The organism is Paraburkholderia sp. JPY465, from assembly GCF_050436725.1.
Lineage (GTDB): Bacteria > Pseudomonadota > Gammaproteobacteria > Burkholderiales > Burkholderiaceae > Paraburkholderia > Paraburkholderia youngii.
This window is the reverse complement of the sequence record NZ_JBNDMT010000003.1, coordinates 227,998-285,027: the sequence shown is the minus strand read 5'-3', so window position 1 is coordinate 285,027 and position 57,030 is coordinate 227,998. Positions and strand designations below refer to the sequence as shown.

The following is a 57,030-nucleotide window of genomic DNA, read 5'->3' as shown; positions in this document are numbered from 1 at the left end:
CAGGACGAGTGACATTGAAAAGCCGTTGAACGGCAAGAACGGCAGCGCGGACGATGCGGCGCACGACGCCACGCAGCAGTTCGATCTGTTCGGGATGCCGGTCGAGGCTGCGGCAGAAGCGCCGGCCATGTCCACGAGCGAGGCCGATTCCATCGCGAGCACTGCCGCGCAGCCAGAGCGCAAGCGCGCGCCGAAAACCGCAAAAGCAAACGCCGCCGCGTCGCTGTTCGAAGACGACGCCGCGCCCGACAGCCCCGCTGCTGAACCAGCCTCCGCACCCGCCGCCACCGACGCCCCGAAAAAACGCCGCGGCCGCGACGTGCTCGCCGCGCCGCCGTCGCCCGAATTGCTCGCGCTTGCGGCGCAACTGCCGCCGCAGATCCATCTCGGCACGTCGACATGGTCGTTCCCGGGCTGGAGCGGCATCGTCTATGGCGACAACTACAGCAACAGCAAACTGTCGCGCGAGGGCTTGAGCGCGTACGGCGCGCATCCGCTGCTGAAGACGGTCAGCATCGACCGCTCGTTCTACCAGGCGCTGACGGTCACCGAATACCTGCGCTACGCGCAGCAGGTGCCCGAGCACTTCCGCTTCATCGTCAAGGCGCCGATGACGATCACCGACGCCACCGTGCGCGCCGAGCGCGGCGAGCCGGTGTCGATGAACCCGTGCTTCCTGAACGCGCAGATGGCGATCGACGATTTCGTCACGCCCTGTGTCGAAGGCCTCGGTGCAAAGGCCGGCGCGCTGGTGTTCCAGTTCTCGCCGCTGCCGGATCAGATGCTCGCGCAGCCGGCGGTGTTCATCGAGCGTCTGGGAGAGTTTTTCGGCGCGCTGCCGAGGCTGCCCGACGGCAGTTGCTATGCGGTCGAGATTCGCGACGCGAGCCTGCTCACGCCACGCTTCATCCGCATGCTGAAGACGGCGGGCGTGCGCTACTGCGTCGGCATTCATGCGCGGATGCCGGATCCGCTGCGCCAGGCCGCGGCGCTCGCGCTGCTCGACGGCGAGCCGGCCGGTCCGCTGATCGTGCGCTGGAGCCTGCACGGCGGCTTCAAATACGAACAGGCGAAAGCGAAGTACGAGCCGTTCAACCAGCTGGTCGACGAAGACCCGGCGACCCGCGCGTCGCTCGCCGAACTGGCCGCGCGCTACGCGCTCGCCGGCCAGCCGGTGGTGATCGCGGTCAACAACAAGGCGGAAGGATCGGCGCCGCTCAGCTGCGTGAAGCTGGCCGAAGAGATCGTCGAAGCCTGTGTGCGTGTCACTCAGGGACGCGGGAATAGTGGCGCTGGCGCTGATGATGCGCGATCGCAGGCACAGGAACCGCAGTGACGAACAGCAGCCGGCGGCCATGCGTATCCGCCCGCTGCCGACTCCGATCCTCGCGCTGCGCCGTTAGCGCGCCTTGATCCGATGCGCGAACTTCTGGCGGAATTTCGCGACCTTCGGTGCGACCACGAACGAGCAGTAGCCCTGATTCGGATGCTGCGCGAAATAGTTCTGGTGGTAAGCCTCGGCAGGCCAGTAATTGTCGCCGAGCGGCAGCACCTCGGTCACGATCTTGCCGTCGTAGATGCCCTGTTCGCCGATCTCGCGAATCGCCTGCAGCGCGGTTTCGCGCTGCGCATCGGAATGCGTGAAGATCACCGAGCGGTATTGCGTGCCGACGTCGTTGCCCTGCCGGTTCACCTGGGTCGGATCGTGGATTGCGAAGAAGATGTCGAGAATCTCGCGATAGCTGATCTTCGCCGGATCGAAGTCGACCTTGACCACTTCCGCGTGACCGGTGTCGCCGTCGCAGACCTGCTCGTAGCTCGGACGGCGCGTATGACCGCCCGCGTACCCCGACTCCACCGCATTGACGCCCTCGACGTCCAGATACACCGCTTCGAGGCACCAGAAACATCCACCGCCGAGCGTTGCCGTCTCGTTCATAAGCTTCACCCCAGGATCAGATCCACACAATGATCGGCAGTCGGCCTGCGTAGCGCCGCCGGGTCTGCCACCGCATCCCAATATATGGCCGAAAACGCGGACTAAAAGGCACAACCGATGCACCCGTCGCGCGGCGCCGCTTGCAACGCGTCGCGCAATTCCACGCGAATCCCGCAGTGCAGATATCGAGTATAGAAAGGCCGTCGCGCGACGGGTGAATAACCATGCAGCACAACAGCAAGCGCCGCGCCCACTCGATCGCATGCCCAGCGAAGCGAAGCGAAAAATGCGGCGAGACGAGGCATGACGATCGGCGTGTCCGCACGAAACACTGCGGCCGGTCCGTGCTGGACTGTGAGCGAGCTGACGCCGGAGCACGCACCGTACGCAACGCCGTGCGGCGCACGCGGCGATTACAGTTAAAATTGGCGGAAATCGATGATTTTCACCATGACTTTCGAAACATCCGCTGCCAGCCGCACATATCCGCGTTGTTATCCGCGCCTCGATTCGCGCTTTAGTCCGTCTTTCACACGGCGCGCGCCGGGGACCCTGCCCCGATGAAGAGCGCGAGCCCACCCAACTTCGACCAGTCCGCGTTCAGACAGGCGCTCAGCCAGTTCGCGACCGGCGTCACCGTGATCACGACACGCGCCGCGTCCGGCCAGTTGATCGGCATCACGGCCAGTTCGTTCAACTCGGTTTCGCTCTCTCCGCCACTCGTGCTGTGGAGTCTCGCGACGCGCTCGGCGTCGATGCCGGTGTTCCGCGCCAACAGTCACTACGTGATCAACGTGCTGTCTTCGACGCAGCTCGATCTGTGCAAGCGCTTCGCGACCGTGAAGGGCGACCGCTTCGAGGGGGTATCGCACGCGGCGGGTGACAGCGGGATGCCGGTGCTCGACGGCGCGCTCGCGTGGTTCGAATGTCATAACCGCAGCCGCTACGACGAAGGCGACCACGTGATTTTCGTCGGTGAAGTGGAGCGCTGCGGCGTGCACGAAAATGCCGCGGACATGCTGCCGCTGGTGTTCCAGAGCGGACAGTTCCACGGCCTGAAGCCGCTTTGAGCGGCGCGGCGCGTCCCTCGCGCCGGTAGTGCGGATCGGTCTGACGCGCCGGAAATGGCGCGCCCCTCGTCAGCCTCAACGGTCGCTATGCGTGGCCCCGTGCCCGCTGCTCTTCTTCACCAGTGACACCGGCACGCCCGAGTCTTCCTTCAGCGTTTCGAGCACGATGTTCGAGCGGATGTCCATCACGCCCGGCGCCTTGTACAGGCGGTTGAGCACGAAATCCGAATAGTGCTTGAGGTTGTGCGCGAGCACGCGCAGCAGATAGTGGGTTTCGCCGGTCACGACGAACGCGCCGACCACTTCGGGCCAGTCGCGCAACGCCTCGGCAAAGCGCTCGTGCCAGTTCTGCTGGTCGTTGCGCATCGATACCTGCACGAACGCTTCCAGCTCGAACCCCAAAACTTCGCGGTTCAGACACGCGCGGTAGTGTTCGATGACGCCCTGCTCCTCCAGCAGACGCAGGCGCCGCAGACAGGCTGATGGCGACAGCGAGATACGCTCCGCCAAGTCGAGATTGCTGATCCGTCCTTCCTGCTGAAGCACCGTCAAGATACGGCAATCGGTGGCGTCGAGCGAGATCGCGTTCATATTCGGTCTCCCTTTCCTGTTTGGCTCAAATTATGTTCCAAGACACGGCTGGTTAGGAGATTTTTTCGCAATCACATTTCACGGCTTGACCTCTATCATTTAGAGATAGTCACCTTCCGTCGAAACCGTCATGCGAGCACTCTGGGACATCACCCCCGCCGTCGATCCCGCCACGCCCGTCTGGCCGGGCGACACGCCGGTCGGCATCGAGCGCGTCTGGCGCATGGAGGCTGGCTCGCCGGTCAATGTCGCGCGTCTGACGATGTCGCCGCACACCGGCGCGCATACCGACGCGCCGCTGCACTACGACGCCGAAGGCGCCGCGATCGGCGACGTGCCGCTCGACGCGTATCTCGGTTTGTGCAGAGTGATCGACTGTATCGGCGCGTCGCCTGTTGTGACGCCACAACACCTGACCGGCTCGCTCGACGATCTGCCGCCGCGAGTCTTACTGCGCACTTACAGAAATGCGCCAACGCGCGAGTGGGATAGCGCGTTCTGCGCGGTCGCGCCCGAGACCGTCGATCTGCTCGCCGCGCGCGGCGTGAAGCTGATCGGCATCGATACGCCATCGCTCGATCCCCAGGAATCGAAGACGATGGACGCGCATCACCGCATTCGCGCGCACCGGATGGCGATTCTCGAAGGCATCGTGCTCGACGCGGTCGAACCCGGCGACTACGAACTGATCGCGCTGCCGCTCAAGCTGACCACGCTCGACGCAAGCCCGGTACGCGCGGTGCTGCGCGCACTGCACGGCTCTCGCTAAGCCACGCGACTCGGCGAGCCAACAACCCGACAACCCAACCCTCGAACCACCATGAACCATCGTGACGAAGCCGTGGCGCTCGACAGCGCCGACCCGCTCGCAGCGCTGCGCGACCAGTTCGCGCTGTCGCCGACGACCATCTATCTCGACGGCAACTCGCTCGGCGTACCGCCGGCCGCCGCGGCGCAGCGCGCGCAAACCGTGATCGCCGCCGAATGGGGCGAAGGGCTGATCCGCAGCTGGAACAAATCCGGCTGGTTCGTGCTGCCGCGCCGGCTCGGCAACAAGCTCGCGCCGTTGATCGGCGCGGCCCAAGACGAAGTCGTGATCACCGACACGATCTCGATCAACCTGTTCAAGCTGCTGTCGGCCGCGCTGCGGCTTGCGAATGCGCGCGATCCGCAGCGTCGCGTGATCGTGTCCGAGCGCTCGAACTTCCCGAGCGATCTGTATATCGCGCAGGGTTTGATCGAGCAGCTCGATCGCGGCTACGAGCTGCGCCTCGTCGACGATCCGTCCGAGCTGCCCGACGCGATCGGCGCGGACACCGCGATCGCGATGATCACCCACGTGAACTATCGCACCGGCTACATGCACGACATGGCCGCGCTGACGAAGCTGATTCACGACAGGGGCGCGCTCGCGCTATGGGACCTCGCGCATTCGGCGGGCGCGGTGCCGGTCGATCTGAACGGCGCCGGCGCCGACTACGCGGTCGGCTGCACCTACAAGTATCTGAACGGCGGCCCCGGTTCGCCCGCGTTCGTGTGGGTGCCCAAGCGCCACCAGAACGAGTTCGCGCAACCGCTGTCGGGCTGGTGGGGGCATCGCGCGCCGTTCGAGATGAATCCGACGTATCAGCCCGACGACGGCGTGGGCCGCTTCCTGTGCGGCACGCAGCCGATGGTGTCGATGGCGCTCGTCGAATGCGGGCTCGACGTGTTCCTGCAAACCAACATGCAGGCGGTTCGCGAGAAGTCGCTCGCGCTGACCGATCTGTTCATCGAACTGGTCGAGACGCGTTGCAGCGAATTTCCACTGAAGCTCGTGACGCCGCGCGAGCACGCGCAGCGCGGCTCGCATGCGAGCTTCGAACATCCGCACGGCTACGAGGTGATGCAGGCGCTGATCGCGCGTGGCGTGATCGGCGACTATCGCGAGCCGCACGTGCTGCGCTTTGGATTCACGCCGCTGTACACGCGCTTCGTCGACGTATGGGACGCCGTCGAAACCTTGCGCGACGTGCTCACCCGCGAGGCCTGGAAAGCTCCTGAATTCGCCCAGCGCGGCGCCGTTACCTGAGGACGACAGAATGACCGATCACATGCACACGCCGGGCTTGCCAGAAGAACCGGCGGCACAAGGCTGCCCGTTCGGGCACGGGCGGACGGCTTGGGCGCCGGCCGCTAGTGCCACGACCGCCTCCGCGAGCACGGCCGATAGCGGCTGGCACGACGCGCAGCTCGACTTCTCGGAGTCGATGAGCTACGGCGACTATCTGTCGCTCGGCACGGTGCTGGACGCGCAGCATCCGTTGTCGCCGGATCACAACGAGATGCTGTTCATCATCCAGCATCAGACGAGCGAGCTTTGGATGAAGCTCGCGTTGTACGAGTTGCGCGCGGCGCTCGCGGCCGTGCATCGCGATGAGCTGCCGCCCGCGTTCAAGATGCTCGCACGCGTGTCGCGGATCATGGAGCAACTGGTGCAGGCGTGGAGTGTGCTCGCGACGATGACGCCGTCTGAATACACGGCGATGCGGCCGTACCTCGGCAGTTCGTCGGGCTTCCAGTCGTATCAGTATCGGCAGATCGAATTCCTGCTCGGCAACAAGAACGAGCAGATGCTGAAGCCGCACGCGCATCGCGCCGACGTGTACGAGCAAGTGAAGGCATCGCTCGAAGCGCCGTCGTTCTACGACGAAGTGGTGCGGCTGCTTGCGCGTCGCGGCTTCAAGATTTCGCCCGCGCGGCTCGAACGCGACTGGACCAGGCCGACCGAACATGATGCGTCGGTGGAATCCGCGTGGCTCGAGGTGTATCGCAATCCGTCGGAGCATTGGGAGCTGTACGAGATGGCGGAAGAACTCGTCGATCTCGAGGATGCGTTCCGCCAATGGCGCTTCCGCCACGTGACGACCGTCGAGCGCATCATCGGCTTCAAGCAGGGCACCGGCGGCACCAGCGGCGCGCCGTATCTGCGCAAGATGCTCGATGTCGTGCTGTTCCCCGAGTTGTGGCATGTGCGGACGATGTTGTAACGGTTGGCGCGTGTCAGACAGGGAATGACCGGAAATCACGGCAAGCATGATGCCGCGGTTGTTCCCGCTCGTTGCAGAACAGGCACCGTTCATCGGGCTGAGGAAAGTTCGGAGTTCTCCGAATCTTGAGAGATGGTCAGCATGCCAGCATCGGAACCCCATAAAAAACATCAGAGGGTTTCGATATGCCCGGTGTCGATAACGCCGAAGGAGTGAAGGTTGTACTGAGTGCCCCGCAACTCGCGGCCGTGCTGTCCCGGCAGTCGATCAGTCAGGCGGAGATGCTTTCCAACCGGCTTTGGGGCGGGTTACAGGTCGTCGGCGGCGTGCTGGAAATGGTCGGCGCAGGTGTGCTGTGCGCTTTGCCAGATCCGACGATGGCGAGCAAAGCCGGGTGTGTCGTGTTCGGGGTACATGGCTCGGACTCGGCGGCGGCTGGCCTGCGGCAGGTCTGGACTGGTCGGGACACCGCCACGCTGACCCAGCGGGGCGCGACGAAACTCGCTGAAGCGATGCGGGCGAGCCCTGACATGGCGAACAATATCGGCCTGTCCCTCGATATCGCCGTGCCGTTCGGATTTGCTGGCTCGATCAAGGCGGCGCGCGCTGCGCGTGTCACGATGGGCCGGATCAGGCTGAACATGCATGAGGCGAAGGCGGGAAGCCGGATTGGTGGACATACGCTTTTGAAACATGTCGGGAGGACTGAGGCGCAGTTGCGGGAGAGGCTCAGGCTGGAGCCGAAAAGAACTGAAGTATCGTCTTTCGCAAATCTTCAGGAGGCGGAGTGGGCCATATCAGAAACGATGCTTGCAAATGCCTCAAAGATCCGAAAATGGACAACAACATCAAAACGAACTCTGACGCTCGAGAAGGATGTTGGAAGAAAAGTAGGCTATGTATTGACCCAGAAGACTGACACCCTAGTGGACAGCAGTAAAGTGAAGGTCATCTTGAAGTACGGGACGTACAACGGGATGCCATACTACATTCTCACGGCTATGATCGAAGGCTGAATTTCACATGGATATTGATATATGAGATACGAAAATTTGTATCAATTGATTTGTGGCCGCTTCCATGAAGACTTCGACCTTTTTGGCAACACAATCGAGGAATTGGTCTTGTCTTTTACATGCGAGTGCACACCGGAAGAGATTAATGCGACGGTGGCCGAGATAGACCGATTCAAGAGCGATCATGCTGGGAATCTCGACGCCGCGTTTGAGGAAAATTTTGGCTACCAGTGCGATCCGACTGTGTGGGAGCAAACCACCGAGGCTTTTCTCGACAAACTTAAGAGTCTTCTCCTGAGCGAGTAGCCTGATTTTCCTCGCACTGGACGGCGATACATGACATACGACGATCTGGATCAATTGATCGGTGTCTACTTCAATGAGGCTTCCGACTACTGGGGAAACACAATTGAAGAGTTGGTGCGGGCTTGTGCAAGCGGATGCACGCCAGAAATGATTAACGCAAAGGTGGCCGACATAGATCGGTTCAAGAGAGATCACGCTGGAAATCTCGGCGCTGCCTTCGAAGAGGAATTCGGCAGCCAGTTCGTTCCGACGCTGTGGGGTCGCACCGCCGAATCTTTTCTTGATGGGCTTAAACGTCTTCTTCTGAGTGAGTAGCCTGCACTTCCGCCCGCCGGACGGCCCCGCCGTCTGGCGGGGCTTCCGTCTACTTTCATTTCACCAGGCAACCGACGGCGCTTGACACCCCCTAGCGCGCGGTATACCCACCATCAATCGGCAAACACACCCCGCTAACCATCGACGCCGCATCGCTCAACAAAAACAGGATCGGCGCCGCGACCTCGGCGGACTCAGCAAAGCGCCTGAGCGGAATCGCCTGCAACGCAGGATCGCGTTTGACAGGATCGCTCCACGCCAGCACCGCCATCGGCGTCAGCGTGATCGTCGGGTTCACGCTATTCACGCGAATCCCGTGCGGCCCCAGCTCGATGCACAACGCGCGCGTGACCGCATCGAGCGCCGCCTTCGACGCCGAATAGCTCAGATGATCGTCGAGCGCGACGAGCGCGGCCTGGCTCGACACGTTGACGATGCTGCCCGCGCGACCCGCGTCGAGCATGCCACGCGCGACGTGCTTCGCGACCAGCACCGCGCCGCGCGTATTCACCGCCATCACGCGATCGAAGCTCGCGGCCGTGGTATCCACCGCGCGTTCGAGCAACGCGATGCCCGCGCAATTGACGAGACCGTCGAACGGTTCGAGCGACGCGAATGCTTCGTCGATCGCGGCTTCGTCGCTGACGTCGAGCTGCAACGGCTCGCAGCCGGTTTCCTCGGCGAGCCGCGCGAGCTCGTTCACGTTGCGCGCGGCCGCGACGACCGATGCGCCGCTCGCGCACAGCGCCTCGACCGTCGCGCGGCCGATGCCGCTGGAGGCGCCCGTCACCAGAATCGAGCGACCGGAAAAATCGAAAGTAGCGTTCATGATGATTGCAAGCGATGCATGACCGGCTTCAACGCCGGATAGAGATCCACGTACACGCCGAAGCGCTGCTCGTATAACGCCATGCGCCGTGCGTCGGGCTGCGCGCGCTCGATCAGCGTGACCCAGCCGTCTTGCGCCGCTTCGCGCGACACGAGGCCGACGCCGACCGCGGCGAGCAACGCCGCGCCCATCGCGGCTTCGACGTCCTGCTCGATCGTGTAGACCGGATAGCCGGTGACATCGGCGATGATCTGCATCCACAGGTCCGAATGCGCGGCGCCGCCCACGACGATCAACTTGTCGTCGAGCGATTGCGCGCCTTTGCGCCCCGCCTCGATGTTGTGCTTCAGCGCGAACGACACCCCTTCGAGCACCGCGCGATACAGATGCGCGCGCGTATGAAACAGCGACAACCCGACGAACGCGCCACTCGCCTTCGCATCCCACACCGGACTTCGCTCGCCCATCAGATACGGCAGGAACAGCACGCCGTCGGCGCCGGCCGGCACTTGCGCGGCCGCTTCTTCGAGCAGCCGATGCGGATCGCCATGCGGTGTCGCGCGCGCGGTCTCGATCTCCGCCTGACAGAACTGCTCGCGATACCAGCTGACCGACGCGCCCGCGGTAATCGCGCCGCCGAATACGTAGATATCGTGCTGCCCGTTGAAAACGTGCGGCATGCTGACCAAACCGTGTCGCGCGTCGACACGCTGATTGATGTAACCCCAGCACATGCTGGTGCCGATCATCGCGACGTGCTGTCCCGCGCGCGTGACGCCGGCCGCGAACGTCGCCATCGCCGCATCGACGCCGCCCGCGACGATCGCCGTGCCCGCTTCCAGTCCGAGCTGCGCGGTCCATTGCGACAACAAGCCGCCCACCACCTCCGACGATTCGACGAGCCGCTCCGGCATCATCGTCGCGGGAATGCCGAGCATATCGAGCGCTTCGTCCGACCAGTCGCGCCGCGCGATATCGTAGACGCCGCCGATATTGCCAGCCGAGCTGTGATCAACGGCGACCTCGCCGGTCAGCATGTAGATCACGTACGCGTTCGGCGGCAGGAAATAGCGCGTATGCGCCCACACGTCCGGCTCGTTCTCGCGCAGCCACAGCATCTTCGTGTAGCCGTAGTAGCTGTCCACCCCATTACCGGTGATCGAATAGAGCCGCTCGAGATCGACGTTCTCGCGCACCCAGTCGACCTCTGCGGTCGCGCGCCGGTCCATCCAGATCAGGCACGGCGCGAGCGGCCGCATGTCGTTGTCGACCGGGATGCCCGAGCCGCCGTACAGGCTGCTCACGCACAGCGCCTTGATCGCACGCGGCGCGATGCCGGCCGCCTTCGCATCGCCGACGCACGCGGCCACGCATTCGACCACGGCCTTAAGCCACACTGCGGGCCACTGCTCGGCCCACAACGGCTTCGGCGTGTCGGGTTGATAGCTCGACGCATGCTGCGCGACGATCGCACCGTGCTGGTCGACCAGCAACGCCTTCGTGCTCTGCGTGCCGATATCGACGCCGATGACGTAGTTCATAGAGTCTCCGTTGAAAAGCCACGCACGCGATTTACGCGCGCGGCTTCATCAGCACCTTGATCGAGTCGAGCGAGTTCGCGATCCTGATCGCTTCGTCCCATTCTTCCAACGAAAAGCCGTGCGTGACGATGCCCTTCGACGTAACGAGTCCACGCGCGAGCAGATCGATCGCGATCGGATAGCAATAGGGTCCAAGATGCGCGCCGCGCACATCGAGCTCCTTGCGATCGCCGATCACCGACCAATCGAGTGTCGTATCCGCGCCGAACACCGAAAATTCGACGAAGCGTCCGAGCTTGCGGATCAGGTCCATCCCCTGGTTCACGCCGATCGGCGCGCCGGTCGTTTCAATATAGACGTCGCAACCGTAGCCGTCAGTCAGTGAACGAATGATCGCGAGCGCGTCGTCCTTCTGAGGATTGATCGTCACGTCCGCGCCGTATTCGCGCGCGAGCGCGAGCCGCTCTTCGACGAGATCGATCACGACGAGCTTCTTCGGCGTCTTCAGATGCGCGACCTGCGTCATCATCAGACCGAGCGGCCCCGCGCCCGCGATCACGACGACGTCGTCGAGTTGCAGATCGCCGCGATTGACCGTGTGAATCGCGCAGGCGAGCGGCTCGATGATCGCGGCGTCTTCGAGCGAGATGCCGTCGGGAATCTTGTGGACGATCGCGGTCGGCGGAATTCGCATGTACTCCGCCATGCCGCCGTCCGCGACCTCGCGCTGAAAGCCGAAGATGTTGTGCACTTCGCACATCCAGTACTGGCCGGATTTGCAGTAGCGGCACTTGCCGCACGGCACGATCTGCTCGGCGATCACGCGCTCGCCTTTTTGCACGCCGAAGTGCTCGGCCGCGCCCTCGCCCAGTTCCTCGACATAGCCGAAGAACTCGTGGCCCGGAATCACCGGCGCCTTGACCCACGGGCTCGGGCCGCCCCAGAACATCTTCGCGCCCGAATGGCATTTGCAGTCGCTCGCGCAGATGCCGCACGCGGCGATGCGGATCACGAGTTCGTGCGCGCGGGCGCGTGGCTTCTGCACCTGCTCGACGCGATAGTCTTTCGGTGCATGACAGACGATGGCGGTCATGTTCTGCTGGTCGGATGGAGTCGTCATTGCATGGTCCTGCGATAAGAGGGATGTGGGGAAGTGAGCGTTACTTTCTGCGGTCGCGGCTGATATAGATCGCGAGCAGAATGATTCCGCCCTTGATCACGTTCTGCACGTATGGATTGACGCCGACCATGTTCAGGCCGTTATTCAGCACACCGAGTAACAGCGCGCCGATCAGCGTGCCGATGATCGAGCCGCGTCCACCGGAGATAGATGTGCCGCCCATCACGACGGCGGCGATTGCGTCGAGTTCGAAGCCAACGCCCGCGTTCGGCTGGCCGCTCATCAGACGCGCGGTCAGCACGATCGCGGCGAACGCGGACGTCAAGCCGGCGAGCGTGTAGACGATCATCTTCACGCGCGCGACACGCACGCCGGACAAGCGCGTCGCCTGCTCGTTGCCGCCGATTGCATACACGTAGCGGCCGAACGGCATCCGTTCGAGCAGCACCCACGCGATCACATAGATCACCGCCATGATCACGACGGGCGCCTGGATGCCGAGTATCTTGCCGCTGCCGAAGAAGCTGACCCAGTCGGGCAGACCGTCGATCGGGTAGCCGCCGGTGTAGATCAGCGCGAGGCCGCGGGCGATACCCATCGTCGCGAGCGTGACGATGATCGGCGGCATACCGGCGAACGCGACGAAGAAACCGTTGGCCGCGCCGAAGCCGAGACCGACCGCGAGCCCGACCGCCAGCGCGGCCACCGCATTCATGCCCGCGACCATCAGCCCGGCCGACAGCGTGCCCGCGAGCGCCATCACCGAGCCGACCGACAGATCGATGCCGCCCGTCAGGATTACGCAGGTCATGCCGACCGCGATGATCGCGTTGATCGACACCTGGCGCAGCACGTTCTCGATGTTCGCGGCCGACAGAAAGCTGTCGCTCGCGAACACCATCACGATGCAGACCACCAGCAGGCCGATGAACGGATAGAACAGCGTCGAGCGTTTCAGCGCGGCCCACGTGAAGCGCACCGGCGCGCCCGGCGTGTCGCTGCTGACGGTCGAGGTTTTCGGCGAAGAGGAAGGATTAGGCATGTTCATGAGAAGCTCCAAGCGAACCGGCGGTCGCATAGGTCATCACGGCATTCGATTCGATCGCGTCGCCTTCGAGCAGCGCTTCGATGCGGCCCTGCCGGAACACGGCGACGCGGTCGCACATACCCACGATCTCCGGCAACTCGGACGAGATCATGATGATCGAGTAGCCGCGCGAGGTCAGTTCGCGCATCAGCAGATAGATTTCGGCCTTCGCGCCGACGTCGATGCCGCGAGTCGGTTCGTCGAAGATCAGGATGTTGGTGTGGTGATTGAGCCAGCGCGCGATCACGACCTTCTGCTGATTGCCGCCCGACAGCGTCGCGACTTCGGTGTGCATCGTCGGCGCCTTCACGCCGACGCGCTTCATGATGTCGGCGGTCGCGCGTGCCTCGCTGCGCTGGTCGATGAAGAAACGCAGCGAGCGGTACTTGCCGAGGTTGTTGATCGAGATGTTCTGCTTGATCGAGAAGTCCGTAATGAGCCCTTCCGTCTTGCGGCTCTCGGGCAGAATGCCGACGCCCGCGCGCAGCGCATCGGCCGGATCTGCAAGCTTCGCGGCCGTGCCGTTCACGCGAATTTCCTTCACGTACGCGCGCTCCGCGCCGATCACCGCGAGCGCGGTCTCGGTGCGCCCCGAGCCGACGAGCCCCGCGAAGCCGAGAATCTCGCCTTCGCGCAGCGTGAAGCTCAACTCGGGGCTGTCTTTGAACAACTGCAGGCGCACGACGTCGAGCACGACCTTCGCATCGGCGCGCGGCGCCGGCTTCGGCGGAAAGCTGCTTTCGATGCGGCGTCCCACCATCATCTGCACGAGCCGGCTCACGTCGGATTGCACGACCTCGGTCATGCCGACGTACTGGCCGTCGCGCAGCACCGTGATGCGGTCGCACACCTCGAAAATCTCTTCGAGGTGGTGCGAGATGAAGATCATCGCGACGCCCTGCTGCTTCAGTTCGCGCATGATCGTGAACAGATGCGCTGCTTCGGCCGGCGTCAGCGTCGCGGTCGGTTCGTCGAGGATCAGCACGCGCGCATCGAGCGACAACGCCTTGCCGATTTCGACGAACTGCTGCTGCGCAACGGACAGTTCCCGGATCGGCACCGACAGATCGATCTCGACGCCAAGCCGCTGAAATATCGCGGCCGCCGCGCGCCGCATCCTGGCGCGTTCGAGCAGGCCGAAGCGGTTGCGCATTTCACGGCCGAGAAACATGTTCTCCACCGCGTTCAGATACGGAATCAGGCTGAATTCCTGAAACACGATACCGACACCTGCGGCCACCGCGTCGTGATAGTTCGCGAAGTGGCGTTGCTCGCCGTCGAGCGTGATCGTGCCTTCGTCCGGCTGATAGATGCCGCACAGAATTTTCATCAGCGTCGACTTGCCCGCGCCGTTCTCGCCGAGCAGCGCGTGAATCTCGCCGCGCGCGATCTCGAGGTGAATGCCTTGCAGCGCCTTCACACCGGGAAAGCTCTTGCTGATGTTGTCGAGCTTCAGAATCGTGTCCATCGCGTGTTCCTCTGCCGCGCACCGCCGCGCATGATCGTCACGCGCGGCGGCCTGCGTTTGCATTACCAGCTGAAGCCCTTCGCGTTGCTCCTGTCGATCATTTTCACGTCGACCGGAATCGCTTTCGGCACATTGGCGCCCCACTTCTTCGCGAGCGCGATGCCGAGCGCGATGCGCACCTGATCGGCCGGGAATTGCGCCGACGTCTCGACGAATTTCGAATTCGGCTTCTGGATCGCGGCGATCGCTTCAGGCGCACCGTCGACGCTCGTCAGCTTGATGTCCTTGCCCGACGATTCGATCGCCGACAGCGCACCCATCGAGCCGCCGTCATTCACGCTGAACACGCCCTTCAGGTTCGGATGCGCCTGGATCATGTTCTCGGTGACGGACAGCGCGGTCGCGCGTTCCTGCTTGCCGTTCTGCGTATCGACGAGCTTCACGCCCGGCGATTTCGCCAGCGCCGCCTTGCAGCCCCGCACGCGTTCGAGAATCGGCACGACCGGAATGCCGTCGAGAATCGCCACTTCGCCGCTGCCGCCGATCGACTTCGCGAGGTAGTCGCAAGCCATCACGCCCGCGTCGTAGTTCTTCGAGCCGACGAACGAATCGACCGGACCGTTCGCGTTCGCATCGACCGCGACCACGACGACGCCCGCCTTCTTCGCCGACGTGACCGCCGACTGGATGCCGGTCGAGTCGGTCGGATTGACGAGCAGGATGTCGATCTTCTTTTGCAGCATGTCTTCGACGTCGCTGACCTGCTTGCTGACGTCGTGATGCGCGTCGGTGACGACGACCGTCGCGCCGGTCGACGCGGCCGCGTCGTTCAGCGCTTTTTGCATCGTCACGAAGTACGGGTTGTTGAGTTCCTGGAACGTCATGCCGATTTTCAGCGGCGCGGCCTGCGCGGTCTGCGCAGCCGACACGGCGGCGAGCGACAAGCCGAACGCGAGCGCGGCGACGCGCCGCGCGACCATCATCGAAGGATTGAGCGAAAGAGTAGACGGCTTCATGGTTGTCTCCATTTTTTGAAGTGAGCACGCCCCCTCGCGCTGTGGGTGCACAGCGCGATCGATGCGTGTTGAAACGCGAGTGGACAAAAACAGCGGACTACCGGGCGGGCACTAGGTGACCGGATACGCGACGCCGCTACGCGGCAAGCCCGGCGCGAGCACGATCGCCGGCGCGTTGTCGATGCCCCGGCCACGCGCGGCCGCCTGCTCGGAAGCGTCGCGGCTCGCATCGTTGAGTTGCTGATAACGGCGGAACGTCGATGGCGCCATGCCCTTCATCGCGAGGAACTGCCGGTTGAAATTCGACAGGTTATTGAAGCCCGCCTTGAAGCAGATGTCGGTCACGCTCAGTTCGCCGTCGGTCAGCAACTGGCACGCGAGATTGATGCGCATGCGGTTCACGTACTGCACGAAAGGCAGCCCGGTATGGCGGCGGAAATAACGCGAAAAAGCGCTGACGCTCTGGCCGGCGAGTTGCGCAAGCTCCGACTCGCGCAATTCGTTCGAGAGGTTCTTGCCGATATACGCGAGCACATGATTGATGCGGGTTGCCGCGAAGCTGGTCGGGTCGGCCTGATACGCGGGACTCGCGAGCGTGTCGCGGTCCGACGCGTTCATCAGGATCTCGAGCATCGACATGAACAGCACGAGCCGGCGCAGTCCGCGCGCCGCGAGCAGTTCGAGAAAGAGCGGCTTGATTTGCGCCGAGGTCTCATGACCGAACGACAGGCCGCGACGCGCGTCGGCGAGCAGCGCCTCGACCTGCCGCCATTCCGGGAAACTCTCGAGACAGTTCGATACGAACTCCTGGCCGAACTGCACGACCAGATTGCGCTGCGCGACGCTCTCGCCTTCGGGCACGTCGCTGACCCAGTTGTGCGGCAGGTTCGGCCCCATCAGCACGAGATTGCCGGGCGCGAAGCTGCCGATGTGATCGCCGACGAACATCTTGCCGGTCGTCGCGACGATCAGATGGATCTCGTACTCCGGATGAAAGTGCCAGCGCACCGTGCGATACGGATAGCCATGCGACCACACTTTGAACGACTCGTCGTGACGTACGGCCACGATTTCGAGATCAGGTTGCACTGTCTGCCTCCATGGAGCGGCACGGGTGAGGCGCCGCCGATCTTGATCTTGTAAAGCGAAAAGTAACCGCCAAACGCGTTGGCGACCACTTAAAAAGAAACCGCGGACCGATACTTTTTTGCACTGGGGTTAATCCCGACGCGCGCAAGGTCAAATTTGATGCAATGCAATATGCGAGGCCCAGCGCGTTTTCGACCCTTCGGACGCCCGACGCTGCCGCAGCCCGCATGCCGCGCTGCGCCATCAAAACCCAGTTCCGTTGCCTTGACTTTCGTTTCGCCGGGTACGATCATTCGCTCACATACAGAGCAAATGCTCTGAACGCACAAAAACCCGCGCCACGAGCGCGGTGGACGTTTGCAACTACGTTGCATGGGACCAGAGCAAGCGCTGAAGCGCTAACTCTGGCCGACACCGGAGACACGACATGAACAGCGGGCAAGGCAGCGGCGCGGCCGCACACGTGATCCTGCACATCGGCGCGGGATCGTTTCATCGCGCGCATCAGGCGTGGTATCTGCATCGGCTGAACGAAGCGAGCGCGGCCAGCGAGCCGCACTGGTCGCTGACCGTCGGCAATATTCGCGGCGACATGAACCCGGTGCTCGAAGCACTCGCCGCGCAGAACGGCGTCTACACGCTCGAAACGGTCACGCCGCAAGGCCAGCGCGCGTACGAGACGATCCGCTCGATCGAGCGCGTATTGCCGTGGAGCGAAAGCCTCGACGGGCTGATCGAAGCGGGCTCCAACCCGGCCTGCAAGATCATCGCGTTCACCGTGACCGAAGGCGGCTACTACCTCGACGAACACGACCGGCTCGACACCGCGAACCCCGATCTCGCCGCCGACCTCGCCGGCGGCCACAAGACGATCTACGGCGCGCTCGCGGCGATTCTCGACGCGCGCGTGAAACGCGGCGCGGGCCCTGTCACGCTGCAGACCTGCGACAACCTGCGCAGCAACGGCGAGCGCTTTCATGCGGGCATGAGCGAGTTTCTCGAACGACGCGGTGCGAACGAACTCGCGCAATGGTTCGATGACAACACCTCGTGCCCGTGCTCGATGGTCGATCGCATCACGCCGCGTCCGACGCCCGACGTGCGCGAGCGCGTGAAGGCCGCGACCGGCGTCGACGACGCGAGTCCGGTGATGGGCGAAGCGTTCATCCAGTGGGTGATCGAAGACCGCTTCATCGCGGGACGGCCGGCCTGGGAGAAGGTCGGCGCGGAACTCGTCGATTCGGTGCTGCCGTACGAGGAAGCGAAGATCCGCATTCTCAACGCGACGCATAGCTGCATCGCGTGGGCGGGCACGCTGGTCGGCCTGAACTACATCCATGAGGGCACGCTCGACGCCGATATCCGCCAGTTCGCGTACGACTACGTGACCGAGGACGTGATCCCGTCTCTGACACCGAGCCCGCTCGATCTAGAACGCTATCGCGACGTCGTGCTCGAGCGCTTCAGCAATCCGCATATTCTCGATACGAACCAGCGCGTCGCCGCCGATGGCTTCTCGAAGCTGCCCGGCTTCATCGCGCCGACACTCGCGGAATGCTTCGAGCGCGGCGTTACGCCGGCGGCGACCGCGATGCTGCCCGCGTTGTTCTTCCGCTTTCTGGAGCGCTGGCACACGGGCAAGCTGCTCTATGCGTATCAGGACGGCGTGATGGACGAGCGCGTCGCGCACGGCTTTTTCACGGCGCCCGACCCGCTGCGCGCATTCGCGGCCGACCGGCTGCTGTGGGGCGGCATGGCGCAGACGCCCGAACTCGAAGCGGCGCTCGCGGGCGCGCTCGCGCGTGTCGACGCATGGCTCGCGAAACGCGGCGCGGCTTGACGAGCCAGGCTTAATGCGCATGACAGCGCGCGCGATGTGCGGATAAAGTAGCGCATCTCCAACGACGAAGGTTTCGCTCCCATGTACCTAGGCATCGACCTCGGCACGTCCGAAGTGAAAGTTCTGCTGCTCGCCTCCGATGGCCGCGTGATCGGCACCGCAGGCTCGCCGTTCACCGTTTCGCGTCCGCACCAGCGCTGGGCCGAGCAGAATCCCGAAGACTGGTGGGCGGGCACGCGCAGCGCGCTCGCCGGGTTGCGCGCGCGTCATCCCGACGAGTTCGCGCAGATTCGCGGCATCGGCCTTTCAGGGCAGATGCACGGCGCGGTGCTGCTCGATGCGGAGAATCGCGTGCTGCGGCCCGCGATCCTGTGGAACGACATGCGCAGCGACAAGGAATGCGCGGAGCTGACCGAGCGCGCGCCGGATCTACACAGCGTCGCCGGCAATCTGGCGATGCCCGGTTTCACCGCGCCGAAGCTGCTGTGGGTCGCGCGTCACGAACCGGAGATCTTCGCGAAAACCGCCTGCGTGCTGCTGCCGAAAGACTATCTGCGGCTGCAACTGACGGGCGGCAAGGTGTCCGATCCGTCGGACGCGGCCGGCACGCTGTGGCTCGACGTCGCGAAACGCGATTGGTCGGATTCGCTGCTCGCAGCCTGCAACATGACGCGCGCGCAGATGCCGGCGCTGCGCGAAGGCAGCGCGCCGGCCGGCACGCTGCTGCCGGAACTCGCGCGCGAATTCGGCCTGCGCGACGACGTGATCGTCGCGGCCGGCGGCGGCGACAATGCGACCAGCGCGATCGGCATCGGCGCGACGCAACCGGGCGACGGCTTCGTATCGCTGGGTACGTCGGGCGTGCTGTGCGTGGTCGGCGACAGCTTCCGGCCGAACCCGGCCTCCGCCGTGCACGCGTTCTGTCATGCGATCCCGGATCGCTGGCATCAGATGAGCGTGGTGCTGTCGGCGGCGAGTTGTTTGCGCTGGGTCTGCAAGCTCACGTCGACCGACGAGCCGACGCTGCTCGCCGAAATCGAGGCGCTGCCCGCCGAGGCCTTGACCACCGCGCCGCTCTTTTTGCCGTATCTGTCTGGCGAGCGCACGCCGCACAACGACCCCTACGCTCAAGGCGTGTTCTTCGGCATGACTCACGCCACCGACCGCGCGCTGCTGGGCTACGCGGTGCTCGAAGGCGTGACGCTCGCGCTGACCGACGGCCTCGACGCGCTGCGCGCGGCCGGCACCGAAGCGAAGGTGCTGTCGCTGCTCGGCGGCGGCGCACGCAGCGATTACTGGGCCCAGTTGCTCGCCGATGCGCTCGACACCGTCACCGTCAAGCATGGCGGCGGCGAAACCGGCGCGGCGCTGGGCGCGGCGCGTCTCGGCTGGCTCGCGGCAGGTGGCGAGCCGGCCACCGTGCTGACCAAGCCGCCCGTCGAAAAGGAGTTCACGCCGAATCCGCGTCGCCACGCGGAATTGCGCACGCGCCTCGAAGCGTATCGCGCGCTGTATCGCCACGTACGGCCGCTGTTCGATCCCGCGCGGGCACCGCTCGCCTGAGCGTCATCCGCGGCCGGCCTGCGCGACAGACGCGCCGCCGGCCGCTATCATCGGCACACTTCAAGCGAAATCTCATCGTGCCCAGGTCCACAGAAAAACTCGATCTTGCCACGCGCGCCGCGTGGCTTTACTACGTCGCGGGCAACACCCAGAACGAAATCGCCGAGAAGCTGCAGGTGTCGCGGCCAGTCGCGCAGCGGCTCGTCGCATTCGCCGTCGAAAAGAACCTGATCCGCGTGCGGGTCGATCACAAGCTCGCCGATTGTCTGTCGCTCGCCGATCAGCTGTCGAAGCGCTACGGCCTCAGCATGTGCGAGGTCGTGCCGATCGACGGCGATACACCCGAGGAACTCGACCGCAAGCTCGCGGTGGCCGGCGCGCAGGTGATGGAGCGTTATCTGACCGCGGAAAAGCCGATGGTCGTCGCGGTCAGCAGCGGGCGCACGCTGAAAGCCGCGGTCGATCAGATCGCGCAGCTGGACCGTCCGCAGCACCGCTTGGTATCGATGGTCGGCGCGATCGCGCAGGACGGCTCCTCGAACCGCTACGACGTCGCGCTGCACATTTCTGAAAAGACCGGTGGCAAGCATTTCCTGCTGCCCGCGCCGCTGCTCGCCGACAGCGAGGCCGAGCGCGCGCAGTGGTGCAATCACCGTCTTTATCGGATCGTCGAGTCACTGTCCGCGCAGGCCGACGTCGCGTTCGTCGGCATCGGCAACATCGGCATGACCTGTCCGTTGCACGAGGACGGCTTTATCACGGAAGGCGAGGTGAAGGAGTTGATGCACAACGGCGCGGTCGCGGAAATGCTGGGCCTGCCGATCGATGCGGCCGGCGCGCACGTCGAATCGCCGACCGGCCGGCGCGTGACGAGCATCGCGCTCGACGCGCCGCCACGCCGGCCGACCATCGGGTTTGCGGGCGGACAGCGCAAGCGTGAGGCGTTGATCGCGGTGCTCAAGGGTGGGTGGTTGTCGGGGCTCGTGACTGATGAGTTGTGTGCGCGGGCGGCGTTGGAGGCTTGAGGGGGATGAGTGGTGGTCGCGCATATCGCATCAACCCTCGAAAGCACCTCTAGCGTTTGCCGATCACAAAAAGGCACCACCCGGGCTGCGCAACAAGGGCCCGAAAAGGCAATTACCCAAGAAGACACAAAGGAGAAAAAAGCAATTTCTTCATCGTTTTAATCAGCTGCTAACGCCGCAACATGAAATCGAGGCTCGCTCCCCGCGTAGTACCGAAAGAGCATGACACATGTTCTGCGAGAAAAAGTATAGTTGTCATCGCGCGCCACGTGATTCATTCGTGCTGCACCTTGTCGAAATATGTTTCATCCTCGGGTGCGAGATTTTAACGACATTCGCATAAGCGATATTCAGCCGTTTGTTTTGCGTCGCAATCTCCGCCGCAAGAAAGCACTCCAACTGGTTAGTTGGTGCTCGTTACGTATTTCTCTCCGTCAAAAAAGTAACGCTTACGAACACTCTCCTCGGCAGTTCCGAAATCAATGTAAATGCCGACAAAGCCTCCGCGTGATTTCCCGGCAATCGCCACACTATAGCCACCAGTCGAAAGCATGAGTGACGGATTGCCTGTTGACGTTTTTTTCACTAGCCATATGGGACCCAGTGCCGCCCCCCATCCACAAGCCTGACTAGTCGTGACAAACCACGTAGATACCGAACTATCCGATGACAGTGGAATTTTTTTCCCTTGCATTTTGCAATTCAGCGACCCATAAGGTCTGAAGGAGATGTCTGATTCGATGGCTGAGCGAATTACTTCAGGGACCGGCCCAAGGTCTTGACTCTCCACGGATGCAAGAGGTTCGGAAGCGGATGCAAAACAGTTTGCACAGACCATCGCAAGAATTATCAGCATTGCTTTCATTGGCTACCTCGGTCCGCCACGTTAGAGCATATGTTATTCAGGATAAGATCAAATACTGGCATAACATGGGCCTCCGAAATTTCCTTTCCACCATAAGCCAGACTGGGGCCATCATGGTGATACGCGTAGGTCATCACAAAAACATTTCTGCCAATGGCCCCGGCGGCAATCGCAAGTCGCTTATTTTCCAAATAATGCCTCACCATCGCATCAGCACCTTGTTCTGCATCGAAACGCTGACTGTTTGTATCGATTCCATAGGCACTTGCTGTTCGGTCAACAAATTGACCCAATCCTGAAGCGGAAGTCGTTCCTGCGGCAGCATCTGGATTGAAGCCAGATTCGTGACGAGTCATTGCCAAAACCATCGCAATATCGTCCCTGCTCAAGCGATACTGACGACCTTTTTGAACCAAAAGATTTATGACCTTAATTTGAGATATTTTTGATGCATCTCCGCCCCTTCGGCTATTACCGGCAATTCGACCCGGCGAGATATCAATTGGGAGTCGATAGTGACTCCAACTCACGATTTGATTATCTTTATATGCCGGCGCCGGGTGAGGCACCCAAATCGCATCATAGTTGATACAACCACATGATTGCGTATTGATAAAATTCCCCACCAACCCGATCGGATTGATGTGATACACATCCGATCCGGGGAAGCCAGGGACGCCCGCCGCCACCTCGTCCCACCACACCAGCTTCGCGATGCGCTTCTTCTCCTCTTCATGCTCAGGCCTGTGTCCGGTGCGCTCTTCGATGGCACTGACCAGCGCCTGCCACTTCGCCGGATTGGCCCATTCACTTTCGTGTTTCGCGATGAGGCGCGATGCGCGAAACGCGGCCCACGGAAATCCGGAACGCTGAGGGCTTTGTCCCGCGCTGCAAAGCTCGTCCGCCGCGTAAAGACCGTCACCGCCCGGATACAGGACGCGATAGATTGCGGCCATCAATGGGCTCAGCTTGCCAAGTGAACCCGCACCGGATGCCTCAGTGCGAAGCGCATAGTCCACATAGTCGCCCGTGGTTGCAAAAATGGTGTGCGTCGGATCGTGGTCCTCGTCGTAACACTCGAAGTCGATCCAGCTTTGCGAAAACTCCCGCGTCACGCGACCGCCCTCGAAGCTCTGCTCACGTACCCATCCGCGAATAGGGTTGCCTCGCACATCCGCGCTGTCTACCTTCCACCAGCGCCGTTTCGTCCCGTCGCTGCCGGGGTCTTGTTCCATGAACCTGTGACCGTCATCCTGCGGCAGCGCGGCAAATCGATAAGCCTGGACCACATCGGTCTGTTTCGGGTCCTTGCCGGATCGCCCATTGGCATGGTCATGGTAGAGGGTCGTTCCACGCGCCACGCGCAGAATGGTGGGCTCCGGTGACAGGCCCAGCTCGCTCCACCGGTCCTCGTGCGCACAGTTGGCCCGAACCCAGTCGCGTCCGGACTTGATGAACTGCCTGATGCCCCCGTCGCAGAACACCTCGATGTGCGCCATCCGCGTTCCGCTCGTACATGCGTTGAGCGAGTCATAGCGGCCAGGGTGGCCGATCAGGTCACCGGCCTTGACCGGGACGCCACCGGCCGTTCCTTGTGGATCGCCCGCGCTGCACGTCCGGTTGGTCGTGACAATCACCCGGTCGAACATCGAATCCGGAATCCGCTCTTTCGCGACCGGCCCGCCATTCTGCGCGCCCAGGCAAATCCATCCGCCCACCGCCGCGGAAGCTGCGACGTAGCCGCCCGCCTCGGGCGCATACAGCGTTGCTCCGTTCAGGTCCGTTAGCTGGCCCCACGTTGCACCATGCACCGTGTCAGTCTTGCCGATGCTGACACTTGCCCCCTGCGGCACGATGCCAACGATGGGGCCATTCGGCGTCCTGCGCACAGGCAGACCCACCTGCGACGGATCCGCAACCTGCCCACTGCGACCCGGCCGCGGCCTGTCCTGCGCAAACTGCGTCACCTGCCACTGCCGCGACCAGTACGCCGGTTTCTGCCGCTTCGGGAAGTTGTCATAGTCTGCGTTGGACATCAGGTGCATGTACAGGCTGTAGAACGTCAGCCTCGTGCCGCGCGGAAACTCCATCTCGTGCCGCACCAGGGCAAAGCCCGTGCCGTACGGAGCCTGAAGCGGCACGTTACTGCCGTCCACGCTTGCTTCGCTGACCGGATAGTCCTGGTTGGCGCGATACGCGATCAGCACACCGTCCGCGATGCAGCGTAGTCCCGCGTCGAGGTCGAGCGCCTGCCCCGCGCCCGCCTCCGTGATGTGGATGCCACCGTGCCACATGCCCTTGCGGCTGACGAGATACGAGCCGGACGGCTCGTTCGTGGCAAGAAGGCGGTAAATGTCATGCTCGTCGGTGAAACGGGTGGATGCACGGGCATTGCCTTGCGCCTTGCGCAGAAACGGAAAGGCAAAGGCCAGTTGCTTGAGAGCCGGTGGTTTTGGGGTGTGCGGGTTATGTGGTGCCGAGTTGCTCGTCATTGGCTCGGTGCACTCCTGAAAGGATTGGGGTACACCACACTATGACGGCCGGCTGACAGCGTCGATTAGCCAAACTCTGAAATTGTTCGAACAATTGTCAAGCCGAGAAGTTCGCTTGAGGTTCGCCAAGGTCGCGAAGCTGGTCCTAAAACGGAGCGCTATGGGTCATGAATGATTCGGAGAAGAAGGCGCTGTCCGGCGGCCAATACCGGGCCGCGGCAGCGCTGCTATCGCTGATCGACAGTCAGACTGCGCGGCGGCACAACATCGGTTAATTCCAAGGTGACAAAACAAGGGTACGCGAGCGTGCATGGAAAAGCGCAGGTCACGCCTATAGCGCACGCCGACCATCGCAATCGCGTAAAGCGGCGCCCATGCGCCGCTTTACCATTCATCAAGCCGCCAGCACCTCAACGATCTTGCGCTGGAACGCCTTCCCGTCGCTGTCGAACAGATGACAATGCTCCGGCGTCGCGCCGAGCTTTTGCGTATTGCCTTTCGCATGACGTTCGAGCGGCGGAATCCGCGCGATCAATCCGTCCGGCGCGACGCTCGACTCCGCGTACAGATATGCGGCATCGCCGAGCGATTCGACCGTCATCGTGCGTGCCTCGATACCGTCCTCGGTCGTGCTGACGTGCAGGTGCTCGGGGCGAATGCCGACCGTCACCTTGTCGCCCTGCTTCGCCGCTCCGGGCTCGACCGACACACGCTGCGTCTCGCCCGTCTCGTAACGCACCGTGACGCCATCGCGCGACACCGACTGCACGACGCCTTCCATGAAGTTCATCTTCGGCGAACCGATGAAGCCTGCGACGAAACGGTTCGCGGGCGCGTGATACAGCATCGTCGGGCTGCCGACCTGCTCCAGATTGCCCGCCGACAACACGACTATTTTGTCGGCCAAAGTCATCGCCTCGACCTGATCGTGCGTCACGTAGATCATCGTCGTCTTCAGCTCGTCGTGCAGGCGCGCGAACTCGAGGCGCATCTTCACGCGCAGCGCGGCGTCGAGATTCGATAGCGGCTCGTCGAACAGAAACACCTTCGGCTTGCGCGTGATCGCGCGGCCGATCGCGACGCGCTGCCGCTGCCCGCCCGACAACTGCTTGGGCTTGCGATCGAGCAGATGGTCGATATGCAGAATCTTCGCCGCGTTGCGCACGGCCGCGTCGATCTCCGGCTTCTTCGCGCCGGCGAGCTTCAGGCCGAACGCCATGTTGTCGTAAAGGGTCATGTGCGGATAAAGCGCGTACGACTGGAACACCATCGCGATGCCGCGCTTGGCCGGCGGCACGTCGTTCATGCGCACCGCGTCGATGTTCAGATCGCCGCCCGTGATGTCCTCGAGGCCCGCGATCATCCGCATCAGGGTCGATTTGCCGCAACCGCTCGGCCCGACGAACACGACGAACTCGCCATCGGCGATGTCGAGATTGATGTCGCGCATCACTTCGTTGTCGTCGTAGGCCTTTCTGATGTTGCGCAAGGTTACGCTTGCCATGATGTGTCTCCGTGTAATGCCGTTCGATGCTGCTCGTTACTTCGTGCTGCTACCTGATGCCGTGTCGTGTCGCGTTCGTTCGCGCCCTCATGGCGCCGCGGCCGCCGCGGACAGTGTCCATTGCGCGACGAGGTCGGGCAACTGCCGCATGTCGTCGAACACATGACGCGCGCCCGCCGCATGCAGACGGTCGATCTGCGCATCGCTCGCATGACCGCCGCCGATAAACCCCAGCACCGCCATGCCCGCCGTGGCCGCCGCCGTGACGCCCGTCACGCTGTCCTCGACGACGAGGCACGCGGCAGGCGCGAGCCCGAAGCCTTGCGCCGCCGCCAGATACACGTCCGGCGCGGGCTTCGGATTCGGCACCGCGTCGGCGCAGAACAGCCGCTCGCCGAAGAACCGCTTCAGGCCCGTGCGCGCCAGTACCGTCTCGACGTACGGCCGGAAGCTATTGCTCGCGCAGCCTTTGACGAGGGGCACCTGGGTCAGCGCCATCTCGATGCCGTCGACCGCGGGCGCATCGATCGCCGCCGCTTCGACCGCGCGGCGGATCGCATCGATATCGTCGGCGCCGAGCTGCTGGCCGAGCTGCGTCGCGGTGTCTTGCAACACGCGCTCGATGCGCAGCCCGAGCAGCGGCAGCACGACCGGCTCGACGTCGACGCCGGGCCAGCGCGCCTCGAGCTCATGCACCAGCATGCGCGCAGCCACCGCTTCGCTGTCGATCAGCACGCCGTCGCAATCGCAGATCAACGCATATCGCGCGATGCCCGGACCCGCCGTCGGGTCCGCCATCACTTGACCGCCCCGAACGTGAGGCCGCGCACCAGCTGCTTCTGCGACAGCCAGCCGACGATCAGGATCGGCGCGACCGCCAGCAACGAAGCAGCCGACAACTTCGCCCAGAACAATCCTTCAGGACTCGAATACGATGCGATGAACACGGTCAATGGCGCGGCGTTCGAGCTCGACAGGTTGATGCTCCAGAACGCCTCGTTCCACGCGAGAATCACGAGCAGCAGCGCGGTCGACGCGAGTCCGGGCAGCGCCATCGGCATCAGCAGATAGACGATCTCCTGCCATGTCGCCGCGCCGTCGATGCGCCCGGCTTCGAGAATGTCGCGCGGAATTTCGGCGAAGTACGTGAACGCCATCCAGACCGCGATCGGCAGATTGATCAGCGTGTAGACGATGATCAGACCCGACACCGTATCGAGCAGGCCGCTGTTTTTCCACAGCAGATAGATCGGCACCAGCACGCCAACCGACGGCATCATCTTCGTCGACAGCATCCACAGCAGCACCTTCTGCGTGCGGTGCGTCGGGAAGAACGCCATCGCGTACGCACAAGGCACCGCGAGGATCAGGCACAGCAGCGTGACGCCGACCGAGATCAGCACCGAGTTCCACGCGAACGCGAAGTAGTTGCTGCGCGCGAACACTTCGCGGAAGCTGTCGAGCGTCGGCATGAAAAACAGCGACGACGCGTAGGCCTGCTGCTCGGTCTTGAACGCGGTGATCGTCATCCAGAAGATCGGGAAGAACAGCAGCAGCGCGACGAGCCACGCGATCACGCCGGGAATACCGCGGCGAATCGTGTCGAACGGCGATTTGGTCGGCACCGCGACGGGCTGCGTCGTCGATGCCGCAGTGGAGGCAACGTGGCTCATTTTTCGTACTCCCCTTTCAGGTTCTTCGCGAGCATCCGCACGAGGAAGAACGACACGATGTTGGCCAGCACGACCGCAAGAATACCGCCCGCCGATGCGAGACCGACGTCGAACTGTTGCAGGCCGAGCGAGAAGATCAGGTACGACAGCGTGGTAGTCGCATTGCCCGGACCGCCGCCCGTGGTCGTGTAGATCTCGGCGAAGATCGACAGCAGGAAAATCGTCTCCATCATCACGACGACCGCTATCGCGCGTCTCAGATGCGGCAGTGTGATGTAGAAGAACATCGAGAACGGACCCGCGCCGTCGATCTTCGCGGCTTCCTTCTGCTCCTGGTCGAGCGACTGGATCGCCGTGAACAGGATCAGGAACGCGAACGGCAGCCACTGCCATGCGACGATCATGATCACCGCGGTCAGCGGATAGTCGGCGAACCAGTCGATCGGCTGCATGCCGAGCGCACGCATGCCCTGCGCGACGAGGCCATACACCGGGTGCAGGATCATGTTCTTCCAGATCAGCGCGCTGACGGTGGGCATCACGAAGAACGGTCCGATCGCGAGCAGGCGCGCGATGCCCTGCCCGTAGAATTTGCGATCGAACAGGATCGCCATCAGCACCCCGCCGACCACGGTGATCACGAGCACCCACACGATCAGCTCGATCGTGTGCGCAATCGACGGACCGAACGACGGATCGGTGGCGAGATAGCGGTAGTTGTCGAAACCGGCGAAACCGCGCAGATCGGGATTCAGCAGGTTGTAGTGCGAGAACGAGAACCAGATCGTCATCGCGAGCGGAATGACCATCCACAGCACGAGAACGCTGACCGACGGCGCCACGAGCCAGCGGGCCGAATTGGCCTTACGCTCCTCGCGTTCTTTTTCTGTCTGGGGATGGGCATGCATCAAAGGTAGGCGCAAAGGACGCATGATGGACCACCTGTTCGGTAATGCGCGGAGCGTTCGCCCGAGCCGCGTGCGTGCGACGCGGCGTGCCGTGCTGAATGGCACACGGCGCGCGCCGCATCGCTTACGGCGCAGACCAACGGCCGCCCTGCTTCATGAGCCGCATCGGTCGATGCGGCGGGCCTGCCGGGTTACAGCAGCGCAGTTACTTCTGCGCAGTTATTTCTGATAACCCGCCTGCTTGACCGCGCGGTCCGCGGCCGCGTTGCCGGCGGCGAGCGCCTGATCGACCGTCATCTGACCTGCGATCGCGCCGGAGATGCTCTGCCCGACCACCGTGCCGAACGACTGGAACTCAGGAATTCCGACGAACTGCACACCGGTGTACGGGACCGGCTTCGAGGTCGGATGATCCGGGTCGGCGGTCTGGATCGCCTTCAGCACGAAGTCGCCGAACGGCGCGGCCTGCTTGTACTCGGGGCGCGCATAGGTGGACTGGCGCGTGCCCGGGGGCACCGAGGCCCAGCCTTCGTCCTTCGCGACCATTTCAATGTACTCCTTCGAGGTCGCCCACTCGATGAACTTCTTCGCCGAATCGGCCTGCTTCGACGACTTCGGAATCGCCAGCGCCCACGCCCACAGCCAGTGCGAGCCCTTCGGCGTGACCGCGACCGGCGCCGCGGCGAAGCCGACCTTGTCGGCGATCTGCGACTGCTGCTTGTTGTACAGCATGCCGGCCGCGACCGTCGCGTCGATCCACATCGCGCACTTGCCGGACGACATCAGCGTCAGGTTTTCGTTGAAGCCGTTCGAGCTCGCTCCCGGAGGGCCGTCCTTCTTCAGCAGATCGACGTAGAACGTCATCGCCTTCTTCCATTCCGGCGAGGTCAACTGCGCGTTCCACTTCTCGTCGAACCAGCGGCCGCCGAACGTGTTCACGACCGTCGTGCCGTACGCCATGTTCTCGCCCCAGCCCGCCTTGCCGCGCAGGCAGATGCCGTATTGCTCCTTGGACTTGTCGGTGAGCTTGTCGGCGAATTGCGCGATCTGGTCATAGGTCGGCTGGTCGGGCATCTTCAGGCCGGCCTTGTCGAACAGATCCTTGCGGTAATAGGTCATCGAGCTTTCGACGTAGAACGGCAGCGCATACAGCTGGCCGTTCGCGGACAGGCCGTCGCGGGCCGTCTTCACGACGTCGTTCAGGTCGTAGTTCGCGGGCAGGTTCGTGATCGGCGCGAGCCAGCCGCGCTTGCCCCATTGCGGCGTTTCGTACGCGCCGATCGTCATCACGTCGAACTGGCCGCTGCCGGTCGTGATGTCGGTCGTCGCGCGCTGACGCAGCACGTTTTCTTCGAGGATCACCCAGTTCAGCTTGATGTCCGGATTCGCTTTTTCGAACGCCGGCGACAGCTTCTTCAGCTCGATCATGTCCGGATTGTTCAGTGTCGCGATCGTCACCGTCGCCGCCGACGCGCTCAGCGCGAAGCAGGTAGCCGCGCCGGCACCGGCCGCCTTCAGCGCGAATTTGAAAGCTGGTTTCATGGTTGTCTCCTTTCTCATACGTTATGTGATGCTGCGTTCGTTTGACGGAATGACGCGCCGCTCGGAGCAGCCAACGTGCCCGCTTACTGCTCTTGGTTCAGCTCATCCAGTTGCCGCCGTCGACGTTCAGCGTCTGCGCGGTGATGTAGTCAGCATCGGCAGACGCGAGGAACAGCGCGGCGCCGGTCAGGTCGTCGGGCACGCCCATGCGGCCGAGCGGCACGGCCTCGCCGACGAGGCGCTTCTTCTCGCCGAGCGGCCGGTTCTCGTAGCGTGCGAACAGCGCGTCGACCTCGTTCCACATCGGCGTGTCGACGACGCCCGGCGCGATGCCGTTTACATTGATCTTATGCGGAGCGAGCGCGAGCGCCGCGGACTGCGTATAGCTCAACACCGCCGCCTTGGTCGCGCAGTAGTGCGACACGAGCGCCTCGCCGCGCCGGCCGGCCTGCGACGACATGTTGATGATCTTGCCGCCATGGCCCTGCTCGACCATCTGCCGCGCGACCGCCTGCATCAGGAAGAACATGCCCTTCACGTTGACCGCGAACAGGCGGTCGAACACGTCCCAGGATTCGTCGAGGAGCGGGCGCATGTCGAACAGCGCCGCGTTGTTGAACAGGATGTCGATCTGGCCAAAGCAGCCGAGCGTGCTCGCGACGATGCGCTCGATGTCCTCGCGGCGCCGGACGTCGGCGCTGACGCTCAACACGCGTTCGCCATAGGTGCCGCGTAGCGCGCCGCCGATGCTGTCCGTCGGCTTCACGTCGACCAGCACGCAGCGCGCGCCTTCGTCGAGATAGCGCAAGGCTACCGCTTCACCGATACCGCTGGCCGCGCCCGTCAGAATGGCGACCTTGTCCTGCAATCGTGCCACTGCCTGTCTCCGGTTCGTTTTTGCATTTTGGCGCGTAGTGAGCGAACGCTCATCGCGCGATCAATTGCTCGGCTGGTGATCGAATGATCGGATACGAGCCGGGTCATGTCAAGGCACGCGGACGAATTTCGATGGTGCAGCGCGGCAGGCTTCACACCACGCGACGATTCGCGCTGCTGACAAAAAATCGCGATACGTTATATCATTTCGACCTCGCCGCCCGCCCGGGGGCCGCCACGCCAGGAGATTCACACCGATGACTACCTCGCTCGCCGAACAGCACGCCATGCGGCTCGCGCATGCGGACGCGCACGCCGCGGCGCAGGGGCTCGCGCTGACGCCGCTGCGTCGCCAGGTGTACGCGGCGATCGTCGCGAGCGAGCGGCCGGTCGGCGCATACGAGTTGCTCGACGCGCTCGCGCCCGAGCGCGGTCGCATGCCGCCGACCACCGTCTATCGCGCGCTCGACTTCCTCGTCGCGCATGGCTTCGTGCATCGGATCGAATCGAAGAACGCGTTCGTCGCCTGCTGCGAAATCGGCGTGCCGCATCGCAGCCAGTTCCTGATGTGCGACGGCTGCGGCGCCACCGTCGAAATTCCCGGCGACGAACTCGCCGATCGCCTGTCGCACAGCGCGCCCGCGCATGGCTTTGAGGTGCATCGCCAGGTGATCGAGTTGAGCGGCCTTTGCGGGCCATGTGCGCGAGCGGCGAAGCCTGGCGGCGGAGCAGCAGGCGTTTCGTCGTGATCAGGCGCGCGGCGCCGCGCTGTATCTGGCCTTGCCACCCCGAGTAGCTCATTCAAACTCTCAAGTAGCAGGAAACAACGATGAAAACGATCCGCTTGATGTTGTCCAGCGCGCAGCGCGCGCTGAAGGGTTCGATGTCTGTACGCACCCATCTGCGCGCATGTCTGCTCACGCTCGCGCTCGCGCTCGCGGCGCTCGGCTTCGGCCAGGGCGCGTTCGCCGCCGACGCGAAGATTCCTGTCGTCGCCGCGGAGAATTTCTATGGCGACGCGGTGCGGCAACTCGGCGGCGATCGTGTCGACGTGACCAGCATCCTCAACAACCCGGACCAGGACCCGCATCTGTTCGAAGCGAGCCCGGCCACCGCGCGCGCGTTGCAGCATGCGAGCCTCATCGTCTACAGCGGCGCCGACTACGATCCGTGGATGGCGAAGCTGCTGGCCGCGTCGAAAGGCGCGGAGCGCACGGTGATCGTCGCGGCCGATCTGGTGGGCAAAAAAGGCGGCGACAATCCGCACCTGTGGTACGACCCGGCGACGATGCCGAAAGTCGCGCGCGCGGTCAGCGACGCGCTCAGCGCTACTGACCCGGCGCACAAGTCGGCGTACGATGCGAACCTCGCGAAGTTTCTCGATTCGCTGAAGCCGATCGACGCGAAGGTCGCCGAGCTGCACGGCCGCTATGCGGGCCTGCCGGTCACGGCGACCGAGCCGGTGTTCGGCTATATGTCGGACGCGATCGGCCTGAACATGCGCAACCAGCGCTTCCAGCTCGCCGCGATGAACGACACCGAAGCGAGCGCGGCCGATATCGCCGCGTTCGAACGCGATCTGCGCGAGCGGCGCGTGCGCGTGCTGATCTACAACAGCCAGGCCACCGAGGCGCTGACCCGACGCATGCTGAAGCTCGCGCAACAATCGAAGGTACCGACGATGAGCGTCACCGAAACCCTGCCGGCCGGCAAGACCTATCAGACGTGGATGCTGACGCAGCTCGACGCGCTGCAGAAGGCGCTCGCGGCGGGTGATACGAACGGCGCGAACGGTGCGGCCAACGCGAAAGGACAAACTCCATGACTCCGACTGGCCATCGAACGCCAGCAAGTGCGCCAGCAGGCGCACCCACCGCGCGCCGCGACACGCCCGTGCTCGAACTCGACAACGTAACGCTCGATCTGGGCGGCCGCACGATCCTGCGTGACACGAGCTTCGTCGTGAACCAGGGCGAGTTCATCGGTGTGCTCGGGCCGAACGGCGCGGGCAAGACGACGCTGATGCGCGCGGTGCTCGGCCTCGTGCCGGCCGCGGCCGGCGCGATTCGCGTGCTCGGGCAGACGGTCGAGCGCGGCAACGCGTCGATCGGTTATATGCCGCAGACGCGCAGCGCACTCGCCGGCCGCCGTGTGCGCGGCCGCGATTTCGTCGCGATGGCCGCCGATGGTCATCGCTGGGGCTTGCCGCATGCGGATGCGAAAACGCGCGCTGACGTCGATCGGGTGCTCGAGCTCGTCGGCGGCACGAATCTCGCGAAGCGGCCGCTGTCGGAGTTGTCGGGCGGCGAACGGCAGCGGCTCCTGCTCGCGCAATGCCTGCTCGGTAATCCGAAACTGCTGCTGCTCGATGAACCGTTGATCAGTCTCGATCCGCATCACCAGAAGAGCGTCGTCGAACTCGTGCGGCGCGTGCAGCGGGAGCTCGGCATCGCGGTGCTGTTCTCCGCGCATGAACTCAATCCGCTGCTGAACTCGATCGATCGCGTGCTGTATCTCGGCAGCGGCGTCGCGGCGCTCGGCACCGTCGATGAAGTCATCACGCGGCCGGTGTTGTCGCGTCTGTACGGCTCGCCGATCGACGTGATGCGCGTGAACGGCCGCATCTTCGTGATGTCTGGCGGCGTCGAAGTGGAAAAGCACGATCACGAGCACGAACACGACGAGGACGGCGGACATACGCACTCGCACGACCACGGCCACGGTCATTCGCACGGCCACTCACACAGTCACTCGAACCCGCACGACTCACGCGACGGACACAAGCACGATGTTTGAATACGATTTCATGGTGAACGCATTCGCGGCGTCGGGGATCGTCGCGGTGCTGGCCGGCGTGGTCGGCTATTTTCTGGTGATGCGCGGACAGACGTTCGCGGGCCACGCGCTGTCGCATGTCGGCTTCACCGGCGCGACCGGCGCGGTGCTGATCGGCATCTCGCCGATCTGGGGGATGATCGGCTTCACGCTCGCGGCCGGTGTCGGCATGGGCGCGCTCGGCGAACGGCTCGCCGGCCGCGATGTCGCGATCGGCGTGATCCTTTCCTTGTCGCTCGGCTTCGGGCTGCTGTTTCTGCACTTCTTCACCGCGTATGCGACGCAGGTGACGGCGCTGCTGTTCGGCAACGTGCTCGGCGTCAATGCATCGACGCTCGGGGTGCTTGCCGCGCTCGGTGTAGTAAGTCTCGTGGCGCTCGCGGCGATTATGCGGCCGCTGCTGTTCGCGTCGCTGCAACCGGAGCTGGCCGAAGCGAAGGGCGTGTCGCTGCGCCGCGTGTCGGTGCTATTTCTCGCGATCGCCGCGCTGGCCGTTGCCGCCTGCACGCAGATCGTCGGCGTGCTGCTCGTGTTCACGCTGATGGTGGGCCCGGCCGCCGCCGCGCAGAACCTGAGCACGCGGCTGTCCACCGGTCTCGTGCTCGCGGCCGCGTTCGCACTCGCGCAGGCGTGGCTCGGCTTGACGCTCGCGTTCTATACCGATTGGCCGACGAGCTTCTGGATCACCGTGCTATCGGCGGCGGTGTATGGCGGCAGTCTGCTGAAGCGGCATTGAGAGACGCTTTCGTCGAACGCATGAAAAACGGCGGCACGTGATGTGCCGCCGTTTTTTCATTTAGCGCCGTGTTTTACGAGGTTTTTCAGCCGAGCAACACCTTCGCGTGATGCGCGAGATGATCCTCGATGAACGTCGAGATGAAGTAGTAGCCGTGGTCGTAGCCTTCGTGCCGGTGCAACGTCAATGGCTGCCCCGCGGCCTTGCACGCCGCTTCGAACACGTCGGGATTGAGCTGCGTGGGCAGGAACTGATCCGCGAGTCCCTGATCGACGAGAATCCCTGTTGCGAACTTGCGCGTCGCGTGCGCGACCAGCTCGCTCGCGTCGTACTGGTTCCACGCTTCACGGTTCTCGCCGAGATAGCCGCTGAACGCCTTCTCGCCCCACGGACAACGCATCGGCGCGGCGATCGGCGCGAACGCCGACACCGACCGATAAATATCCGGATTGCGCAGCGCGAGCACCAACGCGCCGTGCCCGCCCATCGAGTGACCGAAGATGCCGAGGCGCGCGCCGTCGACCGGTAATTCGTTTACGACCGTCTCGCGCAGTTCATCCCGCACGTATGAATACATCCGGTAGTTCGTGGACCACGGCTCCTCGGTCGCGTCCACGTAAAAGCCCGCGCCGACGCCGAAATCCCACGCATCGCTCTCGCCTGGCACACCCGCGCCGCGCGGACTCGTGTCCGGCGCGATCAACGCGATGCCGTGCTGTGCCGCGAAGCGCTGCGCGCCGGCCTTGATCGGAAACGTTTCTTCCGTGCAGGTCAGTCCGGCCAGATAGAACAACGCCGGCACACGTCCCGCGTTCTCATGCAATGCCTGCGGCGGCAGATAGACCGAGAAGCGCATCGGCAGACCGATCGCGCGCGACTCGTGCCGGTAAAAACGCTGCTCGCCGCCATGACAGGCGTGCGACGATAGTAGTTCAAGCATCGTGACATTCCTCGTTTAGTAGAGCACGGCCGAGCGGATCGACTCGCCCTTCTTCATCAGGTCAAAGCCCTCGTTGATGCGCTCGAGCGGCAGACGGCGGGTGATGGAGTAGTCAGTCTGGCAGATGCCCGTCGCCTTCACCTCGATCAGGACTTCACCGGCGCGCGCGCCTTCGAGATCGACTTCCTCGATGGTCAACGGGGCGCCGGCTTTCCATGCGATTGCTGCTTTGCTCTTCATCGTCAATGCTCCTCCGAGTCCGTGAGTGCGTGAATGCGTGAATGCGAAATGGGCATCGCATGCCCGGCGACCACGTGGCGCGCGAAAAGCGTAATGGTATTGCATAGTGCGCGAAGGCTGCCCCGCCGATGGCTGCGCTCCGCGCCGCGTTCGACGCCGCCGCTGCTACTGCGCTTCGCGCGACGCCCCGCCACCGAACCACGGCTCGACCCGGCCATACAGATCGACGAAGCGCGCGTAGCGCTCGGCAAGCGCCGCATCGCCATGCGGACCCGCAACGCGCGTCGCGCCCGGCGCGAGCGCGGCGAGATCGCGCGTTAGCCAGTGGCCGCACGCGAGGCCGCCGAGGATCGCCGCGCCGCGCGGCGCTGCGTTCGGGCAATTGACCGCGTGCAGCTCGACGTCGAGCGCATCGGCGAGCAGTTGCCGCCAGCGCGCATCGACGGAGCCGCCGCCCGCGAGCTTGAGCGCCGTCACCTGCGCGCCGCTCGCGCGAATCGCGTCGAGCCCCGCGCGCAACGAGAATGCGACGCCCTCGAACGCGGCGCGCATCATCGCCCCACGCGTATGCTCGAGCGATAAACCGAGCCAGCCGCCGCGCGCCTGCGGGTTCAGCCACGGCGTGCGCTCGCCGGTCAGGTACGGCAGGAAAGTCAGCGTCGACGCGGCGTGACCCGTTGCATCGGCGGCTGCGTCAGCCGCATCGTCGAATGCGTCGCGGTAAGCCTCCGCCCACTTATACGACAGCCACCCGCGCACCCGCTCCAACGCAATGCCGACGTTCTGCATCGCCGCCATCCGATACCAGTGATCGCTCGCCGCGCGATAGCGGTGCAAACCCTTCAGCGGCGCCGGTTTGTCGTTCGCGAGCACCACGATCTGTCCGCCGGTGCCGGTCGTCAGCAGCGCGTCGCCGTCCTGCGCGAGTCCGCTGCCGAGCGCCGCGCACGGCGTGTCCGCGGCGCCGGTCGCGAGCACGATACCGGCCCGCAAGCCGAGTGCCTGCGCGGCCTGCGGCGACAGCGCGCCCGACGCCGCATACGATGACGCCAGCGGCGCGAACCACTCGCGCGGAATCTCCAGACGCGCCAGCAGCGCCGTGTCCCACGCGCCGGCGGGATCGGCGAGCGCGGTCGCGCACGCATCGGACGCATCGGTCACGCACGCGCCGCCGAGCGCGACGCGCAGCCAGTCTTTCGGCTGGAGCGCCCAGCGCGTGCGACGCGCGGCTTCCGGTTCATGCAGCACGAGCCAGCGCAGCAACGGACCAGCCATGCCGGGCGCGACCGGATTCGGTTGCGGGTTGGGCCATGCGTCGAGCACGGCGAGCGCGCGCGAGTCGGGCCACAGCATCGCGCGCCGCACCGCCGCGCCGTTTGCATCGAGTAGCACGACGCCGTGCATCTGACCGGAGAAGCCGATCGCGCGCACGCCATCACGCAGCTCGCGGGGCAGGCCCGCCATCGCATCGACGAGCGCGTTCCACCACGTCTCGACGTCGATTTCGGCCCAACCCGCGTGCGGCGTAACGAGCGCATAAGCGACGCTCGATACCGCCTGCTCGCGTCCATGTTCGTCGACGATTGCCGCTTTCAGGGAGCCGGTGCCGAGGTCGATGCCGAGAAAACTCATGAGCGCAGGGACGTTGAAATGAGGATGAGGAAAGAGCCCGCGAGGCTGGCGACGAGACCGGCAAGTGGAGCAAATAAACCTGGCCGCGGCGACACCGAGAACGCCCGGCGAACGGGTCGAAAAACTCGCGGAAATTAGCCCGTTCGCGGGTTAACCCCGTCGTGCGGCGAGCGTCGTCAAAACTGGACTATGCGGGAAGCGTGATACACGCCATTGATTCTCACACATATCCCCGCCGGCGACGAAGCCGCGCCGCGCACGCGACGCACCGCGTCGGCAATCGCCGCCGCATAGGGCTCGCCGCCGCTGCACTGCTGATCCGCGCCACGCGTGGCTTCGATTTGCCTTTCAAAATAGGCCTGTGCATATCGTCGCCGGGAATGCCGGAATAGCCACGTATGGTCTTGTTGCGGCTTTTCGTCCCCGATACCTTGGAGTCATCCCAAAACGAGATGGTGGAGACAGACAATATGCAAGCGAACACGGTTCACCCGTGCGACGAGCGCCTACCGGCCGGCCAGTTGCTTACTCTCGGCATCCAGCACGTGCTGGTCATGTACGCTGGCGCGGTCGCGGTGCCGCTGATCATCGGCGCCGCGCTGAAGCTGCCGAAAGACCAGGTCGCGTTCCTGATCAGCGCCGATCTCTTTTCCTGCGGCATCGCCACGCTGATCCAGACGCTCGGACTGTGGATCTTCGGCATCCGTCTGCCCGTCATCATGGGCTGCACGTTCGCGGCCGTCGGCCCGATGGTCGCGATCGGCACTAATCCTTCGCTCGGCCTCCTCGACATCTTCGGCTCGACGATCGCGGCCGGCGTGATCGGCATTCTGCTCGCGCCCGCGGTCGGCAAGCTATTGCGCTTCTTCCCGCCGGTCGTGATCGGCGTGGTGATTTCGGTGATCGGTTTGTCGCTGATGGAAGTCGGCATCAACTGGGCGGCAGGCGGTGTCGGCAATCCCGAATACGGCAATCCGGTCTACCTCGGCCTGTCGCTGCTCGTGCTGACGCTGATCCTGCTGATCAACAAGTTCGCCAGGGGTTTCGTCGCCAACATCTCGGTGCTGCTCGGCATCGTCGCGGGCTTCGCGATCGCGCTGATGCTCGGCCGCGTCAACCTGGACGGCGTCATGCACGCGCCGTGGGTCGGCTTCGTAATGCCGTTTCACTTCGGTCTGCCGCACTTCGATCCGCTGTCGATCGCGACGATGGTCACCGTGATGTTCGTCACGTTCATCGAATCGACCGGCATGTTCCTCGCGGTCGGCGACATGGTCGATCGTCCGGTCGATCAGAAAACGCTGGTGCGCGGCTTGCGCGTCGATGGTCTCGGCACGCTGATCGGCGGCATCTTCAACTCGTTCCCGCATACGTCGTTCTCGCAGAACGTCGGACTGATCGGTGTGACCGGCGTGAAGAGCCGCTTCGTGTGCGCGATGGGCGGCGTGATCCTCGTGCTGCTCGGCCTGTTTCCGAAGATGGCGCAGGTGGTCGCGTCGGTGCCGGCGTTCGTGCTCGGCGGCGCGGGCATCGTGATGTTCGGCATGGTCGCGGCGAACGGCATCAAGGTGCTGTCGCGCGTCGACTTCGTCAGGAATCAGCACAACCTGTTCATCGTCGCGGTCAGCATCGGGCTCGGCCTCGTGCCGGTGGTGTCGCCGCACTTCTTCTCGCAACTGCCGCCGGCGTTGTCGCCACTGCTGCACAGCGGGATTCTGCTCGCGTCGGTGTCGGCGGTCGTGCTGAACCTGATCTTCAACGGCGTGAAGAGCGAGAAGAAGGCGAAGAGCGAGCTTCGCCGCGCCGGGCACGATCTCGACAGGAGCGCGGGCAGCGAGCCGCAGGGCAACGAGATGCTGCGGGCGGCGGATCTGCACTGAGCCCGTCGATGCATCGCTGATGCTTCACGCGGCACCGAGCGCCGCGCATAAACAGAAACGCCACGGCATGCCGTGGCGTTTCTGTTTTGCTTCAGCGTTTCATCAACCTGCCGGGCTCACCCCGCGGTCGCCGCCGATGCCGCGACCGGCGCGCTCGCTGCACCGTAGTCGACCGGCGCGTCGGCGGGACGCGGCTGGTCGCCGTTGTGCTCGATCCAGCCGCCGCCGAGCGCCTGATACAGCGTGACCAGGTTCTGCAGACGCTCCATGCGCGCGGTCACCAGCGCCTGCTGAGCCACGTACAGCGCGGTCTGCGCGGTCAGCACCGACAGATAGCTGTCGACACCGTTCTTGTAACGCAGGGTCGACAGATCCAGCCGGCGCTGCTCGGCCGCGACATCCCGCTCGAGCGCCGCGATCTGCTCGTCGTAGGTGCCGCGCGCGGCCAGTCCGTCCGCCACTTCACGGAAGGCCGTCTGGATCGCCTTTTCATACGTGGCGATCTGCACGTTCTTCTCGATGTTGGCGAGATCGAGGTTGGCCATGTTCTGACCGCCCTCGAAGATCGGCAGCGTGATCGACGGCGCGAAGCTCCATGCCGCCGAACCCGGCTTGAACAGCCCGCCGAGCGTGGGACTCAACGTGCCGGCGCTGCCGGTCAGCGTGACCCGCGGGAAGAACGCGGCGCGCGCCGCGCCGATGTTCGCGTTGGCCGCGAGCAGATTCTCCTCGGCTTCCATGATGTCCGGACGACGCGTCAGCAGATCGGACGGCAGGCCCGCCGGAATATCCGTGAGCAGATTCTGGTCGCTCAGCGGCAGGCCTGGCGACAGATCCGCCGGCAACGGCTCGCCGATCAGCAGCACCAGCGCGTTATCGGCCTGGGCCCGCAACCGCATCTGCGACTGCAGGTTCGCGCTCGCGGTCTCGACGACCGTTTGCGACTGGCGCAGATCGAGTTCCGAACCCGTGCCGTTGTCGAACTGCAGTTTGGTGATCCGGTATGACTCCTGCGCCGTAACCAGCGTGTTCTGCGTGACCTTCAGCAGATCGTCCAGTTCGAGCACCGTCATGTACTGGTTCGCCACCTGCGAGACCAGCGAAATTTCCGCGGCCTTGCGCGCCTGCGCGGTGCCGAGATACTTGGCCAACGCCTGATCCTTCAGACTCTGCACGCGCCCGAAGAAGTCAATTTCCCACGACGCGTTCAAGCCCACCGAATACGTGTTGGAGATCGTCACGCCGGTGAACGTCAGGTCCTTCGGCGTGCGCGACCTGCTTTGCGAGGCCGCGGCGTCGAGCGTCGGGAACAGACCCGCACGCACGATGCGGTACTGCGCCGCCGACGCCTGCATGTTCAGCACCGACACCCGCAGATCGCGGTTGTTCTTCAGCGCGATTTCGATCAGCTGCTGCAGACGCGGATCGACGAAGAAGTTGCGCCAGCCGATGTCGGCGGCGGCCTGGCCGTTCGCGCTGCGTGCGCCCTGCGCGCCCGGCTGCTGGTCGTACACGCCGCCGGTCGGGAAGGTCGCCGTTACGGGCGCCGCGGGCCGCTGGTAGTGCGGCGCCAGCGTGCAACCGGTGGCGAGCAGCGCGACCGCCACTGCAATCAAAGAGTGTTTTTGCATCTCAATGCCCATCCTTGCCCGAGCCATTGCCATTCGACCCGTCGGTCGTGCCACCCGTCGCACCGCCTTGCGGATCGTGCGGATGGTGCTGTTCGTAGTGGCGCAGCGCCTCATCCGGGTCTTCCTTCTCACCGCCGAACTTCGCGCGAATCACGACGAAGAACATCGGGATCATGAAGATCGCGAGGAAGGTCGCCGTCAACATGCCGCCGATCACGCCGGTACCGATCGCGTGCTGGCTGGCCGAGCCCGCGCCGTTACTGATCGCGAGCGGCAGCACGCCGAGAATGAACGCGAGCGAGGTCATCAGAATTGGTCGCAACCGTAGACGCGCCGCTTCGAGCGCGGCCTCGATCGGCCCCATGCCTTCGCTCTGCTGTAGTTCGCGCGCGAATTCCACGATCAGAATCGCGTTCTTCGCCGACAGACCCACGGTGGTCAGCAGACCCACCTGGAAGAACACGTCGTTCTCGAGCCCGCGCAGCGTCGCAGCCAGCAGTGCGCCGATCACGCCGAGCGGCACCACCATGATCACCGAGAACGGAATCGACCAGCTTTCATACAGCGCCGCGAGACACAGGAACACGACGAGAATCGAGATGCCGTACAGGATAGGCGCCTGCGAGCCCGACTGACGCTCCTGCAGCGACAGACCCGTCCACTCGTAGCCGATACCCGCCGGCAGCTTGGTGACGATCTGTTCCATCGCCACCATCGCCTGACCGGTGGACTTGCCCGGCGCGGCAGCACCCTGGATTTCCACCGACGAGATACCGTTGTAGCGCTCGAGCTTCGGCGAACCGAAGGTCCACTCGGTGTTCGTGAAGGCCGAGAACGGCACCATCGCGCCTGCGCCGTTGCGCACGAACCAGGCATTCACGTCTTCCGGTTTCATCCGGAACGGCGCGTCGCCCTGCAGGTACACCTTCTTGATCCGGCCGTCGGTGTCGAGGAAGTTCTGCACGTACGCCGAGGCCCAGGCGATCGAGAACGTCTGGTCGATTGAGGAAAGCGACACGCCGAGCGCCGAAGCCTTCTCGTGGTCGATGCTCACCTTGAACTGCGGCGTATCGTTCAGGCCGTTCGGACGCACCTGCGCGAGCGTCGGATCTTTCGCCGCCAGACCGAGCAGCATGTTGCGCGCTTCCATCAGCTTCGCGTGACCGATGCCCCCGCGGTCCTGCAACTGGAAGTCGAAGCCCGCCGCGGTGCCGAGTTCAGGAATCGACGGCGGATTGACCGGGTACACGACCGCGTTCTTGTAGCTGCTGAAGTGCATGAACAAACGCCCGACCAGTGCCTGCACCTTCTGGTCCGCGTGCTGGCGCTGCGCGTAATCCTTCATCCGCACGAACACGAGACCCGCGTTCTGGCCACGGCCCGCGAAGCTGAAGCCGTTCACCGTGAAGGTCGATTCGACGATCGCCTTCTCGTCGTTCAGCAGGTAGTCCGACACGTCCTTCAGCGCGCGCGCGGTGGTTTCCTGCGTGGAACCCGACGGCGTTTGCACCAGCACGAACATCGTGCCCTGATCTTCGTCGGGCAGGAACGACTTCGGCAGACGCACGAACAGCAGCCCCACCGCGAAGATCACCACCATGTAGATGATTAGCCAGCGGCCCGAGCGCTTGATCACGTGGTGCACGCCCGAGTGATATTTGTCGCGGCTCTTGTTGAAGGTACGGTTGAACCAGCCGAAGAAGCCGGTGGCTTTTTCGTGATGCCCCTTCGGAATCGGCTTCAGGATCGTCGCGCACAGCGCCGGCGTCAGAATCAACGCGACGAGCACGGACAGCACCATCGCCGCGACGATCGTCAGCGAGAACTGCCGGTAAATCGCCCCCACCGAGCCGCCCGAGAACGCCACCGGCACGAACACCGCCGACAGCACGAGCGCCACGCCGACGAGCGCGCCGGTGATCTGACCCATCGCCTTGCGGGTTGCTTCGCGAGGGGATAAACCCTCCTCCTGCATCACCCGCTCGACGTTTTCCACCACCACGATCGCATCATCCACCAGCAGGCCGATCGCGAGCACGAGACCGAACATCGACAGCACGTTGATCGAGAACCCGACCACGCTCATGATCGCGAACGTACCGAGCAGCACCACCGGCACCGCGATCGTCGGAATCAGCGTGGCACGGAGGTTCTGCAGGAACAGGTACATCACGAGGAACACCAGCACGATCCCTTCGAGCAGCGTCTTGACCACTTCCTCGATCGACAGACGCACGAACGGCGTCGTGTCATAGGGGTACTGCACCACCAGACCGTGCGGGAAGTACTTTGACAGTTCGGCGATCTTCGTGCGCACCGCCTTCGCGGTGGCGAGCGCGTTGGCGCCCGTGGCGAGCTGGATACCGAAGCCTGCCGTCGGCTGACCGTTGTACTTGGTGTCGAAGTTGTAGTTTTCGCCGCCGAGCTCGATGTGCGACACGTCGCGCAGACGCACCTGCGAGCCGTCCTGGTTCACCTTCAGCAGAATGCTGCCGAACTGCTCGGGCGTATTGAGCAGCGTGGCCTGCGTAATCGTGGCCTGCAGCACCTGGCCGGGCACCGACGGCGTGCCGCCGAGCGAGCCGCCCGCGACCTGCACGTTCTGCGCCTGCAGCGCACTTTCGACGTCGAGCGGCGTCAGGCCGAAGTTGTTCAGCTTGTTCGCGTCGAGCCAGATCCGCATCGCGTACTGTGAGCCAAACAGCGTCACCGTGCCCACGCCGTCGATACGGCTGATCGGATCCTGAATGTTCGACGCGACGTAGTTCGCGAGGTCGTACTTGCTCATGCTGCCGTCGGTCGACACGAACGCCATCACCATCAGGAAGCTGCTGCTCGACTTCGTGACTCGGGAGCCGAGTTGCTGCACCGCCTGCGGAAGCAGCGGCGTGGCGAGCTGCAGCTTGTTCTGCACCTGCACCTGGGCGATGTCAGGGTTGGTGCCGGCCGCGAACGTCAGCGTGATGGTGGCCGTGCCCGAGTCGTCAGAGGTCGACGCGAGATACAGCAGGTGGTCCAGACCACTCATCTGCTGCTCGATCACCTGCGTCACGGTGTTTTCCACCGTCTTCGCCGAAGCACCCGGATAGGTTGCGCTGATCTGGATGGCCGGCGGCGCGATGGTCGGGTATTGCGCGATCGGCAGTGTGAACACCGACGCGAGACCCGCGAGCATCAGGATGATGGCGATCACCCATGCAAAAATCGGGCGATCAATAAAGAACTTTGCCATGAGGCGGGCTCCCTGTTATTACGCGCCCGAAGCGGCGGAGGCAGGCTGAGCCGCGGGTTGAGCTGTCTGGGCGCCGCCCGCGGCCGCGTCGGACGCCGGGTTGCCGGGCAGCTGCGCCGGCACGGGCTTGACCTGCTGGCCGGGCCGCGCCTTTTCGGTGCCCTGGACGATCACGCGGTCACCCGGCTTCAGCCCGTTCGACACCACCCAGTACGAGCCGAAGGTGCCAGAGGTGACGAGCTGACGGAGCTCGACCTTGTTGTCGTTGTCGACGACGAGCGCGGTGGGCTGACCCTTCTGGTCGTGCGTGACGCCGACTTGCGGCACGATCAGCGCGTTCTGGTTCACGCCCTCTTCGATCTTCGCGCGCACGAACATGCCCGGCAGCAGCACGTGGTTCGGGTTCTTGAAGATCGCGCGCACCGTGACCGAGCCAGTGCCCGGATCGACGGTCACGTCGGTGAACTGCAGCTTGCCCTTCTCGGAATAGATGCGGCCGTCCTCCAGCACCAGCGTGACCTGCGCGGCGCCCGGGCCGGTCGTCTTCAGACGCCCTTCCTGCATGTCGCGGCGCAGCTTCAGACCATCGAGGCTCGATTGCGTGAGGTCGACGTACATCGGATCGAGCTGCTGGACCGTGGCCATCAGCGTGGCCGCGCTCTGCTGCACGAAGGCGCCCGGCGTGACCTGCGACACGCCGATCTGGCCGGTCACGGGCGAGGTCACGTCGGTATAGCCGAGGTTGATCTGCGCGGTATCGACCGCGGCCTTGCCGGCGGCGACGTCGGCGGCGGCCTGGCCTTCGGCGGCGACCGCGTTGTCGTAGTCCTGCTTGCTGACCGCGTTCGCCGCGACCAGCACCTTGTAGCGACTGGCCTGTGCGGTGGTCGTCACGAGGTTCGCCTGCGCCTTCGCGAGCGATGCCTTCGCGTTGTTCAACGACGCGATGAAGGGCGCCGGATCGATCTTGTACAGACGCTGGCCGGCCTTGACCTCGCTACCTTCGGTGAACTCGCGGCGCAGCACGATGCCGTCGACCCGCGCGCGCACTTGCGCGACGAGGAAGGCACTGGTACGGCCGGGGAGTTCCGTGACGACGGGAACGGTCGTCGGCTGAAGGGTGACGACGCCGACTTCGGGCGTCTGGGGCGGCGGGGCAGATTGTTTTGGTCCGCACGCCGCCAGCAAGATGGCAGCCGTCGCGGCACTGATTAAGCGGAATGGAACCCGTTCGACGCGCATGGAGCGACCTCTGTCAAAGACTGAGAATGAAAAAGTGCGCGCATCCCTACCCCGGGGACGACAGCGCACACAAGCGTCTCTCGACGCTCAACCGGAAGCCCACGGATGCAAACCTGCGCCTGCAGGGCGCCCTGCTATGAATGCGCCATACCGGGGAATGCCGCACAGCACCGCCGTTTGGCGGCTGCGATAGCGTTTTGGAAGACAACAGTGACGGATATTAACCGGTCGTCACGGCTTGGGCTATCCGATCGTGGGGTGCTATTATATATACATTCACGAATGCATGTAAAAGTGCGTTTATATCTTCCAGGGATCGGGGCTCGCAAATTCGCGTCGCAATTCGGTGCAGAAATAGTCAAATTGGCATCAGGCCGACTTAAAAACGCCCGCATAAACCCCAGGATCAGCGCAGGTCATACCAATATGGTCAGAAGAACCAAAGAAGAGGCGCTGGAGACGCGCAACCGCATTCTCGACGCGGCCGAACGGATCTTCTTCCAGAAGGGCGTATCGCGCACGTCGCTGGCCGATATCGCCCAGGCCGCGGGCGTGACGCGCGGCGCCATTTATTGGCACTTCGCACACAAGAGCGAGCTCTTCACCGAAATGTTCGACCGCGTGCTGCTGCCGCTCGACGAACTGAAGGCGGCATCGCTCGATCCCAACGAAATCGATCCGCTCGGGCGCATCATGGAAATCTGCGTGGTTTGCCTGCGCGACACCGCCAACGATCCCCGCCGCCGCCGCGTGTTCGACATCCTGTTTCTGAAGTGCGAGCTGGTCGAAGACATGGGGCCGGTGATGGAACGCTATCAGACCAACATGCGCGAGGGGCTCGCGAAGCTCGAGGGCGGTCTGCGCAACGCGATCTCGAAAGGCCAGATGCCCGCCGACCTCGACACGAAGCTTGCCGCGGCGATGGTGCACGCGTTCGTCGGCGGCTCGTTGCGCGACATGCTGTTTTTGCCCGACGCAACCGACTTCGGCGCGCACGCGCAGCAGATGGTGCAAGTGATGTTCGACGGCTTGCGCGTCAGTCCGGCGTTGCGCAGAAAGGCGGCGTAGGAAGCGCGCTAGCGTTGAGGATTGGCGCAGCGGGCGGTTCGGTGAACCGCCCGTTTTCTATTTGTGGACCGGACCACCCGCCTGCGCGCCGGGTTCAGGCAACCGCCCGGCGCGCTCGCGCCGCCTGATTCGACGCATAGATGTTGCCGCGCTCGAGCGGCGCGCCGCTCTTGAGCGCCGCGATCCACTGATCGGTGCTCGCGACCGCTGCGAACCGCGACTGCAGCACCACGCTGAACACGCGATGAATCTCTTCCGCGCTCGCGAAGCCCGCACTGTTTTCGTACGGCACCGAGCCGGTCGCGTCGTGCAGGAACTCGACGGCGAGGCCGGCATGCACCGCGTGGTTGATCGTCGACGCATCGCAGTTGTGGGTCATGTAGCCGGTTACGGTCAGCGTATCGATCTGCCGGGCGGCGAGCCAGTCGGCCAGATCGGTGCCGGCGAATGCGCTCGGCAGTGACTTCTCGACGAAATGATCGTGAGCGCGCGAACTCACGACCGTGTGCAGTTCCGCACCGGCACTGCCGCGCGCGAACAGCGGCGAAGTGGCGGGCGCGACGTTCTGCACGACGACGACCGGCACGCCGGCGGCGCGCGCGGCATCGATCGTGCGACCGATGTTGGCGAGCGACGTGCGCACGTCCGGAAATTCGATCGGCAGGTCGCCGCTCACGTATTCGTTCTGCACGTCGATGACGATCAGCGCACGGCGCGGCGCGGGTGTGCTCATGGCAAGGCTCCTTGTCAGAAAAACGGTCAATGGCGCGCGCCCAGCGCGATGGCTGCGGCGCGACGGCAATGACGGGATTGTTGCGCCGCTGTCTGCGCGCCGACAGCGGCCCGGATGACAAGCTTCGCTAGAATCGGGCCATACTTCTGGCATTTCATGAATGAGGCGTGCGGCATGACCACCTTCGCAACTTCCGACGATATCTCCGCTCAGGTGCCGCGCCACGTCGTCGCCGTCGTCGCGTTCGACCGCATCAGCCCGTTCCATCTGTCGGTGCCATGCGTGGTGTTCGGCGAGGACCGCCGCGGCGGCGGTGTCCCCGCCTTCGACTTCCGCGTCTGCGCCGCGGAGACCGGCGCGCTCGCGACGACCGCGGGCTTCTCGATCGCGGTTACGCACGGACTCGAAGCGCTTGCCGACGCGCAGACGATCATCGTGCCGAGCTGGCGCGACCCCGACGAAACGCCGCCCGCCGCTCTTCTCGATGCACTGAGGGCCGCGCACGAGCGCGGCGCACTGCTCGTCGGCCTGTGCCTCGGCGCTTTCGTGCTGGCCGCGGCGGGCATCCTCGATGGACGGCCCGCTTCGACGCACTGGGCCTGGGCCGACGACTTCGCGCGCCGGTATCCGCGCGTGCGGCTGGACCCCGACGTGCTGTACGTCGACGACGGCAACGTGCTGACCTCGGCCGGCACCGCCGCCGGCCTCGACTGCTGCCTGCACGTGCTGCGCAAGATTTGCGGCGCACGGGTAGCGAACCACGTCGCGCGCCGGCTGGTCGTGTCGCCGCATCGCCAGGGTGGTCAGGCGCAATACGTGCAGCAGCCGATGCCGCCGAATCCGCGCGGCGATCGTCTGTCTGGTCTGCTCGACTGGGTGAGCGGCAACCTGGCCGCGCCGCATACGCTCGACACACTGGCCGCGCGCGCGTTGATGAGCCGCCGCACCTTCACGCGACGCTTCCGGCTCACGACCGGCACCACCGTCGGCGCGTGGCTGCTCGCGCAGCGGCTCGCGCGGGCGCAACAACTGCTGGAAAGCACCGACGAGTCGGTCGAAGCGATCGCGGCGAGCGCCGGATTCGGTTCGGCCGCATCGCTGCGGCAGCATTTCGCGGACGCGTTTCGAACGTCGCCTAGCGCTTGGCGGCGGGAGTTTCGCGGGAATTAGATGACGGTGGCGGGAGCACCGCTATTTCGTAGTGGGCCACCGGAATTTCGTAGTCGCGCGGCGTGTTGCTCGCGCGTTGCATCCGGCGCTGCGCGCGACGCGCCGCGTCAATGCTCGCTGAGCCAGCGCGCGACATACAACAACAGCGCGACCAGAAAGATCATCCCGGCCCACGCCCAGTAGGGCACGACATGCTGACCAGGCTCTTGATGCGGCACGCCATGCGACCAGCTGTGCGACGCGCTTGCCGCGCGTCCGGGCAGCGCCTGGCCGTGCTCGATGCGGGTGCGCCGTGCGATGCCGCCGAGCGTGATCGGCCGCAAAAAAACGTACTGGCGACGCGGCGCCGCGCCGCTCGCGCGGTTCGGCCCCTTGCCGTGCTTGGCGCGCACGACCGCGTCGAACTCGGCGAAAAAGTCGTCGGCGATCTGCCGCAAGGCGTTCTCGAGCTGGCGCGTGGGCAACTCGGCGAGCGGACCCGACGACGTTGCCCACAACGTGTAATCGATGCGCGTGCCGCGCTCGCGCCCGTCGTCCGCGCGCAAACGCACTTCGATCTGACCGCGCAACGCGCCGATGCCCTCGGCTCGTGCCTTGAAGTTGATGGTGCGGCGCTGCGCGTCCGCCGGGCCGGAATCCTGGCCGGCAACGTGCGCGCGCGCCTGATAATGCGCGCGCAACGGGCCGAGCGGAACGGTCATCGTCAGCGCATATTCGCCGTGGGCGAGACGCACGAACGATTCGCAGTTGTCGAGGCTGGCACGCAACAGCGCGAGGTCCTGCAACGCGTCCCAGACCTCGGATGGCGGCAGTGGAATCCGTAACGCGTCGTTCAGTTCCATGACAACCTCCCCCGATGAACGCGCGACTGCGGGATCAGGACGTCTGATCGATGCGGTCGACGCGCGATGCGTAAAAAGCGAGATAGCCCTTGATGCGACTGACCTGCTCGAACGGCGCTTCGTAACACCACACAGCGTTCTCGATCACGCCATCTTCGGTGCGCAGATGGAAGTACGATGCGTCGCCCTTGAACGGGCAATGCGACGTGTGTGTCGAGCGTTCGAGCCGGGCCATATTCACGTGCTCGCGCGGGAAATAGAACACGTCGGCGAGGCCGGTCTCCGATAGCGTCAGCGCAGCCTGGGTGTCGGCCATCGTCACGCCGCCGTGAATCACGCGCACGCGATGGCCGTTGTCGCGAATCACGATGGTATGGCCGTCGGGCCGCTCCGCAGATGTCGACGCATCACTCATGTCCAGGCTCCATGGTGGGGTGGGCGCTGCACTACCGGCTGTTGCCGCATGAACGGCAAAGCCACGGGACACGCCCGTGGCTTCATTATCGGCCAAACTCCGGCCGATTGCGCGCGCTTCCTGCGCCGCGGCGGACGGATCGAGCCGCTACTTCACGTTCCAGGTGAACGCCGATTTGACGTTGCCGTGCGCGGGCACACTGACCGAGCGCGTCTGTTCGCGGTCGTTGTAGTTCGCGTGCACCGTATAGCTGCCGGGGCTCAGGCGCACCAGCATGAATGGTCCGCGCGACGTCGTGTTCAGCACTTCGCTGTTATGTGCATCCACGATGCGCACGTGCACATCGGCCAGAAAATCGGCGTTGGGTCCGGTGAAACGCAAGGTCAGTGGCCACTGGGTTCGCGCTTGTCGCAGCGCCCGCGATTCGTCGAGGCCGACACCGCCCGATACGTACGATACGTCGCCCTGCTGCTGGACTTGTGGCAGACCGCCGCCGTTGGTGTTGCCCGCGCTGGTGTTGTCGGTCGTCGAGCCACCCGTTACTCCCGCCTGCTGCGCGTATGCGCCGCCCGCCAGTCCGAGCGTGAGCGCCACGCACAGCGCGGCGGCTACGATCTTTTGCTGCTTGCGTTGCATTTCCATCAGTTCGCTCTCCTTGTTCGAGTCCTTGCTCGGACCCTGAACGGGTTAAGCAACCTACGTGCCAACCGCCCGGCAGCGTCAACCAACATGCATCACCATCGTGGCATCAAGCCGCCTGACGCCCCTCGGTCTGTCCATGCCGCTCGCGGCAGCGCGGTGGATAGGCGAAAAAAAGCCGGTCCTTGCAGTAAATGCAAAGGACCGGCAATCGCTACTACAGCTCAAACTGGGGTGGGCGATCCCTTCGAAACGCCCGGGTAACTGGATCAGCCGAGGTCAACAGGCACGAAAATCTGCGCGTTGTCCCGCTGGATCAGCAGCGCAATGCTGTTGCCTGCGCCCGAGATCATCTGCTTCAACTGATCGATGTTCGTGACCGGACGGCCGTTGACCGCGAGAATCACGTCGCCCGCCTGGATGCCGGCGCTCGCCGCCGCACCGCCCGCCTGCTGCACGAGCAGACCGTGCGACACCGACGCGCTGCTCTTCTCTTCCGGCGTCAGCGGCCGCACCGCGACCCCGAGACGGCCTTGCAACTGAGTCTGCTGATCGGTCTTGCTCGCCGACGCGACCTTCGCGTCCGAGAACGAACCAATCGTCACCTTCAGGTCCTTGCTGGCCTTATCGCGCCACACTTTCAGCGTCGCCGAACTGCCCGGCGCGAGGCCTGCGATCTTCGACGGCAGATCCGTCGAATCGTTGACTTCGTCGCCATTCACCGACAGGATCACGTCGCCCGGCTGCAAGCCAGCTTTGGCCGCCGGACCGTTGGCGTCGACCGAACTGACCAGCGCGCCTTGCGGCTTCTGCATGCCGAACGACTCGGCGAGCGTCTGGTTCAAGCCCTGCACTGCGACGCCGAGGCGTCCGCGGCTCACGTGACCGGTCTTAACGAGATCGTCCTTGACCTTGATCGCCTCGCTGATGGGGATCGCGAACGACAGACCCTGGAAGCCGCCCGTCTGCGAGTAGATCATGGAGTTGATGCCGATGACTTCGCCTTGCAGATTAAAGAGCGGACCACCCGAGTTGCCTGGGTTCACCGGCACATCGGTCTGGATGAACGGCGTGTAGTTTTCGTTGGGCAGCGTGCGCGACTTCGCGCTGATGATGCCCGAGGTCACGGTGTTGTCGAAGCCATACGGCGAGCCGATCGCGACGACCCACTGACCAACCTTGCTCTGGCGCGGATCGCCGATCTTCACGGTCGGCAGATCGCTCGCGTTGATCTTCAGCACGGCGACGTCGGACTGTTTGTCGGCGCCAACCACCTTCGCCTTGAACTCGCGCTTGTCGGTGAGCTTCACGGTGACGACGTTCGCGCCATCGACCACGTGCGCGTTCGTCAGAATGTAGCCGTCGTTGCTGATGATGAAACCCGAGCCGAGGCTCGAGCTCGGCTGGTCGGGCAAGTCGCCGCCGTCGCCGCCATCGCCGCCTTGCATGCCAGGCACGCCGCCGAAGAACCGCTTGTAGAACTGATAGAAAGGATCGTTCGGATCGATCGGCAACTGGTTGCCATGGCGGTTGCCGCCATTACCGCGCATCGCCGCTTGCTTGACCACGTGCTTCGCGCTGATGTTGACGACGGCCGGACCGTAGGTCTCGACGAGACCGGAGAAATCGGGGATACCAGTTTTGGCGGCAGCCTCGGCCGGCATCATCGCGGCGGCTTCCGCCGGCGAGATGATCTGCGGTGCGGGCACATCGCGATGGCCCGCCACATAGCCGGCTGAAAGCGCAGCGGCCACAGCTACCGCAACGGCGCCGCGGGACAAGGTTTTCGCGTTCATCATGAGCTCCTGACTGGAGAAAGTGACTTTGGATGTCGAGGAGCGTAAGGGGCGTCACTTAAAAGAATCTTAAGCAGCGCCAGATCGCGGGAACCTTATCGGACCGCCCGCAACAGCCCGTCGCAACGGCATGAACGCCGGTTTTGGCCGAACAGTAAACCACCATGCTCAAAAGCGGACGATGACCTGTAAACCACCGGCCGGCGAATCATCGAGCGAGACTTGAGCATGATGTTGCGTGGCGATCCGGCGCACGATCGCGAGACCGAGGCCACTGCCCGCCACGTCGGTGCGCGCGCGGTTCGCGCCCGCTCCCGCGCGATAGAAGCGGTCGAATACGCGCTCGCGATCGGCCGGATCGATGCCGGGGCCGCTATCGGCGATCCGCACCACCGGACGGCCGTCCTCGACGCGCAGGCTGACGTCGACACTGCCGCCGCGCGGCGTGTACTTGGTCGCGTTGTCGAGGAGGTTGTTGAACATCACGCGCAGCGCTTCGGCGTCGCCGGTCACGCTGGCAGGCTCGCTCGCCTCGATGCCGAGGTCGACGCCGCGATTCAGCGCGAGCGGCGCGTAGGTCGCGACGCACTCCTGAAGCAGCTCGCGCAGATCGAGCGCCCCGGCGACGGCGGCGCCGTCCGGCTCGGCGCGCGCGAGCGCGAGCAGTTGCTCGGCGAGCCGCGTCGCGCGCGTGACGCCCGCCTGCAAATCCGCGAGCGCTTCGCCGCGGGCCGTGTCGTCCTTGGCTCGCGCAACCAGTTGCGCCTGAATCTGTACCGCGGCAAGCGGCGTGCGCAATTCGTGCGCGGCATCGGCAACGAAAGCTTTCTGGATATCGAGCGCGGTCGCGAGCCGCTGCAGCAGCCCGTTCAGCGCCCGCACGAGCGGCCGCACTTCGAGCGGCAGACGCTGATCGGGCAATGGATCAAGCGCTTCGGGATGACGCAAGTCGAGCGCGCTCGTCACGCGCCGCAGCGGCTGTAGCCCACGGCCGACGATCACCCACACCGCGAGCCCGAGCAGAGGCAGCAGCACGATCAGCGGCCACAGCGTGCGCAGCGCGACATCGGCGGCGAGCCGGTTGCGCACCGACAGCGGCTGCGCGAGCTGCACGACGTTATCGCCGACGATCGCGCCATACACGCGCCATTCGCCGCGGTCGGTGCGCTCGGTCGAAAAACCCAGTTCGGCGCGCGGCGCGAGCGGCGCGCGCGGCCGCGAGTAATACATCAGCATGCCGTTGCGGTTCCAGATCTGAAGCACGATGCCCTCGTCGCCGGTATCGCGGCCGAGCACCTGCGAGAAAGGTTCCGCCGGCAGCGCCGCGGCGATCTGCTCGAGCTGGTAGTCGAACAGTTCGTTCGCTTCGGCGAGCGCCTGCCGGTAGATCAGCCAACCCGCGATGCCGACGCCGAGCAGCATGAGCGCCAGCAGCCAGAACAACAGTTGTCGGCGAATCGAGCGCATCGGCTCAGGCGTCCTTCGCGATCATGTAGCCCAGCCCGCGCACGTTGCGGATCAGATCGGCGCCGAGCTTCTTGCGCAGCGCGTGGATATAGACCTCGACGGTGTTGCTGCCGATCTCCTCGCCCCAGCCGTACATCTTTTCCTCGAGCTGGCTCTTTGAAAGCACCGCGCCGGGCCGCGCGAGCAGCGCTTCGAGCAACGCGAATTCGCGCGCGGACAGCGCGACCGGCGCGCCATCGAGCGTCACCTGGTGCGACGCGGGATCGAGGGTCAAGTTGCCGTGGCGAATCGTCGAATCGCTGCGGCCGGCTTGGCGCCGGATCAGCGCTCGCATGCGCGCGCCGAGTTCGTCGAGATCGAAAGGTTTGACAAGGTAATCGTCAGCGCCGGCGTCGAGGCCTTTGACACGATCGGCCACCGCGTCGCGCGCGGTGACGATCAGCACCGGCAGCGCATTGCCGCGCGCGCGCAGTGCGCGCAGCACTTCGAGACCGTCGCGCTTGGGCAGACCGAGGTCGAGCAACGCGAGGTCGTAAGGCTGGGCGGCCGCCGCGTGCAGCGCCGCTTCGCCGTCCTCGACCCAATCGACGGCAAAGCCTTCGCCGCGCAGCGCCTTGCGCACGCCTTCGGCGATCATCCGGTCATCTTCGACTAGCAGGATGCGCATGGTTGTCCGTTCCAAATCATTGGATGATGCCGCATTCTAGCGCCCGCTTCCGGCCTGCGCGGTGTGTGGCGCTTTTTTCACCGCAGCGTCGCAGCATGTCACTACAATGGGCGCTTTGCGTCGCGCGACGGCCGTTGGGCAGCGCGACGGCGCGCTACCGCGCCATCGAACCGCCCAGCTTGCCGTTTCATTCTCCCGCGCACGCCGCGCGCAGCACACCTTGAAATCCCGCTCGTCCGTTCTCCCGTTCACCCGTTCATGACGCACGCTTTTCTGTCTTCCGTCGCACGCCCTATGGCGCTGCGCTCGCGCCGTATGCTCCATCGCGCAGTCTTCATGCCTAACCGCTTCGCGACGCGCGCGGCCGTCTGGCTCTGCGCCGCCGCGCTCGGCGCGGGCGCGCTGCTGCCGCTGGCCGCGCAGGCACGCATCAAGGCCACCCATCCGAGCGTCAACGTCACGACGGTACTGCCGCAACCGGTGATGGCCGGTCTGCACCGCGCGCACGTGCCGTTGTCGTCGATCAGCGTGGTCGTCGAAAAGGTCGGCGATCGCACGCCGATCCTCGCGCTGAACGCCGGCAAGCCGATGATGCCCGCCTCGACGATGAAGCTCGTCACCACCTATGCAGGCCTGTCGATCCTCGGCCCCGGCTACCGCTGGCGCACCAGCGCATACGCGGACGGCCCGCTCGACGCGAGCGGCGTGCTGCACGGCAATCTGTACATCCAGGGCACCGGCGACCCGAAGCTCGTGCCCGAAGAGCTGATCGACCTCGTGCAGAAGATTCACAAGGCGGGCATCAACGGCATCGACGGCGCGCTGGTGCTCGACAAGCGCTACTTTGATCCGTCGACCCGTGACCTGCCCGCGTTCGACGACGACGTGAACGCGCCGTACAACGTCGGCCCCGATCCGCTTCTGTACGCGTTCAAATCGCTGTCGTTCACGCTGACGCCATCGCCGGACGGCACAGTGGCGATCGACGTGCTGCCCGCGCTCGCTCAGTTGCGCATCGACAACCAGTTGCGCGCGACGAACGGCCCATGCCGCGGCGAACTGCCGACGCCGACCGTCACGCCACAGCCTGACGGCACACTCGTTGCGTCGTTCATCGGCGACCTGCCGGTGCGTTGCGACTCGCGCACGATCAACGTCGCGGTGCTGGATCACTCGACGTTCTTCGCGCGCGGCTTCCTCGCGCTGTGGCAGCAAACTGGCGGCACCTTCACGGGCACGATCCGCGAAGGCGCGGTGCCCGTCGGCGCGAAGCTCGTCGCGACGCATGAGGGGCCGATGCTGTCGGACATCGTTCGCGACATCAACAAGTTCAGCAACAACACGATGGCGCGCAACCTGTTCCTGACGATCGGCGCCGCCGAGGAAAGGGCGCCCGCCACACCCGCGAAAGCCGCGCGCGCGGTCGAGGCTTTCCTGACGCGCGACAGCCTGAACACCGAATACCTATCGCTCGACAACGGCTCGGGCCTGTCGCGCGACGAACACATCACCGCGCTCGCGCTCGCCGATGTGCTGCAGCGCGCGAACGCGAGCCCGGTCGCGCAGGTGTTCGTCGATTCGCTGCCGATCGCCGGTGTCGACGGCACGATGCGCAACCGCCTGACCAGCCAGGGCGCGGGCGGCAACGCCCATATCAAGACCGGCACGCTGCGCGACGTGCGCGCGATCGCGGGCTACGTCGCATCGGCCGACGGCAACAGCTACATCGTCGTCAGCCTGATCAACGATCCGCATTCGGAAGCGGCGCGCGCCGCGCACGACGCGCTGCTCGAATGGGTGTACGAAGGCCCGTCGCAGGGCTTCACGAAGGTCTCCGCGCCCATCGAGGAAGTGCGCGAGAAGCCCAGGAAAAACCCGCGCAAGCGCGGCGGCCACTGAGTATTCCTTCTAGCGATGCCGCGCGCGGCAAGCTTCTAACCGTGTACGCTGTCGGGCAACATGCGGTGCGCGACATCACGCGCTTGCCGCGCAGGGCGCCGGTCGTCGGACCGCGCGACCTTCACCAACGATAACGACACCACCCGCCGCGTACCGCGCGGCGGTCAGGGACCAGGAAGGGAGACACGATGCAATTCGATGCCGAATTGCTGCTGCTCGCCATGGCGCCCGTCTTTCTTGCCTGCATCGGCTGGGAGGCGTGGCACGCGAGCCGCACGCGCCCGGCCGAGAGGCTCTACAGCTGGCGCGACACGCTGTGCAACGCCGCCCTCGCGCTGCTGCAGCAGGCGGCCGACAAGCTCGCATGGCTCGCGATCATCCCTGTCTACGCGTTCTTCTACGAGCACTACCGCATTCATACATGGCCGGCGACGTGGCTGTCGTTCGTCGTGCTGTTCGTCGCGCAGGACCTGCTCTATTACGTGTTTCATCGCTGCAGTCATCGGGTGCGCTGGCTGTGGGCCGCGCACGTCGTGCACCACTCGTCGGAGCGGATGAATTTTTCGACCGCGTTCCGCCAGAGCCTGATGTATCCGATCTCCGGCATGTGGGTGTTCTGGATTCCGCTCGCGTTCCTCGGCTTTGCCCCTAAGCAGATCGTCGCGATCGTGCTGATCAATCTCGGCTTCCAGTTCTTCGTGCATACGCAGGTGATCGGCAAGCTCGGCTGGCTCGAGTACGTGTTCAACACGCCGTCGATCCATCGTGTGCATCATGCGCGCAACGATCGCTACATCGATCGCAATTACGCAGGTGTACTGGTGATCTGGGATCGCCTGTTCGGCAGCTACGTCGACGAAGATCCGCACGAGGCGCCGCAGTACGGCATCGTCGAGCCGCTTTACACGTACAACCCGCTGAAGGCGACGTTTCACGAATGGGCGTCGATGGCCGCGGACTTCGCGAGCGTGCGCGGCTGGCGCAACAAGTGGAGCGCGCTGTTCGCGCCGCCCGCCTGGGCCGCCGCTTATCATGCGCAGCAGCGCGCGGTGTTGCCTGGCGGCGCCAGCGGCCTCCACGCGGGATCGAACTTGCATACGCATGCGGGTACGAACGACATCATGAGCAAAGCTTCCGCCGAACTACCCGGCTTGAACACCAACCATACGGCCGCGCTGCGGACATCGCGCAGGCCGTAGAAGATTCTGTAAGCTGTCGTCACGCCGCCAACGCGGTGGACGCCGCCTGCAACGCATGGCATC

Annotated in this window: 49 protein-coding genes and 1 pseudogene (1 of these 50 only partly in view); 20 read left to right on the top strand and 30 right to left on the bottom strand. The window is 64.4% G+C overall.

Annotated features, from left to right (window positions below; translation table 11 throughout):
• Window positions 1-1,336, top strand: the 3' portion of a protein-coding gene (locus tag QFZ94_RS15855; RefSeq protein ID WP_429458085.1) for a DUF72 domain-containing protein. The gene continues 11 nt to the left of window position 1, outside the view; the window shows 1,336 of its 1,347 coding nt (coding positions 12-1,347); its start codon lies off the left edge, out of view; the stop codon is at window positions 1,334-1,336.
• Between the two features lie 63 nt (window positions 1,337-1,399).
• Here the strand turns inward: QFZ94_RS15855 and msrA are convergent, their stop codons facing one another.
• Complete coding sequence (gene msrA / locus QFZ94_RS15850; RefSeq protein WP_429458083.1) at window positions 1,400-1,939, bottom strand: peptide-methionine (S)-S-oxide reductase MsrA; 540 nt, start codon at window positions 1,937-1,939, stop codon at window positions 1,400-1,402.
• A 560-nt stretch (window positions 1,940-2,499) separates the two neighbouring features.
• Here msrA and QFZ94_RS15845 point away from each other — a divergent pair.
• On the top strand, window positions 2,500-3,009 hold the full coding sequence (locus tag QFZ94_RS15845) for a flavin reductase family protein (protein ID WP_429458081.1): 510 nt from the start codon (window positions 2,500-2,502) through the stop codon (window positions 3,007-3,009).
• Window positions 3,010-3,084: 75 nt separating this feature from the next.
• Here the strand turns inward: QFZ94_RS15845 and QFZ94_RS15840 are convergent, their stop codons facing one another.
• Window positions 3,085-3,600, bottom strand: coding sequence for an Lrp/AsnC family transcriptional regulator (locus QFZ94_RS15840; RefSeq protein ID WP_176105186.1), 516 nt, complete (start codon window positions 3,598-3,600; stop codon window positions 3,085-3,087).
• 130 nt (window positions 3,601-3,730) lie between these two features.
• Between QFZ94_RS15840 and kynB the strand changes: the two genes are divergently transcribed.
• From kynB to QFZ94_RS15810, 6 genes are all read left to right on the top strand, one after another.
• Entirely contained in the window at window positions 3,731-4,369 is a 639-nt protein-coding gene (kynB, locus tag QFZ94_RS15835; RefSeq protein ID WP_368584738.1) for an arylformamidase, read from the top strand.
• Window positions 4,370-4,420: 51 nt separating this feature from the next.
• Window positions 4,421-5,671, top strand: coding sequence for a kynureninase (gene kynU, locus QFZ94_RS15830; RefSeq protein ID WP_368584737.1), 1,251 nt, complete (start codon window positions 4,421-4,423; stop codon window positions 5,669-5,671).
• Between the two features lie 10 nt (window positions 5,672-5,681).
• Window positions 5,682-6,629, top strand: a complete 948-nt coding sequence (gene kynA, locus QFZ94_RS15825) for a tryptophan 2,3-dioxygenase (RefSeq protein ID WP_429458077.1) — start codon at window positions 5,682-5,684, stop codon at window positions 6,627-6,629.
• Between the two features lie 185 nt (window positions 6,630-6,814).
• Window positions 6,815-7,645, top strand: a complete 831-nt coding sequence (locus QFZ94_RS15820) for an RNase A-like domain-containing protein (protein WP_429458075.1) — start codon at window positions 6,815-6,817, stop codon at window positions 7,643-7,645.
• A 21-nt stretch (window positions 7,646-7,666) separates the two neighbouring features.
• Entirely contained in the window at window positions 7,667-7,951 is a 285-nt protein-coding gene (locus tag QFZ94_RS15815) for a contact-dependent growth inhibition system immunity protein (protein ID WP_368584734.1), read from the top strand.
• A 30-nt stretch (window positions 7,952-7,981) separates the two neighbouring features.
• On the top strand, window positions 7,982-8,266 hold the full coding sequence (locus tag QFZ94_RS15810; RefSeq protein WP_410848546.1) for a contact-dependent growth inhibition system immunity protein: 285 nt from the start codon (window positions 7,982-7,984) through the stop codon (window positions 8,264-8,266).
• A 91-nt stretch (window positions 8,267-8,357) separates the two neighbouring features.
• Here the strand turns inward: QFZ94_RS15810 and QFZ94_RS15805 are convergent, their stop codons facing one another.
• From QFZ94_RS15805 to QFZ94_RS15775, 7 genes are all read right to left on the bottom strand, one after another.
• Window positions 8,358-9,095, bottom strand: coding sequence for an SDR family oxidoreductase (locus QFZ94_RS15805; RefSeq protein ID WP_429458072.1), 738 nt, complete (start codon window positions 9,093-9,095; stop codon window positions 8,358-8,360).
• Window positions 9,092-10,636 carry an FGGY-family carbohydrate kinase gene (locus tag QFZ94_RS15800; RefSeq protein ID WP_429458070.1) on the bottom strand — a complete coding sequence of 515 codons (1,545 nt, stop codon included), beginning with the start codon at window positions 10,634-10,636 and terminating at the stop codon, window positions 9,092-9,094. Before QFZ94_RS15800 ends, QFZ94_RS15805 begins: the two co-directional genes overlap by 4 nt.
• Before the next feature lie 31 nt (window positions 10,637-10,667).
• The gene (locus QFZ94_RS15795; protein ID WP_176105179.1) at window positions 10,668-11,756 is read right to left on the bottom strand and encodes an alcohol dehydrogenase catalytic domain-containing protein; all 1,089 of its coding nucleotides are present in this window, start codon (window positions 11,754-11,756) and stop codon (window positions 10,668-10,670) included.
• A 40-nt stretch (window positions 11,757-11,796) separates the two neighbouring features.
• On the bottom strand, window positions 11,797-12,804 hold the full coding sequence (locus tag QFZ94_RS15790) for an ABC transporter permease (protein ID WP_410848549.1): 1,008 nt from the start codon (window positions 12,802-12,804) through the stop codon (window positions 11,797-11,799).
• Window positions 12,791-14,311: a sugar ABC transporter ATP-binding protein gene (locus tag QFZ94_RS15785; RefSeq protein WP_429458067.1), complete on the bottom strand. Its 1,521-nt coding sequence runs from the start codon at window positions 14,309-14,311 to the stop codon at window positions 12,791-12,793. Before QFZ94_RS15785 ends, QFZ94_RS15790 begins: the two co-directional genes overlap by 14 nt.
• A 62-nt stretch (window positions 14,312-14,373) precedes the next feature.
• A complete protein-coding gene (locus tag QFZ94_RS15780; protein ID WP_429458064.1) occupies window positions 14,374-15,327 on the bottom strand; it encodes a substrate-binding domain-containing protein in 954 nt (317 codons plus the stop codon).
• Window positions 15,328-15,438: 111 nt separating this feature from the next.
• Window positions 15,439-16,416 (bottom strand): AraC family transcriptional regulator, encoded by a 978-nt coding sequence (locus QFZ94_RS15775; RefSeq protein ID WP_410848552.1) that lies wholly within the window; start codon window positions 16,414-16,416, stop codon window positions 15,439-15,441.
• A gap of 427 nt (window positions 16,417-16,843) precedes the next feature.
• Between QFZ94_RS15775 and dalD the strand changes: the two genes are divergently transcribed.
• The 3 genes from dalD (at window position 16,844) to QFZ94_RS15760 (ending at window position 20,844) form a co-directional block, all read left to right on the top strand.
• Window positions 16,844-18,256 carry a D-arabinitol 4-dehydrogenase gene (dalD, locus tag QFZ94_RS15770; RefSeq protein WP_429458060.1) on the top strand — a complete coding sequence of 471 codons (1,413 nt, stop codon included), beginning with the start codon at window positions 16,844-16,846 and terminating at the stop codon, window positions 18,254-18,256.
• An 81-nt stretch (window positions 18,257-18,337) separates the two neighbouring features.
• The gene (xylB, locus tag QFZ94_RS15765) at window positions 18,338-19,819 is read left to right on the top strand and encodes a xylulokinase (protein WP_429458058.1); all 1,482 of its coding nucleotides are present in this window, start codon (window positions 18,338-18,340) and stop codon (window positions 19,817-19,819) included.
• A gap of 77 nt (window positions 19,820-19,896) precedes the next feature.
• Window positions 19,897-20,844, top strand: a complete 948-nt coding sequence (locus QFZ94_RS15760; RefSeq protein WP_176105172.1) for a sugar-binding transcriptional regulator — start codon at window positions 19,897-19,899, stop codon at window positions 20,842-20,844.
• A 403-nt stretch (window positions 20,845-21,247) separates the two neighbouring features.
• Here the strand turns inward: QFZ94_RS15760 and QFZ94_RS15755 are convergent, their stop codons facing one another.
• The 8 genes from QFZ94_RS15755 to QFZ94_RS15720 form a co-directional block, all read right to left on the bottom strand.
• Window positions 21,248-21,709, bottom strand: a complete 462-nt coding sequence (locus QFZ94_RS15755; protein WP_368584724.1) for a hypothetical protein — start codon at window positions 21,707-21,709, stop codon at window positions 21,248-21,250.
• Entirely contained in the window at window positions 21,706-24,201 is a 2,496-nt protein-coding gene (locus tag QFZ94_RS15750; RefSeq protein WP_429458055.1) for a lytic transglycosylase domain-containing protein, read from the bottom strand. Before QFZ94_RS15750 ends, QFZ94_RS15755 begins: the two co-directional genes overlap by 4 nt.
• 394 nt (window positions 24,202-24,595) lie before the next feature.
• Window positions 24,596-25,705 (bottom strand): ABC transporter ATP-binding protein, encoded by a 1,110-nt coding sequence (locus QFZ94_RS15745; protein WP_368584722.1) that lies wholly within the window; start codon window positions 25,703-25,705, stop codon window positions 24,596-24,598.
• 87 nt (window positions 25,706-25,792) lie between these two features.
• On the bottom strand, window positions 25,793-26,503 hold the full coding sequence (locus QFZ94_RS15740; protein WP_368584721.1) for an HAD family hydrolase: 711 nt from the start codon (window positions 26,501-26,503) through the stop codon (window positions 25,793-25,795).
• Entirely contained in the window at window positions 26,503-27,378 is an 876-nt protein-coding gene (locus QFZ94_RS15735; protein WP_013090394.1) for a carbohydrate ABC transporter permease, read from the bottom strand. Before QFZ94_RS15735 ends, QFZ94_RS15740 begins: the two co-directional genes overlap by 1 nt.
• Window positions 27,375-28,310, bottom strand: coding sequence for a carbohydrate ABC transporter permease (locus QFZ94_RS15730; RefSeq protein ID WP_026229139.1), 936 nt, complete (start codon window positions 28,308-28,310; stop codon window positions 27,375-27,377). Before QFZ94_RS15730 ends, QFZ94_RS15735 begins: the two co-directional genes overlap by 4 nt.
• Before the next feature lie 195 nt (window positions 28,311-28,505).
• Window positions 28,506-29,828: an ABC transporter substrate-binding protein gene (locus QFZ94_RS15725; protein WP_013090396.1), complete on the bottom strand. Its 1,323-nt coding sequence runs from the start codon at window positions 29,826-29,828 to the stop codon at window positions 28,506-28,508.
• Window positions 29,829-29,925: 97 nt separating this feature from the next.
• Entirely contained in the window at window positions 29,926-30,705 is a 780-nt protein-coding gene (locus tag QFZ94_RS15720; protein WP_368584720.1) for an L-iditol 2-dehydrogenase, read from the bottom strand.
• Window positions 30,706-30,961: 256 nt separating this feature from the next.
• On the opposite strand from QFZ94_RS15720, the gene QFZ94_RS15715 reads away from it, so the two are divergent.
• The 4 genes from QFZ94_RS15715 to QFZ94_RS15700 all read left to right on the top strand — a co-directional run bounded on the left by QFZ94_RS15715 (window position 30,962) and on the right by QFZ94_RS15700 (window position 34,275).
• Window positions 30,962-31,453, top strand: coding sequence for a Fur family transcriptional regulator (locus QFZ94_RS15715; RefSeq protein WP_368584719.1), 492 nt, complete (start codon window positions 30,962-30,964; stop codon window positions 31,451-31,453).
• A gap of 80 nt (window positions 31,454-31,533) precedes the next feature.
• Window positions 31,534-32,529, top strand: coding sequence for a metal ABC transporter solute-binding protein (locus QFZ94_RS15710; RefSeq protein ID WP_429458049.1), 996 nt, complete (start codon window positions 31,534-31,536; stop codon window positions 32,527-32,529).
• Window positions 32,526-33,500: an ABC transporter ATP-binding protein gene (locus QFZ94_RS15705; protein WP_368584717.1), complete on the top strand. Its 975-nt coding sequence runs from the start codon at window positions 32,526-32,528 to the stop codon at window positions 33,498-33,500. The genes QFZ94_RS15710 and QFZ94_RS15705 overlap by 4 nt, the downstream gene beginning before the upstream one ends.
• Window positions 33,493-34,275: a metal ABC transporter permease gene (locus QFZ94_RS15700; protein ID WP_410848559.1), complete on the top strand. Its 783-nt coding sequence runs from the start codon at window positions 33,493-33,495 to the stop codon at window positions 34,273-34,275. The genes QFZ94_RS15705 and QFZ94_RS15700 overlap by 8 nt, the downstream gene beginning before the upstream one ends.
• Before the next feature lie 85 nt (window positions 34,276-34,360).
• Here QFZ94_RS15700 and fghA read toward each other — a convergent pair whose 3' ends face one another.
• The 3 genes and pseudogenes from fghA to QFZ94_RS15685 all read right to left on the bottom strand — a co-directional run bounded on the left by fghA (window position 34,361) and on the right by QFZ94_RS15685 (window position 37,087).
• Complete coding sequence (fghA, locus tag QFZ94_RS15695; protein WP_429458044.1) at window positions 34,361-35,215, bottom strand: S-formylglutathione hydrolase; 855 nt, start codon at window positions 35,213-35,215, stop codon at window positions 34,361-34,363.
• A 108-nt stretch (window positions 35,216-35,323) separates the two neighbouring features.
• A pseudogene (locus QFZ94_RS15690) lies at window positions 35,324-35,455 on the bottom strand (S-(hydroxymethyl)glutathione dehydrogenase); the annotation flags it as partial.
• Window positions 35,456-35,620: 165 nt separating this feature from the next.
• On the bottom strand, window positions 35,621-37,087 hold the full coding sequence (locus QFZ94_RS15685) for a xylulokinase (protein ID WP_429458042.1): 1,467 nt from the start codon (window positions 37,085-37,087) through the stop codon (window positions 35,621-35,623).
• A gap of 470 nt (window positions 37,088-37,557) precedes the next feature.
• On the opposite strand from QFZ94_RS15685, the gene QFZ94_RS15680 reads away from it, so the two are divergent.
• The gene (locus tag QFZ94_RS15680; protein WP_429458039.1) at window positions 37,558-38,967 is read left to right on the top strand and encodes a nucleobase:cation symporter-2 family protein; all 1,410 of its coding nucleotides are present in this window, start codon (window positions 37,558-37,560) and stop codon (window positions 38,965-38,967) included.
• A gap of 116 nt (window positions 38,968-39,083) precedes the next feature.
• Here the strand turns inward: QFZ94_RS15680 and QFZ94_RS15675 are convergent, their stop codons facing one another.
• From QFZ94_RS15675 to QFZ94_RS15665, 3 genes are read right to left on the bottom strand one after another with little or no spacing between them, the layout of a single operon-like run.
• Complete coding sequence (locus QFZ94_RS15675) at window positions 39,084-40,598, bottom strand: efflux transporter outer membrane subunit (protein ID WP_429458037.1); 1,515 nt, start codon at window positions 40,596-40,598, stop codon at window positions 39,084-39,086.
• 1 nt (window position 40,599) lies between these two features.
• Window positions 40,600-43,830: an efflux RND transporter permease subunit gene (locus tag QFZ94_RS15670; protein ID WP_368583955.1), complete on the bottom strand. Its 3,231-nt coding sequence runs from the start codon at window positions 43,828-43,830 to the stop codon at window positions 40,600-40,602.
• A gap of 18 nt (window positions 43,831-43,848) precedes the next feature.
• Entirely contained in the window at window positions 43,849-45,072 is a 1,224-nt protein-coding gene (locus QFZ94_RS15665; RefSeq protein ID WP_429458034.1) for an efflux RND transporter periplasmic adaptor subunit, read from the bottom strand.
• 426 nt (window positions 45,073-45,498) lie between these two features.
• On the opposite strand from QFZ94_RS15665, the gene QFZ94_RS15660 reads away from it, so the two are divergent.
• Complete coding sequence (locus QFZ94_RS15660) at window positions 45,499-46,140, top strand: TetR family transcriptional regulator (protein WP_368583957.1); 642 nt, start codon at window positions 45,499-45,501, stop codon at window positions 46,138-46,140.
• Window positions 46,141-46,234: 94 nt separating this feature from the next.
• Here QFZ94_RS15660 and QFZ94_RS15655 read toward each other — a convergent pair whose 3' ends face one another.
• Window positions 46,235-46,873: a cysteine hydrolase family protein gene (locus QFZ94_RS15655; protein ID WP_429458031.1), complete on the bottom strand. Its 639-nt coding sequence runs from the start codon at window positions 46,871-46,873 to the stop codon at window positions 46,235-46,237.
• Window positions 46,874-47,047: 174 nt separating this feature from the next.
• Here QFZ94_RS15655 and QFZ94_RS15650 point away from each other — a divergent pair, with 174 nt between their 5' ends.
• Window positions 47,048-48,043, top strand: a complete 996-nt coding sequence (locus QFZ94_RS15650) for a helix-turn-helix domain-containing protein (RefSeq protein WP_429458028.1) — start codon at window positions 47,048-47,050, stop codon at window positions 48,041-48,043.
• A gap of 107 nt (window positions 48,044-48,150) precedes the next feature.
• Here QFZ94_RS15650 and QFZ94_RS15645 read toward each other — a convergent pair whose 3' ends face one another.
• The 6 genes from QFZ94_RS15645 to QFZ94_RS15620 form a co-directional block, all read right to left on the bottom strand.
• The gene (locus QFZ94_RS15645) at window positions 48,151-48,885 is read right to left on the bottom strand and encodes a CoxG family protein (RefSeq protein ID WP_429458026.1); all 735 of its coding nucleotides are present in this window, start codon (window positions 48,883-48,885) and stop codon (window positions 48,151-48,153) included.
• A 34-nt stretch (window positions 48,886-48,919) separates the two neighbouring features.
• A complete protein-coding gene (locus tag QFZ94_RS15640; protein WP_013090413.1) occupies window positions 48,920-49,300 on the bottom strand; it encodes a DUF427 domain-containing protein in 381 nt (126 codons plus the stop codon).
• A 147-nt stretch (window positions 49,301-49,447) separates the two neighbouring features.
• Window positions 49,448-49,942: a carboxypeptidase regulatory-like domain-containing protein gene (locus tag QFZ94_RS15635; protein WP_429458024.1), complete on the bottom strand. Its 495-nt coding sequence runs from the start codon at window positions 49,940-49,942 to the stop codon at window positions 49,448-49,450.
• Between the two features lie 266 nt (window positions 49,943-50,208).
• Window positions 50,209-51,735 (bottom strand): DegQ family serine endoprotease, encoded by a 1,527-nt coding sequence (locus QFZ94_RS15630; RefSeq protein ID WP_429458022.1) that lies wholly within the window; start codon window positions 51,733-51,735, stop codon window positions 50,209-50,211.
• Between the two features lie 168 nt (window positions 51,736-51,903).
• Complete coding sequence (locus QFZ94_RS15625; protein WP_429458020.1) at window positions 51,904-53,202, bottom strand: ATP-binding protein; 1,299 nt, start codon at window positions 53,200-53,202, stop codon at window positions 51,904-51,906.
• A gap of 4 nt (window positions 53,203-53,206) precedes the next feature.
• Window positions 53,207-53,869, bottom strand: a complete 663-nt coding sequence (locus QFZ94_RS15620) for a response regulator (protein ID WP_429458018.1) — start codon at window positions 53,867-53,869, stop codon at window positions 53,207-53,209.
• A gap of 315 nt (window positions 53,870-54,184) precedes the next feature.
• Between QFZ94_RS15620 and dacB the strand changes: the two genes are divergently transcribed.
• Together dacB and QFZ94_RS15610 are read left to right on the top strand one after the other, a co-directional pair.
• A complete protein-coding gene (gene dacB, locus QFZ94_RS15615; RefSeq protein WP_429461833.1) occupies window positions 54,185-55,768 on the top strand; it encodes a D-alanyl-D-alanine carboxypeptidase/D-alanyl-D-alanine endopeptidase in 1,584 nt (527 codons plus the stop codon).
• A gap of 188 nt (window positions 55,769-55,956) precedes the next feature.
• A complete protein-coding gene (locus tag QFZ94_RS15610) occupies window positions 55,957-56,967 on the top strand; it encodes a sterol desaturase family protein (RefSeq protein WP_410848569.1) in 1,011 nt (336 codons plus the stop codon).
• The last annotated feature ends 63 nt before the right edge of the window (window positions 56,968-57,030 follow it).

What these genes read in the sequence shown, in the direction of transcription:
- fghA (WP_429458044.1), bottom strand. Translation starts at nt 35,215, where the DNA reads ATGCTTGAACTACTATCGTCGCACGCCTGTCATGGCGGCGAGCAGCGT.
- QFZ94_RS15685 (WP_429458042.1), bottom strand. Translation starts at nt 37,087, where the DNA reads ATGAGTTTTCTCGGCATCGACCTCGGCACCGGCTCCCTGAAAGCGGCA.
- QFZ94_RS15660 (WP_368583957.1), top strand. Translation starts at nt 45,499, where the DNA reads ATGGTCAGAAGAACCAAAGAAGAGGCGCTGGAGACGCGCAACCGCATT.
- QFZ94_RS15705 (WP_368584717.1), top strand. Translation starts at nt 32,526, where the DNA reads ATGACTCCGACTGGCCATCGAACGCCAGCAAGTGCGCCAGCAGGCGCA.
- QFZ94_RS15675 (WP_429458037.1), bottom strand. Translation starts at nt 40,598, where the DNA reads ATGCAAAAACACTCTTTGATTGCAGTGGCGGTCGCGCTGCTCGCCACC.
- QFZ94_RS15630 (WP_429458022.1), bottom strand. Translation starts at nt 51,735, where the DNA reads ATGAACGCGAAAACCTTGTCCCGCGGCGCCGTTGCGGTAGCTGTGGCC.
- kynB (WP_368584738.1), top strand. Translation starts at nt 3,731, where the DNA reads ATGCGAGCACTCTGGGACATCACCCCCGCCGTCGATCCCGCCACGCCC.
- QFZ94_RS15610 (WP_410848569.1), top strand. Translation starts at nt 55,957, where the DNA reads ATGCAATTCGATGCCGAATTGCTGCTGCTCGCCATGGCGCCCGTCTTT.
- QFZ94_RS15820 (WP_429458075.1), top strand. Translation starts at nt 6,815, where the DNA reads ATGCCCGGTGTCGATAACGCCGAAGGAGTGAAGGTTGTACTGAGTGCC.
- msrA (WP_429458083.1), bottom strand. Translation starts at nt 1,939, where the DNA reads ATGAACGAGACGGCAACGCTCGGCGGTGGATGTTTCTGGTGCCTCGAA.
- QFZ94_RS15730 (WP_026229139.1), bottom strand. Translation starts at nt 28,310, where the DNA reads ATGCGTCCTTTGCGCCTACCTTTGATGCATGCCCATCCCCAGACAGAA.
- QFZ94_RS15785 (WP_429458067.1), bottom strand. Translation starts at nt 14,311, where the DNA reads ATGGACACGATTCTGAAGCTCGACAACATCAGCAAGAGCTTTCCCGGT.
- QFZ94_RS15635 (WP_429458024.1), bottom strand. Translation starts at nt 49,942, where the DNA reads ATGGAAATGCAACGCAAGCAGCAAAAGATCGTAGCCGCCGCGCTGTGC.
- QFZ94_RS15650 (WP_429458028.1), top strand. Translation starts at nt 47,048, where the DNA reads ATGACCACCTTCGCAACTTCCGACGATATCTCCGCTCAGGTGCCGCGC.
- QFZ94_RS15810 (WP_410848546.1), top strand. Translation starts at nt 7,982, where the DNA reads ATGACATACGACGATCTGGATCAATTGATCGGTGTCTACTTCAATGAG.
- QFZ94_RS15780 (WP_429458064.1), bottom strand. Translation starts at nt 15,327, where the DNA reads ATGAAGCCGTCTACTCTTTCGCTCAATCCTTCGATGATGGTCGCGCGG.
- kynU (WP_368584737.1), top strand. Translation starts at nt 4,421, where the DNA reads ATGAACCATCGTGACGAAGCCGTGGCGCTCGACAGCGCCGACCCGCTC.
- QFZ94_RS15750 (WP_429458055.1), bottom strand. Translation starts at nt 24,201, where the DNA reads ATGACGAGCAACTCGGCACCACATAACCCGCACACCCCAAAACCACCG.
- QFZ94_RS15715 (WP_368584719.1), top strand. Translation starts at nt 30,962, where the DNA reads ATGACTACCTCGCTCGCCGAACAGCACGCCATGCGGCTCGCGCATGCG.
- QFZ94_RS15755 (WP_368584724.1), bottom strand. Translation starts at nt 21,709, where the DNA reads ATGAAAGCAATGCTGATAATTCTTGCGATGGTCTGTGCAAACTGTTTT.
- xylB (WP_429458058.1), top strand. Translation starts at nt 18,338, where the DNA reads ATGTACCTAGGCATCGACCTCGGCACGTCCGAAGTGAAAGTTCTGCTG.
- kynA (WP_429458077.1), top strand. Translation starts at nt 5,682, where the DNA reads ATGACCGATCACATGCACACGCCGGGCTTGCCAGAAGAACCGGCGGCA.
- QFZ94_RS15745 (WP_368584722.1), bottom strand. Translation starts at nt 25,705, where the DNA reads ATGGCAAGCGTAACCTTGCGCAACATCAGAAAGGCCTACGACGACAAC.
- QFZ94_RS15815 (WP_368584734.1), top strand. Translation starts at nt 7,667, where the DNA reads ATGAGATACGAAAATTTGTATCAATTGATTTGTGGCCGCTTCCATGAA.
- QFZ94_RS15645 (WP_429458026.1), bottom strand. Translation starts at nt 48,885, where the DNA reads ATGGAACTGAACGACGCGTTACGGATTCCACTGCCGCCATCCGAGGTC.
- QFZ94_RS15795 (WP_176105179.1), bottom strand. Translation starts at nt 11,756, where the DNA reads ATGACGACTCCATCCGACCAGCAGAACATGACCGCCATCGTCTGTCAT.
- QFZ94_RS15735 (WP_013090394.1), bottom strand. Translation starts at nt 27,378, where the DNA reads ATGAGCCACGTTGCCTCCACTGCGGCATCGACGACGCAGCCCGTCGCG.
- QFZ94_RS15655 (WP_429458031.1), bottom strand. Translation starts at nt 46,873, where the DNA reads ATGAGCACACCCGCGCCGCGCCGTGCGCTGATCGTCATCGACGTGCAG.
- QFZ94_RS15800 (WP_429458070.1), bottom strand. Translation starts at nt 10,636, where the DNA reads ATGAACTACGTCATCGGCGTCGATATCGGCACGCAGAGCACGAAGGCG.
- QFZ94_RS15740 (WP_368584721.1), bottom strand. Translation starts at nt 26,503, where the DNA reads ATGGCGGACCCGACGGCGGGTCCGGGCATCGCGCGATATGCGTTGATC.
- QFZ94_RS15680 (WP_429458039.1), top strand. Translation starts at nt 37,558, where the DNA reads ATGCAAGCGAACACGGTTCACCCGTGCGACGAGCGCCTACCGGCCGGC.
- QFZ94_RS15845 (WP_429458081.1), top strand. Translation starts at nt 2,500, where the DNA reads ATGAAGAGCGCGAGCCCACCCAACTTCGACCAGTCCGCGTTCAGACAG.
- QFZ94_RS15625 (WP_429458020.1), bottom strand. Translation starts at nt 53,202, where the DNA reads ATGCGCTCGATTCGCCGACAACTGTTGTTCTGGCTGCTGGCGCTCATG.
- QFZ94_RS15840 (WP_176105186.1), bottom strand. Translation starts at nt 3,600, where the DNA reads ATGAACGCGATCTCGCTCGACGCCACCGATTGCCGTATCTTGACGGTG.
- QFZ94_RS15805 (WP_429458072.1), bottom strand. Translation starts at nt 9,095, where the DNA reads ATGAACGCTACTTTCGATTTTTCCGGTCGCTCGATTCTGGTGACGGGC.
- QFZ94_RS15710 (WP_429458049.1), top strand. Translation starts at nt 31,534, where the DNA reads ATGAAAACGATCCGCTTGATGTTGTCCAGCGCGCAGCGCGCGCTGAAG.
- QFZ94_RS15725 (WP_013090396.1), bottom strand. Translation starts at nt 29,828, where the DNA reads ATGAAACCAGCTTTCAAATTCGCGCTGAAGGCGGCCGGTGCCGGCGCG.
- QFZ94_RS15700 (WP_410848559.1), top strand. Translation starts at nt 33,493, where the DNA reads ATGTTTGAATACGATTTCATGGTGAACGCATTCGCGGCGTCGGGGATC.
- QFZ94_RS15790 (WP_410848549.1), bottom strand. Translation starts at nt 12,804, where the DNA reads ATGAACATGCCTAATCCTTCCTCTTCGCCGAAAACCTCGACCGTCAGC.
- QFZ94_RS15640 (WP_013090413.1), bottom strand. Translation starts at nt 49,300, where the DNA reads ATGAGTGATGCGTCGACATCTGCGGAGCGGCCCGACGGCCATACCATC.
- dalD (WP_429458060.1), top strand. Translation starts at nt 16,844, where the DNA reads ATGAACAGCGGGCAAGGCAGCGGCGCGGCCGCACACGTGATCCTGCAC.
- QFZ94_RS15620 (WP_429458018.1), bottom strand. Translation starts at nt 53,869, where the DNA reads ATGCGCATCCTGCTAGTCGAAGATGACCGGATGATCGCCGAAGGCGTG.
- dacB (WP_429461833.1), top strand. Translation starts at nt 54,185, where the DNA reads ATGCTCCATCGCGCAGTCTTCATGCCTAACCGCTTCGCGACGCGCGCG.
- QFZ94_RS15665 (WP_429458034.1), bottom strand. Translation starts at nt 45,072, where the DNA reads ATGCGCGTCGAACGGGTTCCATTCCGCTTAATCAGTGCCGCGACGGCT.
- QFZ94_RS15670 (WP_368583955.1), bottom strand. Translation starts at nt 43,830, where the DNA reads ATGGCAAAGTTCTTTATTGATCGCCCGATTTTTGCATGGGTGATCGCC.